Source organism: Deinococcus wulumuqiensis R12, from assembly GCF_011067105.1.
GTDB lineage: Bacteria > Deinococcota > Deinococci > Deinococcales > Deinococcaceae > Deinococcus > Deinococcus wulumuqiensis.
This window is the reverse complement of the sequence record NZ_CP049357.1, coordinates 2,295,001-2,350,549: the sequence shown is the minus strand read 5'-3', so window position 1 is coordinate 2,350,549 and position 55,549 is coordinate 2,295,001. Positions and strand designations below refer to the sequence as shown.

At 67.0% G+C, this 55,549-nt stretch carries 53 protein-coding genes and 3 tRNA genes (1 of these 56 cut by a window edge); 33 read left to right on the top strand and 23 right to left on the bottom strand.

The window, feature by feature from the left end:
- The 8 genes from G6R31_RS11415 to G6R31_RS11380 all read left to right on the top strand — a co-directional run.
- Nucleotides 1-64, top strand: partial view of an antitoxin gene (locus tag G6R31_RS11415; protein WP_017871161.1) — the 3' end only. Its footprint begins 176 nt before the window's first position; only the last 64 of its 240 coding nucleotides appear in the window; its start codon lies beyond the left edge, outside the window; its stop codon occupies nt 62-64.
- Nucleotides 61-462 carry a type II toxin-antitoxin system tRNA(fMet)-specific endonuclease VapC gene (vapC, locus tag G6R31_RS11410; RefSeq protein WP_017871162.1) on the top strand — a complete coding sequence of 134 codons (402 nt, stop codon included), beginning with the start codon at nt 61-63 and terminating at the stop codon, nt 460-462. Before G6R31_RS11415 ends, vapC begins: the two co-directional genes overlap by 4 nt.
- Complete coding sequence (locus G6R31_RS11405) at nt 462-779, top strand: DUF4180 domain-containing protein (protein ID WP_017871163.1); 318 nt, start codon at nt 462-464, stop codon at nt 777-779. The genes vapC and G6R31_RS11405 overlap by 1 nt, the downstream gene beginning before the upstream one ends.
- A 126-nt stretch (nt 780-905) precedes the next feature.
- The gene (locus G6R31_RS11400; RefSeq protein WP_017871164.1) at nt 906-2,123 is read left to right on the top strand and encodes an adenylosuccinate synthase; all 1,218 of its coding nucleotides are present in this window, start codon (nt 906-908) and stop codon (nt 2,121-2,123) included.
- An 89-nt stretch (nt 2,124-2,212) separates the two neighbouring features.
- Nucleotides 2,213-2,791 (top strand): GTP cyclohydrolase I FolE, encoded by a 579-nt coding sequence (gene folE / locus G6R31_RS11395; RefSeq protein WP_017871165.1) that lies wholly within the window; start codon nt 2,213-2,215, stop codon nt 2,789-2,791.
- A gap of 202 nt (nt 2,792-2,993) precedes the next feature.
- The gene (locus G6R31_RS11390) at nt 2,994-3,533 is read left to right on the top strand and encodes a hypothetical protein (RefSeq protein WP_017871166.1); all 540 of its coding nucleotides are present in this window, start codon (nt 2,994-2,996) and stop codon (nt 3,531-3,533) included.
- Nucleotides 3,534-3,657: 124 nt separating this feature from the next.
- Complete coding sequence (gene glyA, locus G6R31_RS11385; protein ID WP_017871167.1) at nt 3,658-4,884, top strand: serine hydroxymethyltransferase; 1,227 nt, start codon at nt 3,658-3,660, stop codon at nt 4,882-4,884.
- A 105-nt stretch (nt 4,885-4,989) separates the two neighbouring features.
- Entirely contained in the window at nt 4,990-6,108 is a 1,119-nt protein-coding gene (locus tag G6R31_RS11380) for an HD domain-containing phosphohydrolase (RefSeq protein ID WP_017871168.1), read from the top strand.
- A 106-nt stretch (nt 6,109-6,214) separates the two neighbouring features.
- On the opposite strand, the gene G6R31_RS11375 is transcribed toward G6R31_RS11380, so the two are convergent.
- Nucleotides 6,215-6,532 (bottom strand): hypothetical protein, encoded by a 318-nt coding sequence (locus tag G6R31_RS11375; protein ID WP_017871169.1) that lies wholly within the window; start codon nt 6,530-6,532, stop codon nt 6,215-6,217.
- A 396-nt stretch (nt 6,533-6,928) separates the two neighbouring features.
- Here G6R31_RS11375 and G6R31_RS11370 point away from each other — a divergent pair, with 396 nt between their 5' ends.
- The 3 genes from G6R31_RS11370 (at nt 6,929) to G6R31_RS11360 (ending at nt 8,452) form a co-directional block, all read left to right on the top strand.
- Nucleotides 6,929-7,525, top strand: coding sequence for a hypothetical protein (locus G6R31_RS11370; protein WP_017871857.1), 597 nt, complete (start codon nt 6,929-6,931; stop codon nt 7,523-7,525).
- A 14-nt stretch (nt 7,526-7,539) separates the two neighbouring features.
- The gene (locus tag G6R31_RS11365) at nt 7,540-8,313 is read left to right on the top strand and encodes a metallophosphoesterase (RefSeq protein WP_017871856.1); all 774 of its coding nucleotides are present in this window, start codon (nt 7,540-7,542) and stop codon (nt 8,311-8,313) included.
- Between the two features lie 63 nt (nt 8,314-8,376).
- Nucleotides 8,377-8,452 (top strand) — tRNA-Lys (locus G6R31_RS11360).
- A gap of 41 nt (nt 8,453-8,493) precedes the next feature.
- Here G6R31_RS11360 and G6R31_RS11355 read toward each other — a convergent pair.
- Together G6R31_RS11355 and menC are read right to left on the bottom strand one after the other, a co-directional pair.
- Nucleotides 8,494-9,276, bottom strand: coding sequence for an acyl-CoA N-acyltransferase (locus tag G6R31_RS11355; RefSeq protein ID WP_017871855.1), 783 nt, complete (start codon nt 9,274-9,276; stop codon nt 8,494-8,496).
- A complete protein-coding gene (gene menC / locus G6R31_RS11350) occupies nt 9,273-10,382 on the bottom strand; it encodes an o-succinylbenzoate synthase (protein ID WP_017871854.1) in 1,110 nt (369 codons plus the stop codon). Before menC ends, G6R31_RS11355 begins: the two co-directional genes overlap by 4 nt.
- 60 nt (nt 10,383-10,442) lie before the next feature.
- Between menC and G6R31_RS11345 the strand changes: the two genes are divergently transcribed.
- The 4 genes from G6R31_RS11345 to G6R31_RS11330 are packed head-to-tail and all read left to right on the top strand — an operon-like array spanning nt 10,443 to nt 12,556.
- Nucleotides 10,443-11,036: a DUF2239 family protein gene (locus tag G6R31_RS11345; protein WP_017871853.1), complete on the top strand. Its 594-nt coding sequence runs from the start codon at nt 10,443-10,445 to the stop codon at nt 11,034-11,036.
- Nucleotides 11,037-11,603, top strand: a complete 567-nt coding sequence (locus G6R31_RS11340) for a hypothetical protein (RefSeq protein ID WP_017871852.1) — start codon at nt 11,037-11,039, stop codon at nt 11,601-11,603.
- A gap of 21 nt (nt 11,604-11,624) precedes the next feature.
- The gene (locus tag G6R31_RS11335; RefSeq protein WP_017871851.1) at nt 11,625-11,804 is read left to right on the top strand and encodes a hypothetical protein; all 180 of its coding nucleotides are present in this window, start codon (nt 11,625-11,627) and stop codon (nt 11,802-11,804) included.
- Nucleotides 11,801-12,556 carry a DUF421 domain-containing protein gene (locus G6R31_RS11330; RefSeq protein ID WP_017871850.1) on the top strand — a complete coding sequence of 252 codons (756 nt, stop codon included), beginning with the start codon at nt 11,801-11,803 and terminating at the stop codon, nt 12,554-12,556. The genes G6R31_RS11335 and G6R31_RS11330 overlap by 4 nt, the downstream gene beginning before the upstream one ends.
- 223 nt (nt 12,557-12,779) lie before the next feature.
- Here G6R31_RS11330 and G6R31_RS11325 read toward each other — a convergent pair whose 3' ends face one another.
- A complete protein-coding gene (locus G6R31_RS11325) occupies nt 12,780-14,735 on the bottom strand; it encodes a hypothetical protein (RefSeq protein WP_229659303.1) in 1,956 nt (651 codons plus the stop codon).
- Between the two features lie 356 nt (nt 14,736-15,091).
- Here G6R31_RS11325 and G6R31_RS11320 point away from each other — a divergent pair, with 356 nt between their 5' ends.
- The gene (locus G6R31_RS11320; RefSeq protein WP_017871848.1) at nt 15,092-17,458 is read left to right on the top strand and encodes a protein kinase domain-containing protein; all 2,367 of its coding nucleotides are present in this window, start codon (nt 15,092-15,094) and stop codon (nt 17,456-17,458) included.
- Between the two features lie 5 nt (nt 17,459-17,463).
- Entirely contained in the window at nt 17,464-17,715 is a 252-nt protein-coding gene (locus G6R31_RS11315; RefSeq protein WP_017871847.1) for a glutaredoxin family protein, read from the top strand.
- Nucleotides 17,716-18,077: 362 nt separating this feature from the next.
- Here the strand turns inward: G6R31_RS11315 and G6R31_RS11310 are convergent, their stop codons facing one another.
- Nucleotides 18,078-19,040, bottom strand: a complete 963-nt coding sequence (locus tag G6R31_RS11310) for a helix-turn-helix transcriptional regulator (RefSeq protein WP_017872082.1) — start codon at nt 19,038-19,040, stop codon at nt 18,078-18,080.
- 250 nt (nt 19,041-19,290) lie between these two features.
- Between G6R31_RS11310 and G6R31_RS11305 the strand changes: the two genes are divergently transcribed.
- Entirely contained in the window at nt 19,291-20,511 is a 1,221-nt protein-coding gene (locus tag G6R31_RS11305) for a transposase (protein ID WP_164993981.1), read from the top strand.
- Between the two features lie 219 nt (nt 20,512-20,730).
- Here G6R31_RS11305 and G6R31_RS11300 read toward each other — a convergent pair whose 3' ends face one another.
- A complete protein-coding gene (locus G6R31_RS11300) occupies nt 20,731-21,066 on the bottom strand; it encodes a DsrE family protein (protein WP_017870782.1) in 336 nt (111 codons plus the stop codon).
- Nucleotides 21,067-21,143: 77 nt separating this feature from the next.
- Between G6R31_RS11300 and G6R31_RS11295 the strand changes: the two genes are divergently transcribed.
- Both G6R31_RS11295 and G6R31_RS11290 read left to right on the top strand, forming a co-directional pair.
- The gene (locus tag G6R31_RS11295; RefSeq protein ID WP_040384476.1) at nt 21,144-21,641 is read left to right on the top strand and encodes a DinB family protein; all 498 of its coding nucleotides are present in this window, start codon (nt 21,144-21,146) and stop codon (nt 21,639-21,641) included.
- A 238-nt stretch (nt 21,642-21,879) separates the two neighbouring features.
- Nucleotides 21,880-22,395 (top strand): DinB family protein, encoded by a 516-nt coding sequence (locus G6R31_RS11290; RefSeq protein ID WP_017870780.1) that lies wholly within the window; start codon nt 21,880-21,882, stop codon nt 22,393-22,395.
- A 9-nt stretch (nt 22,396-22,404) separates the two neighbouring features.
- Here G6R31_RS11290 and G6R31_RS11285 read toward each other — a convergent pair whose 3' ends face one another.
- The 4 genes from G6R31_RS11285 to mqnC form a co-directional block, all read right to left on the bottom strand.
- Entirely contained in the window at nt 22,405-23,628 is a 1,224-nt protein-coding gene (locus G6R31_RS11285) for a 23S rRNA (cytosine(2499)-C(5))-methyltransferase (protein WP_025567344.1), read from the bottom strand.
- Between the two features lie 294 nt (nt 23,629-23,922).
- A tRNA-Gln gene (locus G6R31_RS11280) sits at nt 23,923-23,996 on the bottom strand.
- Nucleotides 23,997-24,084: 88 nt separating this feature from the next.
- Entirely contained in the window at nt 24,085-25,002 is a 918-nt protein-coding gene (locus G6R31_RS11275) for an ABC transporter ATP-binding protein (RefSeq protein WP_017870778.1), read from the bottom strand.
- Between the two features lie 62 nt (nt 25,003-25,064).
- Nucleotides 25,065-26,294: a cyclic dehypoxanthinyl futalosine synthase gene (gene mqnC, locus G6R31_RS11270; RefSeq protein WP_017870777.1), complete on the bottom strand. Its 1,230-nt coding sequence runs from the start codon at nt 26,292-26,294 to the stop codon at nt 25,065-25,067.
- Between the two features lie 125 nt (nt 26,295-26,419).
- On the opposite strand from mqnC, the gene G6R31_RS11265 reads away from it, so the two are divergent.
- The 5 genes from G6R31_RS11265 to G6R31_RS11245 all read left to right on the top strand — a co-directional run bounded on the left by G6R31_RS11265 (nt 26,420) and on the right by G6R31_RS11245 (nt 34,089).
- Nucleotides 26,420-27,412, top strand: coding sequence for an extracellular solute-binding protein (locus G6R31_RS11265; protein WP_017870776.1), 993 nt, complete (start codon nt 26,420-26,422; stop codon nt 27,410-27,412).
- A 228-nt stretch (nt 27,413-27,640) separates the two neighbouring features.
- Nucleotides 27,641-29,215: an ABC transporter permease gene (locus tag G6R31_RS11260; protein ID WP_017870775.1), complete on the top strand. Its 1,575-nt coding sequence runs from the start codon at nt 27,641-27,643 to the stop codon at nt 29,213-29,215.
- A gap of 11 nt (nt 29,216-29,226) precedes the next feature.
- Nucleotides 29,227-30,264, top strand: coding sequence for an ABC transporter ATP-binding protein (locus tag G6R31_RS11255; protein WP_017870774.1), 1,038 nt, complete (start codon nt 29,227-29,229; stop codon nt 30,262-30,264).
- A gap of 247 nt (nt 30,265-30,511) precedes the next feature.
- Nucleotides 30,512-33,133, top strand: coding sequence for a DEAD/DEAH box helicase (locus tag G6R31_RS11250; protein ID WP_017870773.1), 2,622 nt, complete (start codon nt 30,512-30,514; stop codon nt 33,131-33,133).
- Between the two features lie 149 nt (nt 33,134-33,282).
- Nucleotides 33,283-34,089, top strand: coding sequence for a trypsin-like peptidase domain-containing protein (locus G6R31_RS11245; protein WP_152423658.1), 807 nt, complete (start codon nt 33,283-33,285; stop codon nt 34,087-34,089).
- Nucleotides 34,090-34,193: 104 nt separating this feature from the next.
- Here G6R31_RS11245 and G6R31_RS11240 read toward each other — a convergent pair whose 3' ends face one another.
- A complete protein-coding gene (locus G6R31_RS11240; RefSeq protein WP_017870772.1) occupies nt 34,194-34,985 on the bottom strand; it encodes an APH(3') family aminoglycoside O-phosphotransferase in 792 nt (263 codons plus the stop codon).
- 39 nt (nt 34,986-35,024) lie between these two features.
- Here G6R31_RS11240 and G6R31_RS11235 point away from each other — a divergent pair, with 39 nt between their 5' ends.
- The 4 genes from G6R31_RS11235 to ddrB all read left to right on the top strand — a co-directional run bounded on the left by G6R31_RS11235 (nt 35,025) and on the right by ddrB (nt 37,398).
- Nucleotides 35,025-35,930: a hypothetical protein gene (locus G6R31_RS11235; protein WP_017870771.1), complete on the top strand. Its 906-nt coding sequence runs from the start codon at nt 35,025-35,027 to the stop codon at nt 35,928-35,930.
- Nucleotides 35,927-36,295 (top strand): hypothetical protein, encoded by a 369-nt coding sequence (locus G6R31_RS11230; RefSeq protein WP_017870770.1) that lies wholly within the window; start codon nt 35,927-35,929, stop codon nt 36,293-36,295. The genes G6R31_RS11235 and G6R31_RS11230 overlap by 4 nt, the downstream gene beginning before the upstream one ends.
- Before the next feature lie 68 nt (nt 36,296-36,363).
- Complete coding sequence (locus G6R31_RS11225) at nt 36,364-36,738, top strand: hypothetical protein (protein ID WP_017870769.1); 375 nt, start codon at nt 36,364-36,366, stop codon at nt 36,736-36,738.
- A 99-nt stretch (nt 36,739-36,837) separates the two neighbouring features.
- Nucleotides 36,838-37,398, top strand: coding sequence for a single-stranded DNA-binding protein DdrB (ddrB, locus tag G6R31_RS11220; RefSeq protein ID WP_017870768.1), 561 nt, complete (start codon nt 36,838-36,840; stop codon nt 37,396-37,398).
- Nucleotides 37,399-37,632: 234 nt separating this feature from the next.
- Here the strand turns inward: ddrB and G6R31_RS11215 are convergent, their stop codons facing one another.
- Nucleotides 37,633-39,546, bottom strand: a complete 1,914-nt coding sequence (locus tag G6R31_RS11215) for a peptidylprolyl isomerase (RefSeq protein ID WP_017870767.1) — start codon at nt 39,544-39,546, stop codon at nt 37,633-37,635.
- 100 nt (nt 39,547-39,646) lie between these two features.
- Between G6R31_RS11215 and G6R31_RS11210 the strand changes: the two genes are divergently transcribed.
- Together G6R31_RS11210 and G6R31_RS11205 are read left to right on the top strand one after the other, a co-directional pair.
- Nucleotides 39,647-39,723 (top strand) — tRNA-Arg (locus tag G6R31_RS11210).
- A gap of 222 nt (nt 39,724-39,945) precedes the next feature.
- Nucleotides 39,946-40,431, top strand: a complete 486-nt coding sequence (locus G6R31_RS11205; RefSeq protein ID WP_017870766.1) for a hypothetical protein — start codon at nt 39,946-39,948, stop codon at nt 40,429-40,431.
- A gap of 75 nt (nt 40,432-40,506) precedes the next feature.
- On the opposite strand, the gene pta is transcribed toward G6R31_RS11205, so the two are convergent.
- Both pta and G6R31_RS11195 read right to left on the bottom strand, forming a co-directional pair.
- Nucleotides 40,507-42,627: a phosphate acetyltransferase gene (gene pta / locus G6R31_RS11200; protein WP_017870765.1), complete on the bottom strand. Its 2,121-nt coding sequence runs from the start codon at nt 42,625-42,627 to the stop codon at nt 40,507-40,509.
- A 111-nt stretch (nt 42,628-42,738) separates the two neighbouring features.
- On the bottom strand, nt 42,739-43,326 hold the full coding sequence (locus G6R31_RS11195; RefSeq protein ID WP_017870764.1) for a TetR/AcrR family transcriptional regulator: 588 nt from the start codon (nt 43,324-43,326) through the stop codon (nt 42,739-42,741).
- A 147-nt stretch (nt 43,327-43,473) separates the two neighbouring features.
- Here G6R31_RS11195 and G6R31_RS11190 point away from each other — a divergent pair, with 147 nt between their 5' ends.
- Complete coding sequence (locus tag G6R31_RS11190) at nt 43,474-47,367, top strand: YhgE/Pip family protein (RefSeq protein ID WP_017870763.1); 3,894 nt, start codon at nt 43,474-43,476, stop codon at nt 47,365-47,367.
- A gap of 136 nt (nt 47,368-47,503) precedes the next feature.
- On the top strand, nt 47,504-48,685 hold the full coding sequence (locus G6R31_RS11185) for a molybdopterin molybdotransferase MoeA (RefSeq protein ID WP_017870762.1): 1,182 nt from the start codon (nt 47,504-47,506) through the stop codon (nt 48,683-48,685).
- Between the two features lie 15 nt (nt 48,686-48,700).
- Here G6R31_RS11185 and G6R31_RS11180 read toward each other — a convergent pair whose 3' ends face one another.
- The 9 genes from G6R31_RS11180 to odhB all read right to left on the bottom strand — a co-directional run bounded on the left by G6R31_RS11180 (nt 48,701) and on the right by odhB (nt 55,298).
- Entirely contained in the window at nt 48,701-49,522 is an 822-nt protein-coding gene (locus G6R31_RS11180) for a shikimate 5-dehydrogenase (protein WP_017870761.1), read from the bottom strand.
- A 3-nt stretch (nt 49,523-49,525) separates the two neighbouring features.
- A complete protein-coding gene (gene argC / locus G6R31_RS11175) occupies nt 49,526-50,446 on the bottom strand; it encodes an N-acetyl-gamma-glutamyl-phosphate reductase (protein WP_017870760.1) in 921 nt (306 codons plus the stop codon).
- A complete protein-coding gene (locus G6R31_RS11170) occupies nt 50,443-50,949 on the bottom strand; it encodes an NUDIX hydrolase (protein WP_017870759.1) in 507 nt (168 codons plus the stop codon). Before G6R31_RS11170 ends, argC begins: the two co-directional genes overlap by 4 nt.
- Nucleotides 50,946-51,335 (bottom strand): type II toxin-antitoxin system VapC family toxin, encoded by a 390-nt coding sequence (locus tag G6R31_RS11165; protein WP_017870758.1) that lies wholly within the window; start codon nt 51,333-51,335, stop codon nt 50,946-50,948. Before G6R31_RS11165 ends, G6R31_RS11170 begins: the two co-directional genes overlap by 4 nt.
- The gene (locus G6R31_RS11160) at nt 51,328-51,564 is read right to left on the bottom strand and encodes an AbrB/MazE/SpoVT family DNA-binding domain-containing protein (RefSeq protein WP_017870757.1); all 237 of its coding nucleotides are present in this window, start codon (nt 51,562-51,564) and stop codon (nt 51,328-51,330) included. The genes G6R31_RS11165 and G6R31_RS11160 overlap by 8 nt, the downstream gene beginning before the upstream one ends.
- 52 nt (nt 51,565-51,616) lie before the next feature.
- Nucleotides 51,617-52,651, bottom strand: a complete 1,035-nt coding sequence (gene argF / locus G6R31_RS11155; RefSeq protein ID WP_017870756.1) for an ornithine carbamoyltransferase — start codon at nt 52,649-52,651, stop codon at nt 51,617-51,619.
- A gap of 88 nt (nt 52,652-52,739) precedes the next feature.
- Nucleotides 52,740-53,426, bottom strand: a complete 687-nt coding sequence (locus tag G6R31_RS11150) for a PIG-L deacetylase family protein (protein ID WP_017870755.1) — start codon at nt 53,424-53,426, stop codon at nt 52,740-52,742.
- A gap of 45 nt (nt 53,427-53,471) precedes the next feature.
- Nucleotides 53,472-53,936: a hypothetical protein gene (locus tag G6R31_RS11145; RefSeq protein ID WP_017870754.1), complete on the bottom strand. Its 465-nt coding sequence runs from the start codon at nt 53,934-53,936 to the stop codon at nt 53,472-53,474.
- Nucleotides 53,937-54,044: 108 nt separating this feature from the next.
- Nucleotides 54,045-55,298 (bottom strand): 2-oxoglutarate dehydrogenase complex dihydrolipoyllysine-residue succinyltransferase, encoded by a 1,254-nt coding sequence (gene odhB / locus G6R31_RS11140; RefSeq protein WP_017870753.1) that lies wholly within the window; start codon nt 55,296-55,298, stop codon nt 54,045-54,047.
- Nucleotides 55,299-55,549: the final 251 nt, after the last annotated feature.

Below are 55,549 nucleotides of genomic sequence, written 5' to 3'. Positions count from 1 at the left end.
TGAGGTAGACATTCCGCTGACCCGTGAGGACTTGCCGCTGCAAGAGCGGGACTGGGACTCGTGAGCCTCACCCATCTGCTCGACACCAAGACCTGCATCTACATCATCAATCGCCGTCCGCCGCACGTCGCTGAAAAGTTCGCCCAGCACGCCCCCGACGCGGTGGGACTGTCGAGTATCACGCTGGCCGAATTGCGCTACGGCGTCGCCAAAAGCGGGTCGGCCAAAAATGCCGCCGTGCTCGAAGCCTTTATTCAGCCGTTGGAAATCGTCCCCTTTGATGCCGAAGCGACCCGGCACTACGGCCCGCTCCGTCACGCCTTGCAACAGCAGGGCCGACCTATCGGGGCGATGGGTTTGCTGATTGCGGCGCACGCTTTGGCTCTGGGGGTCACGCTGGTGACCAACAATGTCAAGGAATTCGAGCGGGTAGAGCGGCTCGAGCTGGAGAACTGGTTTTGATGCCCCAATTCCTTGACCGCTTTCCCCTCCGCACCGCCGCCGACATTCCCGACCTCATCGGCGCGGCGTATGGGCAGGATGCGGTGCTGCTCACGGTGGACGACCTCGCCCCCGAATTCCTCGATCTCAAGACGGGGCTGCTGGGCGAACTGTTTCAGAAAGTCACGAACTACCGCCTGCCCCTCGCGCTGGTGTTGCCCGACGCAGACGCTTACGGCCCGCGCTTTGGCGAACTCGCCCTCGAGCACCGCTCGCACCCGCTGATTCGCTTTTTTGCCGATGAAAGCGCGGCGCGGGCGTGGCTGGCACGGGTCTAGCCGCCTGACCGTGTGGGCTGGGGCAATCGGTTAAACTGAGTTACGGTGCCATGCGCCGTGCTTTTTTTTGGCCTCCGAGAGGAGGTGCCAGGAAGGGCAAGTTAGGGCGCGTGGCTGGAGGCTGAAATGCCCGGAATTGCAATTGTAGGTGCCCAGTGGGGCGATGAAGGCAAGGGGAAAATTGTCGATTTTCTGGCCCCCGAAGCCGAGTACGTGGTGCGCTATCAGGGCGGGGCCAACGCGGGCCACACCGTCAACGCGGGGGGCAAGACCTTCAAGCTGAACCTGCTGCCCAGCGGCGTGCTGCACGAGGGCGCGACCAGCATCCTCGGGGACGGCATGGTCATCGACCCCGAGAAATTCACCCTGGAGCGCAAAAACCTGCTCGAAGGCGGCCTGAATCCCAATCTCAAAATCAGTGACCGCGCCCATATCGTGCTGCCGCACCACAAATATGTGGATGGCCGCAAGGATTTCGTGGGCACGACGGGCAAGGGCATCGGCCCCGCCTACGCCGACCGCGCCCGCCGCGTGGGGATTCGCTTTGGCGACCTGCTCGACGAAGGCGTGCTGCGCGAGCGCATCGAGCGGCTGCTCGAAGCCAAGCCCAACTCCACCCGTGACGCGGGCTGGGCAAGCGTGGAGGACGGCATGCAGGCCCTCGCCCCCATCCGTGACGCCCTCGCTCCCTTCATCGCCGACACGGGCGCGGAACTGCGGCAGGCCATCAAGGACGGGCGCAAAGTGCTGTTCGAGGGGGCGCAGGCCACCCTGCTCGACCTGAACTACGGCACCTACCCCTTCGTGACGAGCAGCCACCCGACCATCGGCGGTGTCATCGTGGGCGCGGGCGTGAACCACAAGGCGATTCACAAGGTCTACGGCGTCGCCAAAGCCTTCAACACCCGCGTGGGCCACGGCCCCTTCGCCACCGAAGTCCACGACGAAGCGGGCATCCTGCGGCTGCGCGGCGACGGTTCCCAGCCCTGGGACGAGTACGGCACCACCACGGGTCGCCCCCGCCGGGTGGGTTGGCTCGACCTCGCGCTGCTCAAGTACGCGGTGGACGTGAACGGCCTCGACGGTCTGGTCATCAACAAGATGGACATTCTGAGCGGTCTGGACACCATTCCGGTCTGCACCCACTACGACGAAGGCGGTCGGCCCGTGTTCAAGCAGATGAAGGGCTGGGCCAGCACCGACGGCGTGACCAGCCGCGAAACGCTGCCCAAAGAGGCTCAGGCGTACCTCGACCTGATTGAAGAGACGGTGGAATGCCCCGTGGTGATTTTCTCGGCTGGCCCCGAGCGCGAAAAGACGTATGGCGCGGTGAACTGGAAGTAAAGAAGTCCAAGGGTCTAAGAGTCTAAGGTCCGGAGCGCCTTCCTTAGACCCTTAGACCTTTCGACCCTTACACCCCTAAAGGATGAACCATGACCGACCCCAAACTCCCCCTCGAACCCCTGACCCGCGAGTGGCTCTCGGCCATCGGGGAAGACCCTGACCGCGAAGGGCTGCAACGCACCCCGCAGCGCGTCGCCAAAGCGTGGGCCTACATGACCGAGGGCTACGGGCAAACACTGGCGCAGGTGGTGGGCGAGGGTGTGTTTGCCGCCGAGGGCAGCGAGATGGTGATTGTCAAGGACATCGAGTTCTACTCCATGTGCGAGCACCACATGCTGCCGTTCTATGGCCGCGCCCACGTCGCCTACATCCCCAACAGCCGGATTCTGGGCCTGAGCAAATTCGCCCGCATCGTGGACCTCTACTCGCGCCGCTTGCAGGTGCAGGAGCGCATCACGACGCAGGTGGCCGACGCCGTCGAGGAACTGCTTGCCCCCAAAGGCGTCGCCGTGCTGATGGAAGGCATTCACCTGTGCATGGCGATGCGCGGCGTGCAAAAGCAGAATAGCTCCACCACGACTTCGGCCATGCGGGGCCTCTTCCGCTCCGACCCGCGCACCCGCGCCGAGTTCATGAGCGCGGTGCAGGGGACGTTGCGGAGCAGGTAAACAGGGAAAGGGGAAAGAGGGGAGGGTGGAGGGTCAACCTTCGCCCTCTTATACGGATTCCGCTTAATTCCTGCACAGTCGGGAAAGCGCCGCCTGTGCATCCATATCGCGGAATCCGTATTTTTTCCTACTCGCATCCGCTCGGATTGAATCTGAAACTACCAGATTCAATCGGAATCCGTATTACCCTCTACCCTGAGCCATGCTCGCTCTGCTGCTCGCCCTGTCTGCCCCGCCCGCTGCCGAGAAGCTGCCCTACGGCCAGGACATGCGCGTGCCGGGCAGCAAAGTTTCGGTGCGGCTGGAAAAGGATGCCCAGGGCGCGAACCGTTCTTCCCTTTTTCTGGATGAACGCTACGACACCCTCAGCAAGACCTTCGTGCAGTTTCGCTGCGGCGAAGGCGGCAAGCTCCAGTTTTTTCTCAAGACCAAAGTGCCGCTGCTCAGCGAGGCCGACCTCGTGGCGGGCCGTGCGCCCAGCATCAGCTACCGGGTGGACGGGCAGCAGCCGCGCACCTTTCCCGGCGTGCTGACGCGCAAGGGTGGGGACTTTGACCGCTTCGTGCTGGCGACGAACGACGTGGGCGACGCCCGCTTCCTGGGCGCATTCAAGGCCGCCCGCCAGAAGGTCGAGTTGCGGGTGGTGCGTACGGGCGGGGCCGCGCCCCTGACGCTGACGTTTCCGGTGAAAGGCTTTGCCGAGGCGCTGAGTGTGGTGGAAGGGTGCGGGGCGTTGCCGTGAGTGTCTAAGAGTCTAAGAGTCGAAGGAAACACTTGCTTAGACCCTTAGACGGCGTAGCCAAGCCCTGACGGCCTTTCTGGACACCCCACAGTCGGCGGCGGGGCGCACGCTTTACTATTTATTCATGACCTCCACCGACCAACCCCGGACTGCCCGTGACACGGCGGTCTTCGACCTGATTGCCCAGGAAGCCGAGCGCCAGAAGCACGGCCTCGAACTCATCGCGTCCGAGAACTTCACCTCTGCCGCCGTGCGGGAGGCCCAGGGCAGCGTGCTGACCAACAAGTACGCCGAGGGCTACCCCGGCAAGCGCTGGTACGGCGGCTGCGAAGTGGTGGACCAGATCGAGCAGCTCGCCATCGACCGGGTCAAGCAGCTGTTCGGGGCCGAGTGGGCCAACGTGCAGCCGCACTCGGGCAGCAGCGCCAACCTCGCCGTGTACAACGCCCTCATCGAACCCGGCGACACGGTGCTGGGCATGGACCTCTCGCACGGGGGGCACCTGACGCACGGCAACAAGGCCAACTTCTCGGGCATGCGCTACCAGATGGTCGCCTACCAACTGAACCAGGAAACCGAGCGCATCGACATGGAAGAAGTGCGCCGCCTCGCCCACGAACACAAGCCCAAGATGATTATCGCCGGGGCCAGCGCCTACAGCCGCGTCATCGACTTTGCCGCCTTCCGCGAAGTGGCCGACGAAGTGGGCGCGATTCTCTTTGCCGACATCGCCCACATCGCGGGCCTGATCGCGGCGGGCGAACACCCCAACGCGCTGCCCCACGCGCACGTCGTTGCCTCGACCACCCACAAGACCCTGCGTGGGCCTCGCGGCGGCATCATCCTCAGCAACGACGAGGAAATCGCCAAGCAACTCGACCGCACCGTGTTCCCCGGCTACCAGGGCGGTCCCCTCGAACACGTCATCGCAGGCAAGGCGGTGGCTTTCGGCGAGGCGCTGCAACCCGAATTCAAGCAGTACGCCCGGCAGATCATCAGAAACGCCCAGGCGCTGGCGGGCGAGTTCCAGGGGAAGGGCTACCGCATCGTCTCGGGCGGCACCGACAACCACCTGTTCCTGCTCGACCTGCGCCCGCAGGGGCTGAACGGCACCAAGGCGACGAAACTGCTCGACGCCAACCACATCACCATTTCCAAGTCCACGCTGCCGTACGACACCGAGCGCATCATGCACGGCGGCGGCATCCGTATCGGCACGCCCGCCGTCACCACGCGCGGCATGACCGAGCAGCACATGCCCAGAATTGCCGACCTGATCGACCGCGCCCTGAAGGGAGAGGACGTGAAGGCCGAGGTTCATGAGTTTGCCGGGGGCTTCCCGCTGCCCTGAGCGTGTGCCGACCCGAAGCCGTAGGGCCGCTGCTCCGTGCTGGGGCAGCGGCTTTTGTTTGCCGTGAACGCCCAAAGAGGCCGAACAGGGTAAAGTCAGGAGAAGATGGACCAAGTTCCCCCTCACCTTGTTCCGCCGTCCGAATCGGCTTCACAACTCACCCTGCGCCTGACCCAACTGGGCCTGAAAGCCGCCGACCTGGGCAGCGCGATGCAGCCGGTGCTGGAAGCGCTGGTCGAGCACACCGGGGCACGGGGGGCCGGGTACTTTCAGTGGCGTGACCAGACCCTGGCCTACCATGCCCGCGCCGCGACGGGCGAGATGCCCGAAGGCCCCGTCATGGAGGCGATTCTGGCGCACGGGCTGCCGGGGCATTTCCCCCTGATTGAAGCGCTCTCACAGGCCCAGAGCACGCTGTACTTCACCGATACGGCGCAGGACGCGGCGGCGCAGGGCTTTGCCGAGCTGGGCGTGAGCAGCCTGTGTGCTTCGCCCATCCATGACCGGGACGGTCTGCTGGTCGGGGCGCTGCTGGCGCACACCTTCGAGCCGCACACCTGGCCCGAAAACGAGCAGATGCTGATCGGCACCGTGACCGGCATGCTGTCGCTGCTCGCTGCCCGCCTGCACGCCGAGGAGCGCGAACAGGCCGCCCACGAGGGGGCGCTGCGGGCGCTGGGGCTGTCGCTGGAGGCGCGCGACGCCGAAACCCAGGGCCACACCGACCGCGTGACCACCCTGGCCGAGCGGCTGGGCCGCAAGCTGGGGCTGACCCCGGCGGAACTGCGCGAACTGCGCTGGGGCGCCTACCTGCACGACCTGGGCAAAATCAGTCTGCGCGACGAGATTCTGCTCTACGAGGGGCCACTGACCGCCGCACTGCGCCAGCAGATGCAGGGGCACGTGCAAGAAGGCGTGCGGCTGGCCGGACAGTTGCCCTTCCTTCCCCAGGCGGCGCTGGACGTGATCGGAGCGCACCACGAACGCTGGGACGGCACCGGCTACCCGCTGGGCCTGCGTGGAGAGCAGATTCCGCTGTCGGCGCGCATCTTTGCCGTCTGTGACGTGTACGACGCCCTGAACAGCGACCGGCCTTACAAGAAGGCCTGGGGACAGCAGGCGACCCTGGACTACCTGCGTTCGGCCAGCGGCGCACATTTCGATCCACGGGTGGTCGGGGCACTGGTCGAACTTCTGGAAGAAGACGCCGCCCACGTCTCGTAAGGCGGCGCTGTCCCTAGTGGTCTGTCCCCGGTCCTGACTCCCGAGTGGCGCGAAGGGGGCCGGGTGCCCGACCTGCGGCACAGTGCCTCCTTATACGGATTCCGTATTACAGCACCGTGTCCAGCCCGCTCAGGCACTCCTCGGCGATGGCGCGGGCGAGGGGGTCGCGGGTGCTGCGGGCGTAGCTGACGCCGAGTTGCAGGTGGGTCTGCTCATCCCCAGTGCTGCCCCCCAGGGCGAGGGTCTGGTAAAAGGCGAGGTGGGTATGCGCGAGCAGCACGTCGCGGGTGCGCTCGGGCGGCAGGGTGCGCAGCAGGCCAAGCGCACTGTGGTAGGCCGCCAGGGCACGCCGCGCGTCGCCCTGCACTGCGTACTCGCGCCCGATTTGCAGGTGCCGGGCAGCGGACAGGTAGGCAGGCCTCATGCGCCCGATTCTAGAACGCTTCTGCTCCGCTTCGCGGTCACGGAACGTGAAAACGGGAGCGCGGGAGGCCCGGTTCCTGCTCTAGAGCATTTGCCAAAAAGACGTTATACGGATTCCGCTTAATTCCTGCACAGTCGGGAAAGCGCCGCCTCTGCATCCATATCGCAGAATCCGTATTTTTTCCTACTCGCATCCGCTCGGATTGAATCTGGTAGTTTCAGATTCAATCGGAATCCGTATTACGTCTTTTTGGCGAGCGGACTGGGACAGCTCGCAGAGAGCGAGTGCAAAACACGGAGCAGGGCGGACTTGCAAAGCTGCGAAGCAGAGAATGGAGTGATGCGGGGTGCCGTTCCGCGCATCACGTAATTCGGAGAACTGCTCTAGACTCGCTCCATGCCCGATCTTGACCGCGTGCGTGAGGCCCTGCAGAGCAGCATGACCACCTGGGCCACGGTGGAGGTGCGCGGCGATCAGGCCCGCGTGATTCCGGCCCCCGAACTCGAGCCGCTGATCGCTGGGCTTGACCGCCTCGCCCCGCAGTGGAGCCTGCACTGGGCCTGTGACGCGACCTCGCCCTACGTGGTGCGTGCCCGACTGGACGTGGCCGGGGTGAGCCGTGAGGGACTGGCACAGGCGCCCACGCTGCCCGACGCCAAACTCGCTGCGCTGGCCGAGCTGGCGCGGCTGTTCGGCATTTCCGGGGGCGAGGGTCAGTGGGTGGACTACGACCCCGAAGACGGCGCCAACGTGGCCGACCTCGACGCCGAGCGTGAACTGCCCGCCGCGCCGCGCCCGGTCGCGCTGCCTCCCGAGCCGCCGCGCGATCCGCAGATGGAAAAGGCCCGCCGCCACATCGACGACCTGCTCGAGCAGCTCAAGGCCGCAGGCAAGAGCGGCGAGGCCGCCCGCATCCTGATGCGCGGCTACGGCGAGACAGTGGACGAAAGCCGGGCGCTGTACAAGCAGCTCAAGGCCATTCTCGATCAGTAAGTCGGGGCCGCGTCATGCACAAATTCATCGCCATCGGGGACATTCACGCCGACTGGGACACCTTCTGGGACGCCCTGCGGGCGGCGAGCTGCGTGGACGCGGACGGGCTGCCCACCGCCCCGGTTCGCCTGGGGCGCTATCAGGTCGTCCTCATCGGGGACCTCGTGCATCCCAAGTCGCCGCAGGGGTACGCCCGACTGACCGGCTGCGACCCGTTCGACATGAACGACGAGGACCACCGCCTGATCGCCGCCCGGGAGCAGGTGCGGCAGCTCGAAAAGTTGCAGCGCTACCACGAAGCCGCGCCGCACGCGGTCCATGTCCTGCTCGGCAACCATGACCACGCCGTGCTCGACCCGCGTTTCGTGCTGGGCACGAGTGGAGGCCTCAAACACACCGAGTTCGACCCGGAGCGCGGGGGGCTGATGCTCCCGCCGCACCTGCACGCCTGGATGAGCCGTTTTCCCCGTGAACTGCGGGTGGGCGGTTTGCAGTTCGCCCACGTCTCGCCGTTGCCGGGCCACCTGTACTACGACGACCTGTTCTACAGTGACCGCAGCGCCAAAACGTGGTTCCGGGAGACGCCGGAATATGTGGGCATGGCCGGTCTGGTGTTCGGCGTCTACGGCCATACCCGGCCTGGCGAGGGCGTTCTGCTGCACCGCACCGAAGACGGCCAGCCCTCTTTCGCCATCATCGACGCTCTGGCAGAGCGCGAGTATCTGGAACTGCTCTATGACGCCGGGGCCGAACACCCCCTCCGGGGAGTCAGCGTGGTGCCCTTCTGAAGCCGGCGGGCCGCGTGGGGGCTTGACAGGTCCGGGCATTCCAGTTAAACTTTCTTCCGCTCTGGGTCGTTAGCTCAATTGGCAGAGCAGCTGACTCTTAATCAGCGGGTTGTAGGTTCGATTCCTACACGACCCACCAAAAAAAGCCCCGGCATCGCGCTGGGGCCTTTTCGTTTGCCGTTATCTGCCCGCGCCGCGCTGCAAAACGTAGAATGCCCGCCCGCCGTCCCGCGCGAGGTCGGTCACGCGGTAGTCCCGGCCCAGGTAGGTGCCCAGCGTTTCGCGCAGGGCCAGGCGCCAGGGCGCGCGGTCCTCGTTCGTCAGTGTGAGGGGCACCTCTGCGAGCAGGGTGGGGGCGTCGACAGCGAGGTCGGGCGTGTCGGGGAGAGGCCCCTTCGCCTCCAGAACGCGGACCCCGAGCGGCGCCGGAGCCGGGCGCTCGGCAGGCGTGCGGGTCAGGTCCCACTCGACCAGCAGGCGGTCGGCGTGCGGGGCGTACCAGTCGGGCAGGTAACGGGCCGCCGTCACCCCCAGCTTGCCGAAGTTGAGCCGGGCGTTGCGGGTGACGAGGGGATCGAAGGTCCAGGTCATGCGTGTCATTCCCTGGGCCAGGACCCGCTCGCGCTGCGCGAGTTTCAGGGCCACCGCCAGCCCGCTGCCCCGAACTTCGGGCCGCAGCGCCAGCAGGTGCGAGTGGTGCCAGAGTTCTCCCGGCCTGCCCAGCGCCCCACCCAGCGCCGGAAACCCGTAGGCCAGCCCCACTGCCGGGCCGCCCAGCTCCGGGCCAACTGTCTCCGGGTAGGCCGCCAGCACGACCGCCCCGGTCGCCGCCCCGATGCGGAACATGGTGGCGGGCAGCACTTCCCGGTCGCAGTAGCCCCAGGCCGCCGCCTGCACGTCCTCAAGCTCACGCATCGCCTGCGGGTCGGTCACGTCGCGGATGACGTAGCCGGGAACCCTCACGCCCGGTGCTCCTCCTGCGCTTCGGTGACGGTCGCCAGGAACTCGCGGTCGAGGGTGACGCCCGTGCCCGGCCCCTGCGGCACCGGCATCAGGCCGCCCTCGGCCTCCAGCGGTTCCTGAATGATGTCCTGCGCCCAGTAGCGGCTGGCCGAACTGGTGTCGCCCGGCAGACGGAAGCCCGGCAGGGTCGAGAGGTGGACGTTGTGCGCTCGCCCGACGCCGCTTTCGAGCATGCCGCCGCACCAGACCGGGGCGCCGAAGCTCTGGGCCACGTCGTGCACGCGCCTCGCTTCGGCGTGCCCACCCACCCGCGACACCTTGAGGTTGATGACGCCGCCCGCGCCCAGGGCCAGGGCCTTGCGGGCGTCCTGGCTCGACGCCACCGACTCGTCGAGGCACAGCGGCGTGCGAATCCGGCGGGCGAGTTCGGCGTGGTCCACGAGGTCGTCCCAGGCAAGGGGCTGCTCGATGTAGGTCAGGTCGTAGTCGTCGAGTTGCCGCAGCCGCCCGGCGTCGGCGAGCGTATAGGCGCTGTTGGCGTCCACCGTGAGGCGAATGTCGGGAAAGGCCTCACGGGTGGCCCGCACCGGCTGCACGTCCCAGCCGGGCTTGATCTTGAGTTTGATGCGGCGGTAGCCCTGCTCGACGTGCTGGCGCACGAGGTCCACCGTCGCCTGTTCGCCCGGCTGGATGCCGAGGCTGACCCCCACCTCGACCTGGTCCTTGCGGCCACCCAGCAGCGTACCGAGCGGCACCCCCAGCGTCCGCGCCCACAGGTCCCAGGCGGCCATTTCCACCATCGCCCGCGCCATGCGGTTGCCCCGGTAGCCCCCCAGGGCGTCGCTGACGGCCTCGGGGTTGGCGAACGTCCGCCCCAGAACGGCGGGCAAAAAGGTGCCGCGCAGCAGTTCCAGCGCCCCGGCAATCGTTTCCTCGCGGTACATGGGCCGCGCTTCCATGGTGCCCTCGGCCACGCCCTGCACGCCCTCACCGTGCAGAATCAGCAGCGGCACCACCTTGTGGGTCTGCACCCCGAAACTCGTTTCAAAGCGGAACTTGAGCGGCAGCCGCGCCACGACGATTTCGGCAGCTTCGATTTTGAACATGCCGCCAGTATGCGCCATTCGGCAGAGGTGCCCCTATTTTTATCCGGGTAAAATCTGGACATGTCCGAACCCACCCTGACGGTGTTCGCCGGAGAGCGGCGCCTGCTCTCCGGCCCGCTGCGCGACGTGCTGACGTATCTGAAGGTGCAGTCCCCCGGCCATGAGGGGGGCGAGATACTGATTTTCGACGACCAGACCGGACGGCCGCGCGACTTCGACCTGTCCGGCCCGCTGGAAGACGTGCTGGCCCGCGAATTGCCTGCCCCTGCTGGACCGGGCCGCCCGAAACTGGGGGTGGTCGCCCGTGAGGTCACGCTGCTGCCCCGGCACTGGGCGTGGCTGGAAGCGCACCCCGGCGGCGCGTCGGCGGCGTTGCGGCGCCTGATCGATGAGGAGCGGCGGCGCTGGCCTGAGGCTGCGGCCATCCGGCAGGCCCAGACCGCCGCCGACCGTTTTCTGGGCGCGGTGGGGGGCCACCTACCCGGTTACGAGGAAGCCAGCCGCGCCCTGTACGCCCGCGACGGGGCGCGGTTTCTGGCCCTGAGCCGGGACTGGCCCGCCGACATTCGCGCCCACGCGCTGGCGCTGGCGGCCCCGGCCTTCGCGCCCGGCAACCCGGAGCCGGGCGGGGCAGGGCTGAGCGGGGAAGAGTAGATGCTCGGCCCGCATATCGCCGCTGCCGAACTGACCCGGCTGGCCGCTTCGCCTGACGCGGCGCTGCGGGCATCCGTAGCCGCGCATCCGAACACGCCGCCCCCCGTGCTGGCCGAACTGGGGGCCGAGTTTCCCGCCGAGGTGCTCGGCAATCCCGCGTTGCCGCTGCTGCGGCTGGCCCAGCCGGGGCTGCTCGCCGGGTGGCCGGCCCGCACGCTGGAAGCCCTGACCACCGTGCCGGGCGCCCCCGACTGGCTGCTGCGGCTGGCGGCGGCACACGAGAAAATCGACGTGCAGCTTGCCGCCGTGACCCGGACTGAGTTGCCCGGCGACGTGCTGGAGCGGCTGTCGCGCTCGCCGTTCTGGACCATCCGCGAGTACGTGGCCCGCAAACCGCAGTTGCCGCCCGGCGTGCTCGCCCATCTCGCCCGTGACCTCGACTACGGCGTGCGGCTGACGGTGGCGAACCGCCCTGGTCTGCCGCCCGACCTGCGCCACCTGCTGCGCCGCGACCCGCACCCGCTGGTGCAGGCGGTCATTTTGCTGGCCGAGGGGGAACGGGGCTGAGGCGCGTTACCCTGGGGCAGAATGACCCCCGAGTTTTTGCGCCGCCGTAACGCCCTGTGGAAAAGCCTGCGCTCCCTGGCGCCGCAGTCGCCGGAATTTGGGGAGGTGCTGCGGGAACTCTCGGCGCTGACCGGCTGGGACCGCGCCCGCATTCTGGCCGGGCTGGGTCATGAAGGCGCCCTGACGGAGCCGGAGGCGTGAGCGCGGGCAGCGAGGCGGTGCGGTCGCTCGACTGGCAGCGGCTGTTCCTGGGCGACTTCGACCTGCTGTTTTACGCAGAAATCGTGCTGCGAACCACCCTCATCCTGGTGTGGCTGCTGCTGCTGTTGCGGGTGGCGGGCAAACGTGGGGTGGCGCAGCTCAGCCCGCTCGAACTCGCCCTCGTCATCGGGTTGGGGTCGGCGGTGGGCGACGCGATGTTCTACGCCGAGGTGCCGCTGCTGCACGCCATGCTGGTGATGGCGCTGGTGGTCGGGTTTCAGCGGCTGGTCGCGCACCTCATCATCTCCCGGGAAAAGGTAGAGACGTTTCTGGAAGGCACGCCCGTCGAACTGGTGCGTGACGGGGTGATTCAACTCGGCGGCCTCAGCACCTCGACCCTGAGCTACGAGGACCTGTTCGAGCGCCTGCGGCCCCAGGGGGTGCGGCAGCTCGGGCAGGTGCAGCGGGCCTATTTCGAGCAGGACGGGCAGCTCTCGGTGTTTTGCTGGTCGGATAAACAGGCGCCGCCCGGCCTGCCCATCGTGCCGCCCTGGGACCTCTTGCCCCCCGCGCCCCTGCCACGCGGCTTTTCTGGCCCCGCTGCCTGCCTGCGCTGTGGCCGGGTCAAGGAGCTGGCGCCGGGCGAAGACCCCACTTCCTGCGGCTGCGGCGGCCTGAAGTGGACGGCGGCGGTGCGTGACCCACTGGGCCTGCCGGAAGACGACTCTGGGGCGCAGCGTCCGGCGCCCTGACAGGGATTCCGATTGAATCTGGTCGTTTCAGATTCAATCCGACTTGCAAAGCTGCTCAGCAGAGCGGATGCGAGTAGGAAAAAATACGGATTCTGCGATATGGATGCACAGGCGGCGCCTTCCCAACTGTATAGGCCCGACTGTGCAGGAATTAAGCGGAATCCGTATGACAGGGATTTCCGCAGAGGCCCCCTCAAGCAGCGGGCACAGGCCCGGACCGGGTTCAGGGGGCCGCTGCCTTTCCGACTGCTCCGGCTTCCAGGGGACCCGTCGCCAGCGCACAGACGGCCACTTGTGACCCTTCGCGCGCCACCACCACGCTCAGGTCGTGCAGCGACAGGACCAGCAGGTCGCCCACCGGAATCGCCGGTTGTCCGGGCCGCACCGCCACCAGCTCGGCGCGGTGGTCCGGGCGCAGGGTGAGCAGCCGCTCGCCGGGCAACCGCAGTTCCAGCGGCTCGCTGTCCAGACCAAACACCAGAAACTGACCGCTGGCGCTGAGGAAGGTGGGCGCGGGGTCCCGCCCGGCGCTGGCCGTGCTGGGCGGGTCATGCAGCACCTCGGAAGCGCCAGCCGCGTGCTCGGCAGCCTGCCGCACCTGCGCGGCGTAGTGCGGTGGCAGGCCCAGTTCCGCCTGCGCCGCCCGCGCCGTGTGGGCGACCTCGGCAGACGTGAAGCGGGGCAGGAGAAGGTGGAGGTGACGCAGCGTGCGCCGGGCCGTGGTCAGGGCGTCGGAAGAAGGGTGGTCTGGGTGCGGCGCAGCGGTGCCGGGCAGCCCGGCATCTGGCCCCTCAGCATCTGGCCCCTCGGCAGCCGGCAGGTCGCCAGTGCGCCGGGGGTCCCCGAGAAGGCGCTGGGCCAGGGCGCGGGCCAGCCGCAGACGGCCAGAGTCGGTGCCGGGCAGCAGCAGCACGGCGCAGGCACGGCCCACAGCGGCGAGGCGCGCCAGTCGGCGCGTTTGTGCCGCGTCCGCCCGGCACCTGAGCAGGGCATAGTCGCCGCTGAACAGCAGTTGAAGCTGCTGCCCGCCCACGTCCAGCCGCAGCTGTCGTTCGCTGGCAGGCAGCTCGGGCCGCAGCAGCGCGAGTTGCCCGCCCCGGACCGGCGGGCTGGTTTCGTCCTGCACCAGCACCTGCCAGTTCGGACCCAGGGAGCGCCACGTCAGCCGCAGGCCCTGCCAGTGGGCCACCCGGTCCGGCCCGCCGAGGTGCAGGATCAGGCTTCTTCCCGCCGCAGCGCTGCTCAGGGCGCTGCCCGGTTCCGGGGCAAGGAGCGCGGGGTGGGCCGCCTCCGCCCCCGACCCGTGCCGGGGGGCCAGTTCCAGCCGGCGCGCCAGCCAGTGCCGGATGGCCTGCGCCGCTTCACGCAGGGCCGGGCGCTCCCGGGGGTCGGCCCAGAGTTCGGACTGTGGCCCGGCACTGGCCCGCAGCGCCTCTTCCAGCCGCTCGCGCTCGTGTGGGCTGCCGCCCCCGCGCCGGACAGCGGACAGTTGCGCCTGCAGCACGTCGTCGCCGGGCTGCGGGGGAAAAGGGTTGTCTTCTATCCGGTCAAGCGCCTGCCACACCTGCGCCGCTCCGCCGGGAAGCAGCAGCATGTCGCCCAGCGTGCGGGTCAGTTGCCGCACCACCTCGCTGTTTCCCAGCGACACCAGCGTGTCGTGCGCCCCCGGAACCGGAAACAGCGTGGGAAGCTGCCGCGCCGCCCGCTCGGCGTTCTCGGTCACGGCGTAGAGCACGCGCAGGGTGGGGCGCCCCGGTTCGTGGCGAAGTTGCTGGGTCACGTCGTGCATCTCGGCCATCAGGTCGGCGTGCCAGGCCAGCTGCCGCAGCTCGGCCCAGGCGGCGTCTTCCTGTGCGTTTCGGGTCAGGGTTGGGACGGAACCGGGCTGCTTGCCCGCTGGGGGCTGTGCGGGTTGTGCCTCTAGAGATTGCGCTTGGGGCAACTGCCGCCGGGTCGCCTGCCAGGTGCGGTACTGGTGGTCGGTGCGAATCAGTCGGCGGCGCAGGGGCGCGGGCCAGTCGGCCTGCCACAGTCGCCCGCGCAGTTCGCGCACGCTGCGCTCGCCCCCCCGGGGTTCGCGCCCGGCCACCAGATCGCTGACCTGGTACTCGTAGAGTTCGAGAAGCCAGGCCAGGGACCGGGTCTGAGAAACGCCGCTGTACACTTCGGGGGCTGCCACGCTGCGCACAGTCTGGCATGCGGAGCGAGTCTGCCGGGGTTCCCGCCCCCTTTTTTCGCCTCCTGCAGCCCCCATTGAGACAGTCAGGGTGTAAGTGCCTTGCAAGGCCGGGCGAGTACACTGGGGGCCGATGTTGTCGCGTCCCCTCCATTTTTGTTGCCCGCTGCACGTGGCCTTCCGGGGACGCCTGATACGCATTCCATTACATTCCAGCACAGTCGGAACTGCAGCGCCTGCGCTTCCATACCATGAAACGCGTCTCTTTTCCTTCTCGCATCCGCTCCGCTGCGCAGCTTTGCAAGTTGGATTGAATCGCAAAGTACGCGATTCATCGGAGTTCGTATGAGGTGGGTGCCGTGACCCTGCTGCTGCTCCTGGCCCTGTTCGTGGTGTCCCTGCTGCTGCTGCTGCTCGGGCGCCTGAGCGAACGGGTCCTGAGCGGGGTCATGGCGCTGTCGGTGGTGGCGCTGTGCCTGCTGGTGCTGTTCATGAACGTGCAGGTCAGCGGCGCGGGAATCGGCGCCCCCCCCCGGATGCAGGGCCTGCTGACGGTCTGTGCCGCGCTGCTGGGCGGCTCGGTGCTGTCGCTGATGCTGCGGTCACAGGCCCGGCAGGACGACAAACTGGCCAAGTTCCGCCGCGGCACGTCGGTGCGCCCCGGTTTCCGCACGGCCACCCACTCCGGAAGTGGGTCACGCGCCGCTGGCCGCCGCACCACCGGGCACGGAACCCGCAAAACCGCCGCCGGGCCGGTGTCCGGGATGCAGGCTTTGCGAGGCGCCCTGGGCGAATTCAAGCTGCCGCAACTCGGCACCCGGAAACGCGGCAAACGCACGGCGGCGCGGCGCACCGGCGTGACCCGGACCGGCACCGGCACCCGCGCTGGCGGCACGCTGCGCACGGCGCGGGGCCGGACACCGCAGCGCGGCGGCGCCGTGACCGGCGACGTGTTTTTTCAGGAGTACGAGGTGCTCGAGCGCGTCGGCATCGGCGGCATGGGCAGCGTGTACCGCGCCAAGCGGCGGCAGGACGGGCGCGTGGTGGCGCTCAAGGTGCCGCAGGAGAAGTACCTCGCCGACGCCAAATTCGTCAAGCGCTTCTACCGCGAGGCCGAGGTGCTCAAGCGCTTTACCCACCCCAACATCGTGCGGGTGTACGACTACCGCATGCAGGCGCCCGAGCATTACATCGCCATGGAATACCTCGACGGCGACAGCCTGGAAGACCTGCTGGAACGTCAGCCCTTCAGTTTCTCCGAGAGTGTGCAGATGCTGCGGGCGATGGCCGACGCGCTGCGGCACATTCACATGCAGAACGTCGTTCACCGCGACATCAAGCCCGCCAACGTGATGGTGCTCCGGGGCGCGTTCGAAAACGGCAAGCTGCGCGAAGGCGGCATCAAGCTGATGGACTTCGGCATCGCGGTGGGCAAGGTGCTGACCCGGCTCACCATGACCGGCGCCCGCGTGGGCACGCCGATCTACATGGCCCCCGAGCAGGCCAAGGGCAACCGGGTGGACGCCCGCAGCGACGTGTATTCGCTGGGGCTGCTCGCCTACGAGATGATTTCGGGCGTCACCGCCTTTCGCGGCAGCTACGAGGCGGTGGTGCACCAGCAGGTGTTCGAGCAGCCCAAACCGCCCAAGCAGGTCAACCTGAAGGTGCCGGGCAAGCTCAGTGACCTGATCCTGCACATGATCGAGAAGGACCCCGCGCTGCGCCCGACCCTCGACGAGGTGATCGCCCGGATCGACGCCGGGGTGCTGGAAGACGAGGTGTTCGCCGACCCCGTGGCGCTGGCGGTCAGCACCGAGGAAAAAGCGGGCACCCTGCGCCTGCTCGATCTCGCGGGCAAGCTGCGCGTGAGCCTGTGCGACCAGGGCACCAAACCCGGCCAGTTGCCGCTGCCCCCCACCGCCCTGACCGGCGACGCCCAGGGCCACCTGTATCTGGCGCTGCCCGATCATCCGCAGCTTCAGGAAGGCGCCCTGCTTCGCAAACTCGGCCCCCAGGGGCGGGAAGAACTGGCGTTCGGGACCTACGGGCTGCAACCGGGGCAACTGCTGCGCCCGGTCGGGCTGGCGGTCTGGAACGGGCAACTCTACGTGCTCGACGCCGAAACCCAGTTCGTCAGCGTGTTCGGTCCGGGGGGGGACTTTCTGTTCCGCTTCGGGGGACCGGGGGCCGGGCAGGGCAAGTTCGGTCGTCCGTCCACGCTCAAATTCGGTCCCGACGGGCAACTGTACGTGCTCGACCGTGGCAACCACGAGGTGCAGCGCTTTACCCCACGCGGCGAGTATGTCAGCCGCTACGCCTTTCGCCTCGACCGCAATTCCGAGCAGTTGCGCGGCCTCGACGGACTGGGCGTGGACGCCCGGGGCAGCGTGTACATCGTGGACAGCGTGGCCCGCAAGGTCCGCAAGATCGAACCCGACGGCACCCCCGGCACCACCTTCGCGCTCGAAACCCTGGTCGGTGAGCCTGCCGACGCGCCCTGGCTGCTCGAAGTCGCCGCCGACGGGCGCATCTACGCGCTGCGGCAGGGCGGGCAGGTGCTGCGGCTGTTCTCGCCCGCCGGTGACCTGATCACCCAGCGCGACATGTACGCGCCGCTGCATGCGATGGCCCTGGTGCAGCGACCCAATGCTGCCGAAGCCGGTGCTGCCGAAGCCGGTGCCGCGCTGTCCGCTGGCGACCCGGCCCGCCTGCGCTCCGGGATCTGACGCCGATGTCCCGTCTGCCTCTCTTGACCCTGTACCACCGCCCCGGCTGCCACCTGTGCGAGCAGGCGCAGGCGCACCTGGACGAACTCGGCTTTGTCTACCGCCCCCACGACATCAGCGGCGACGCGGCCCTGACTGCCCTTCACGGCGACCATATTCCGGTGCTGGCGCTGGGCGAGCGCGTGCTGCTGCGCGGCGTGCTGAGCCGCTCCCGACTGAGCACGCTCAAGCTGCGCCTGCTGCGTGAGCTGGGCTAATACGGATTCTGCGATATGGATGCACAGGCGGCGCTTTCCCGACTGTGCAGGAATTAAGCAGAATCACCTCGGGTGCGGCGAGGTTCGCGGTAGTGGGAAGGAAAAAATGCCGTGCAGAGCGCGGGAGCGGTCTCCGCCTTCCAGTCCTGCCCTCGTTATCGCGTGGATGTCCCCCCTCGCCGGATAGATTTCACTTCCGACCGCTTTCCACAGCGCCGAGCAAAAGGTCCCCCACAACATGGTTTGGGCCTCGGTTGAACACTCATTTGCCGCCGCACCCGAGGTGAATCCGTACTTTTTCCTACTCGCATCCGCTCTGCTGCGCAGCTTTGCAAGTCGGATTGAATCTGGTAGTTTCAGATTCAATCGGAATCCGTATAAGCACCCGCCGCCGCGCAGCGCCGCGTCAGCGTCCGGAACACCTCGCGAAGTTCGGGCGGCGAGTCCACCCGGAAGTCCACCCCCACCCCGAGCAGAAAAGCAGCGAAACTCGCCAGATTCTCGCGCTGGCACGTCAGTCGGGTGCCTTCTCCCTCGGCGCGGAGGTCAGTGTGCCACACAGAAACGGCGCCGCGCAGGGTCGCGGGCGGGGCGGCCAGCCACACGCTGACCTCGTAGCTGGGCGCGTGGCAGGCGTGAGAGCGGATGTACGCCAGCGCATCAAAGTCCTGCGGTGGGGTAAAGGTTTCCTCCAGCACGGCCAGTTCCCGAATGCGGTCCAGGCGGAAAGAACGCACTTCCTGCCGCAACTGACACCAGCCCACCGCGTACCAGCGCCCGTCCACGTGCATCACGCGGTAGACATTGACCTGGCGGCGCGTGACTGCCCCCTGGTTGGAGGTGTAGGCGAATTCGGCCACCTGACTGGCCCGCACCGCCCGCAGCAGTGTGGCGAGGGTGGCCGCGTCGGTGCTGACCACCCAGGGCGAGTCGTCAAGCTGCACGGCTTTTTCCAGCGCCTGCACCTCTTCGCGCAGGCTGTGCGGTAGCGTGCGCGTCAGCTTGGCACTGGCGGCCTCAGCGGCGGGTGCCAGCGTGTGCAGGCCCAGTTGCCTCAGCGCCCGCAGGCCCAGCGCCAGGCTCAGCGCCTCCTCGCCGGTAAACATCAGCGGCGGCAACCGGAACCCAGGTTTCAGGCGATATGCCCCGCCCACGCCGCGCTTGCCCTCGACTGGAATGCCCAGGTCTTGCAACTTCATCACGTACCGCTGCACCGTACGCGGGCTGACTTCCAGCCGCCGCGCGAGTTCCGCGCCCGTGACTTCCTCCCGTGCCTGGAGCAGTTCCAGCACGGTCAGGACACGGAGGGAGGGGTCGTAGGTCATAGGATGGGTGTCTAGAGCATTTGACAAAAAGACGTTACGTCTTTTTGGCGAGCGGACTGGGACAGCTCGCAGAGAGCGAGTGCAAAACACTGAGCAGGGCGGAGAATGGAGTGATGCGGGGTGCCGTTCCGCGCATCACGTAATTCGGAGAACTGCTCTAATCAATGGTGCGGACAGTTTCGAGGGGGTAAAGAAGAGATCTCCGGTACGGTGAGGTTGAAACGACTTCACGCACAGGAGACCTACTTCAATGTTACCGATTCTGCTGACCCTTCTCGCCCTGCCCGCCCACCAACACCGTTTCTTCGCCAAACTCATCCCGCTCTGGCAAGCCATTCCCGGTCGGGTCAATGCCATGAATTTCAGCCGCTACAGCGGCTGGAACGAACGAACGCTCCGTCGCTGGTTTCAGAAGGCCCTCCCCTGGGCGGAGCTGCATTGGGGCCTGCTGCAATTCCTCCTGTGTTTGGGGGTGTTGGAGGGGCGCTTCATCCTGGCCCTGGATGCCAGCTTCATTCCCAAGTCGGGCAAGAACACTGCGGGGGTGGGGGCATTCTGGAACGGTGCGACGCACCGTTCCGAAACTGGGTTGGAACTGTCGTGTCTGGCCCTGCTGAGCTGGTCAGGCCATCACGCGTTTCCTGTCCACGTGCAGCAAACTCAGCCGCGTGGACAGAAGGCCGATCGCCTCGAACAGTACTTGGATCAACTGGTCTCCTTCCTGGAGCAGCGCCGGACCTGGTTAACCCGACATCTCCGTGTGGTGGTCGCGGATGGTCAGTATGCCAAGACGATGTTTATGGACGCCGTCAGTCGCGAAGGCTATGCCTTCGTGACCAAAATGCAGTGCAACGCCAACCTGCTTTATCCCTTTACTGGCCCGCACCACAAGCGGCGAGGAGGACGGCAAAGGTGGGCTGGGAAGGTCGATTTCATCAACTTTGATGGGTGGGCCAGTGTGCCTGGTGAGGACCGGGAACGGGTGTGGACACGTGTCGTGTGGGCACCCCACTACGGGCGTTTTCTCCGGGTCGTGGTCATCCAGAATCTGGGAGGGCGCGGTAAGGTGAAGGGGCACGTGGTGCTGTGCAGCACTGACCCAACCCTACCGGCAACGCAGATCCGGGCGCTCTACAGCGCCCGGTTCAGACTGGAATTCGTTTTCCGGGATGCCAAGCAGTTCGCGGGGTTGAACACCTGCCAGCTTCGCAGCACCGTCGCGTTGGAAAACCACTGGAATGCGGCTTTCTTTGCCCTGAGCATGGGACGAGCAGAAGCGTTACTTGAAGCGGCAGGACGCTGGGAGCGTCCTGCCGCCCGGATGGCGTTCTCCTACGAAGACATCAAACGACGGGCCTATAACCAACTCTTCGCCCGCCGAATTCTTCGCAATCTCGGTCTTGAGGCGCGATTCCACGAATTAGAGAAACATCCGTCCAGACCGCTTGATCTCGGCGTCAAAGCCGCCTAAAACTGTCCGCACCATTGCTAATACGGATTCCGATTGAATCTGGTAGTTTCAGATTCAATCCGAGCGGATGCGAGTAGGAAAAAATACGGATTCCGCGATATGGATGCACAGGCGGCGCTTTCCCGACTGTGCAGGAATTAAGCGGAATCCGTATAAGAGTCTAAGGAGCCAAGTTGCTTGACGCTCAGCCCCTTGGACGGCCCGCACCCTTTGCAGGCCTCAGGGTTTGATGTAGGCAAAGCCTCCCTGTTGCGCTTCCGCCAGGGCCAGGACGCCGTTCGGGACAGTAGCAGCCCACTCGGGCAGGGCTTTTTCAGGGATGTCGTGCGCCTTCAGCGAGTTCTGGCAGACCTGGAACACGACGCCTTTTGCCGCCGCCTTCGCCATGTGGCTCAGCTGGTCGTGTTCGCCCTGCAGCACGTAGACCGCCGAGCCGTTGGCCACCACGCGCACGTCTGGAACGTCGTCCAGTGCGGTCAGGTTGACGAGGTTGCCCAGCGCGGCATGCCAGCGGTCGGCCTCGGAGACGTGGAGCACCAGCTTCAGGTCGGACATGCCCCAGTCTAGTTCCGAAATACGTCACGTTCTGTCAGGTATCGGGGCTACGCTGCGGACGGAAGGAGGAAATGGAAATGAGCGACGAAACGACACTGCTCACGCCCGCCGCCCTGTTGACCTACTGGCAGGGGCACCGTGACCTGACGCGCCGGGTCATCGAGGCTTTCCCGGAGGAGGGCTTCAGGACACACCACGCCCCCGACATGCGCCCCTTTCAGGCGATGGCCTGCGAACTGGCCGGGATGGTGGAGTACCAGCTCGACTGGTTTCGCAGGGGCCGACCCCACTGGGATGAAGCCGACCAGAACAGGGTCGTGCCGGGCCGCGCCGAGTTGCTGGCGTGGTGGGACAAGTTGACTGCCGAACTCGACGCCGAAGTGCCCAGGGTCAGCGCCGAGACGTGGCTGACCCCGGGAGACACGCCGTTCGGCAAGATGTCGCCACTGACGAGCGTGCTGTACCTGATGGACAACGAGATTCACCACCGGGGCCAGGGCTACGTGTACCTGCGCGAACTCGGTGTCACTCCGCCCGCCTTCTACGAGCGGAGCGGTCTGCCGCCGATGGGCTGAGCCTCCTGCCGGTCGAACAGCGCGGCCTGCCCCCTGCGTCTGCCGCACCCGCCTGACTTTCGTTGAACCTGTGCCCTCGTTGGCGGCACAGGATGGAGACCAGATGATACGGATTCCGCTTAATTCCTGCACAGTCGGGAAAGCGCCGCCTGTGCATCCATATCGCAGAATCCGTATTTTTTCCTACTCGCATCCGCTCGGATTGAATCTGGTAGTTTCAGATTCAATCGGAATCCAGATGACCCTTCCCGACCTGCTTCTCGAAGCCTACCGCCGCAACGGGCGCGTCAATGCGGCGCTGCTCTCGGCCCTTACCCCTGCCGACTTCGACCTCTCCGACGGGCGCGGCGGCTGGACCGTGGGGCGGCACCTCGGCCACCTCGCCCTTTTTCGCGTCGGCTGGCTGGGCCTGATTTCACCTGCCGACGCTCAGGGCCTGCCCGAAGTCGTGGAGGGCGACTGGCAAAACTTCGCCCTGACCGAGCGCGACCCCGCGCGACTGGCCGAAGCCTTCCGCCTGAGCGACGAGGCCGCGCTGCGGGCGGTGCAGTCGGCGGTGGCGGAGGGTCGCACTTTTCCCGACCCGTACGGCGAAGGCACCTATCAGGCCCACCCCGCCCACTTTCTGCAGCACATCATCGTCCATGACAGCCACCACCGGGGGCAGGTCATGAGCCTGCTGCGGCAGGGCGGGCGCAGCGCGGAACAGATGGAGCAGCTCGATTCGCCCATGTGGGCCATCTGGCGGGAATGACGGGAATCGTCAATCCAGCTGCAAAAACACGGCCTTGAGATACTCCGCTTCGGCAAAGCTGGCGTGGTGGTCGGGCGCGTGGCGACTGCTCAGCAGCTTGCGCCAGCGGCGGCCACTGCGGCGCACCGCCCCCATCACAGCGTCCTCGAATTCCTCGGCGCTGACGTGCGCGCTGCACGAGGCGCTGACCAGAATGCCGCCGGGGGCCAGCCGCGTCAGGCCGCCCTCGGCGAGCTTGCCGTAGGCCCGAATCGCTCCTTCGCGCTCCGCTTCGCGCCGGGCGAGCGAGGGGGGGTCCAGAATCACGAGGTCGTAGTCGGCCCCCTTGGCGGAAGCAGGCAGCCACTCGAACACGTCGGCCTGCACGGTCCTGTGCACGGCTTTCAGCTCGGGGTTGAGGGCAAAGTTGCGCTCGGCACTGCGCAGGGCGTGGGCGCTGATGTCGAGGCTGGTGACCGCGCTGGCCCCGCCCCGCGCCGCGTAGAGCGAAAAGCCCCCGGAAAAGGAAAAGGCGTTGAGCACGCGCCGCCCCTGGCTCAGGCCCTCCACCCGGCGGCGGTTCTCGCGCTGGTCGAGGAAAAAGCCGGTTTTCTGGCCCTGCCTCACCTCGGCCTCGAACTTCAGCCCCGATTCGCGGAACACCACCGCGTCGCCGCCGAGGTCGCCGTAGATCACCTGCCCGTCGTGCAGGTCCAGGTCGGCGGCCAGCGCCTGAATGTTGCGGCTCAGTCGCAGCACCACGGCGAAGTCCGGGGCGCGGGCGGCGAACAGTTCGAGCATCCGGCGCAGGTGCGTAAACCAGGCGGCGGTATAGAGCTTCATGACCAGCACCCCGGCGTAGCGGTCCACCACCAGCCCCGGAAAGCCGTCGGACTCGCCGTTCAGCACGCGGTAGCCGTCGGTGTCCCCGAAGGCGGTCAGCGGCCCGAACAGCGCGGCGCGGCGGGCCAGGGCCGTGTCCAGACGGGCGGCCCACCACGCATCGTCCAGGGTGGTCGGCATCCCGGTGTGCAGCACCCGCAACCGCAGCGGCGAGTGGGGGTCGTACAGCCCGATGGCCAGAAAACGGTCGCGGCGGTCGTAGATCACCGCGAGTTCGCCCGGTTCGCCCTCGCGGTTTTGCTCGCGCACGCTCGACTCGTAGACCCAGGGGTGGCCGTCGCGGACATGAAGTTCGGCGGCCTTGGACACCCGCAGACGCAGGCGGGACGGGGCAGAGGCGGGTGCGGACATGGAGGGAAGATAGCCTGATACGGATTCCGATTGAATCTGGTCGTTTCAGATTCAATCCGACTTGCAAAGCTGCTCAGCAGAGCGGATGCGAGTAGGAAAAAATACGGATTCTGCGATATGGATGCACAGGCGGCGCTTTCCCGACTGTGCAGGAATTAAGCGGAATCCGTATGAGACCGGGACGCGCCGTTCACGGGTCGGAGGGACGGGCCGTATCAAATGCCCCCCAACCTCCCGACCAAGAAACCAAAAAAACTGACCTCCCGGTAAAGGAGGCCAGCTTCCTTGACTTTCTGGCAGGGATACCAGGATTCGAACCTAGACAAACAGATCCAAAATCTGTTGTGCTGCCATTACACCATATCCCTAGGCAGACCTGTCTCGACAGGCCCGCAGAGTATAGCCGGGCACCTTCGGCGCGGTCAAGCGCGGCTCGCCTCTCCTCACCTGTTCTGGTCACCTGTCCTGGCGGTCGTCCGGCACCTCTTGCAGCAGGCTCTGTTCCAGGGCCAGCCGCACCGGGTCGCCCGGCTGCGCCCCGCCGAGCAGCGCGGCCTCGCGCACGCTCAGGTGCAGGGTGAGCGGTCCCAGCGGGTGCGCCAGGGTGACGGTTTCCCCGGTTTCGTGGGGCTGGCGGGAAAGCAGCGGGGTGGGGTCGCCCGCGCCCAGCCGGGCCGCCTGTTCGGGCACCAGCAGCGCCCTGCCGCCGGGCCGCGCGAACACGTTGGTCCAGCCCAGAAACTCCGCTGTCCAGGCGGTCGCCGGAGACGCGAACACGTTCCGGGCGGCCCCGACCTGCACCACCTGCCCCGCCCGCATGACGGCCACCCGGTGCGCCAGGGCCAGGGCTTCGCGCTGGTCGTGGGTGACGAGCAGCACGCCCGCGCCCAGTTGCCCGAACAGCCCGCGCAGGTCGTGGCGCAGTTCGGTGCGCAGCTTTTCGTCGAGGTTGCTCAGCGGCTCGTCGAGCAGCAGCAGCGGCGAACGGGTCGCCAGGGCGCGGGCCAGGGCCACCCGCTGCTGTTGCCCGCCCGACAGTTGCGCGGGGAGGCGCTGTTCCAGTTCGGGCAGGCCCACCAGCGCCAGGGCTTCACGCGCCCTGGCCTCGGCCTGTGCCCGGCGCTCGCCGCGTACCCTGGGGCCGTAAGCCACGTTGCCCAGCACGCTCAGGTGCGGAAACAGCGCGTAGTCCTGAAAGACCAGCCCGATATGCCGCGCTTCGGGGGGCAGGTCGGTCACGTCGCGTCCGCCGACCTCCACCCGCCCGCTGTCGGGGTGTTCCAGGCCCGCTACCCCGCGCAGCACCGTGCTTTTGCCGCAGCCCGAAGGCCCCAGCAGGGCCAGGGTTTCACCCGCGTCCACCGTCAACGACACGTCCCGCGCCGCCTGGACGTTGCCGAACGCCTTGGACAGCCCGCTCAGGCGCAGGGCCGCCGTTATGCGCCCACCCCGCGCTGCCCCTCGGGATTCTCGGCGGAACGGCTCAGGAACGCCTCCACGTCGGGGTAATTCAGAATCTCGAAGCGGCTGTTGCGGATGGCCGGCTTGAAGCCCGCGTCCACCGAAATGCGAATCAGTTCGCGCACGGTGGCCCGGTGCCGGTCGTGCCCCGCCGCCGCCGACACCACGTTTTCTTCCAGCATGGTGGAGCCGAGGTCGTTGGCGCCGTAGTACAGCGCGGCCTGCCCCACCTTGAACCCCTGCGCGGGCCACGACGCCTGCAGATTGTGCAGGTTGTCCAGCGCGATACGGGCGACGGCGAGCTGCTGAAGGTACTCGTGCGCGGTGGCGCCGGGGGCCTTGCCGTGCAGGCGGGTGTGCTCGGTTTGCAGCGTCCACAGCGCGAAGCCGAAAAAGCCGTTGCCGCCGTACTCCCGCAGCGCCTTGTCCTGCTGCGCCCGAATCTTGAGCAGGTGGCTGACCCGCTGGGCATACGTTTCGCCGAAGCCGATGACCATCGTGGCAATCGTGTACAGCCCCTTGCGCTGCGCCGCGTCGATAATCCGGAACCAGTCGTCCGAACGGATGCGGGCGGGCGCGGCCTTCTTGCGCACGTCGTCTTCCAGAATCTCGCCGCCCGCGCCGGGCAAGCCGTCCAGTCCGGCCTCGATAAGCGTGTCGAGCAGTTCGTCGAGGCTCAGCCCGAACGTCTTTTCCATGAACAGCACTTCTTCGGGCGAGAAGGCGTCGATCTGGATGGTCGGGTGGTGGGCTTTGACGTGCCGCAGCATCCCGGTGTAGTAGTCCAGCCCCAGTTCGGGGTTCACGCCGCCTTGCAGCAGGATGCGGGTGCCGCCCACCGCTTCCAGCTCGCGGATTTTGTGCGAAATCTGCTCGTAGTCCAGCGTGTAGCTGTCCGGCTGACGCTTGGTGCGGTAAAAGGCGCAGAAGTTGCAGCCCACGTTGCAGACATTGGTGTAGTTGATGTTGCGGTCGATCAGGAAACTGACCACGTCCGGGTCGCGCCGCTGCATCCGCAGGTCGTGGGCGACGGCGGCCACCTCGGGGAGGGGCAGGTGGTAGAGGCTTTCGAGTTCCCCGGCGCTCAGCCGCTCGCCGCGCTCGGCCCGCTCCAGCGCGGTCAGGTCCAGGGCCACCGGACCCGCCGCGCTGCCCGAAGCGACGGAAGCGGGGGCGACCTGGGAAGCGGCGTCGAGAGCAGTCATGGACCGAGGGTAGCACCGGGCAAAAGCGCCGTCTGTGCCGAAGGTCCCTCGACTGTCCCAAGGTGCTTGACCTCCGCGACGCTGGAAATATTGACTAACCCGAGTCAGTTACTTAGGATTCCTCCATGCGCCGTTTTCTGCTCTCGACCCTGACCCTCGCTGTCGCCTCGTCCGCCCTCGCTGCGGGCACCCTCACCGTGTACTCGGGCCGCGCCAAGACCTTCGTGGACCCGGTGGTGCAGCAGTTCGAGCGCCAGACCGGAATCAAGGTCAACGTGCGCTACGGCACCGACGCCCAGCTGGTCGCCGCGCTGCGCGAAGAAGGCAAGCGCAGCCCCGCCGACGTGTTCTGGGGCAACTCGGTGGGCGCGCTCGGAGAACTGTCGGACAGCGGCCTGTTTTCCAAGCTCGGCACGGCCAGCTTCCGCAACGTGAGCGACGACTACGTTCCCGACAGCAAGGACTGGGTGCCCACCACCGTGCGTTTCCGCGTGCTCGCCTACAACACGAACAAGGTCAAGCCCGAGCAACTGCCCGCCAGCATCCTCGACCTGCCCAAGATGACCAGCCTCAAGGGCCGCATCGGTTGGACCGTGAGCTACCCCAGCTTTCAGGACTTCCTCGGCGGCATGATCGCCAAGCACGGTGAGGCGGCGACCCGCCAGTGGCTGATCGGCATGAAGGCCCTGAACCCCAAGGACTACAAGACCAGCAACGTGGGGATGCTCGAAGCCATGCGCGCCGGTGAAATCGACGTGGCGCTCACCAACCACTACTATGTCCAGCGCGTGAATCGCCTGAACTACCCCATCGACACGCACTTCTTCAAGGCGGGCGACATCGGCAACCTCGGCAACGCGACGGGCGCGGCACTCCTCAAGACCAGCAAGAACCGCGCCGCCGCGCTGCGTTTCCTTCAAGCGCTGACCGGCAAGGACGCCCAGACCTTCTTCCTGAGCGTGAACTTCGAGTACCCGGTGGTGGGCAACATCATCCAGCCTTCGACCATGCTGCCTTACAACGACGTGGTCAAGCGCAGCCCCAAGCTCTCGCCCTCGGTGCTGCCCAAGAACATCGAAAAGGCGCAGAAGCTGCTGCGTGAAGTCGGCCTGCTCTGATTTTTTCCCTCTCTAAAGCATTTGACAAAAAGACGTAACGTCTTTTTGGCGAGCGGACTGGGACAGCTCTGCGAGTCCGCAGGAGAGAATGAAGTGATGCGCGGAACGGCACCCCGCATCACTTCATTCGGAGAACTGCTCTAAGCGCCGGTCCTGTGGGGGCTGGCGTTTTTTCTGCCTGTCCCAGGACAATTCCGACCAAGTTCCTCTGTTATCCTCCTGAACCTGATGCGCCGCCCGCCTCCTCTGCTGCTGTTTCCCGCCCTGCTGACGGTGCTGGGGGTCGGGCTGCCGCTGCTGTATCTGGTGCTGCGGGCGCTGGGGGCCGAGAGCGAGGAACTGCGCGAAATCGTGTTTCGGCCCCGCAATCTGGAACTGGCGCTCAATACGCTGCTGCTCACCCTGGCGACGCTGCTGACGACCACGCTGCTGAGCCTGCCGCTGGCGTTTCTGGCGACCCGCACCGACTTCCGGCCCCGGCGTCTGCTGCTGCTGCTGGGCGTGCTGCCGCTGGCGCTGCCGGGGTATGTGGGGGCCTACGCGCTGATTGCCGCCACCGGCAGCGGCGGCACCCTGGACACGCTGCTGGGGCTGCGCCTGCCCACGCCGGGCGGGTTCTGGGGGGCGCTGGGCGTGCTGACCCTGTTTACCTTTCCGTACCTGTTTCTGAACCTGCAATCGGCGCTCAGAACGGTGGACCCCGCGCTCGAAGAAGCGGCGCGGGTGCTGGGGCGCAGCCGCTGGCAGACCTTCTGGCAGGTCACTCTGCCCGCGCTGCGTCCGGCGTGGCTCTCGGGGGCACTGCTGACGGCGCTGCACGTGCTGGGCGACTTCAGCGTGGTGTCCCTGATGCGCTACCCCACCTTCAGCGCGGCGATTTATCAGCAGTACACCGCCGCCTACGACCGGGTGTATTCGGCGTGGCTGGCGCTGCTGCTGCTGGTGCTGACCGCCGCCGCGCTGTGGCTGGAGGCCCGGCTGATGCGCGGCGTGTGGCTGGCGCGGGTGTCGCCCGCCGCCCCTCGTCCCCCGTCCCGGCTGCGGCTGGGGGCCTGGGCGCTTGCGGCCTGGGCCTTTGTCCTGGCGCTGGGCACGGCGGCGCTGGTCGTGCCGGTGGGCACGGTGCTGTACTGGCTGCGGCTGACCGTGCAGGAGTCGCAGGGCAACCCCTACGCCTGGGCCTCGCTGTGGGACGCGGCCCGCACCGCCCTGAGCGCGGCGTCGCTGGCGGCCCTCACGACCACGGCGCTGGCGTTTCCGCTGGCCTACATCGGCAGTCGCTACGGGGCGGAAGGCAAGGCGGGGCGCTGGGCGCGGGTGACCGAGCGGGCGGCCTACCTGGGCTACGCGACGCCGCCGCTGGCCTTCGCGCTGGCGCTGGTGTTTTTCACCCTGCAGGTGGTGCCGGGCGTGTACCAGACGTTCGGGCTGCTGCTGGCGGCCTACACGCTGCATTTCGTGGCCGAGGCCATCGGGCCGATTCGCTCGGGACTCGTGCGGGCCACGCCCCGGCTGGAAGAGGCGGCGCGGGTGCTGGGCTATTCTCCCGCGCAGACCCTGTGGCGGGTCACTTTGCCGCTGCTGCGCCCCGGCCTGCTGGCGAGTGGGGCCTTCGTGTTCCTGAGCGTGCTCAAGGAATTGCCGCTCACGCTGCTGCTCGCGCCCATCGGCTTCGAGACGCTGGCCCGGGGCGTGTGGACCTATACCGAAGAAGCCCAGTACGCCGCCGCCGCGCCCTACGCCCTGGCGCTGGTGCTCAGCGGCGCGCTGCTGACCCTGCTGATTTTGCGGCGGGAACGTTGAAAGGAAAGCTCATGACCCACTCCTCTTCCCCCGCTCCCCTCGTCGTGTCGGGCCTGTCCAAACGCTTCGGGCCGGGCCTGTCACCCGTGGTGGATGGCCTCGACCTGGCCCTGAAACCGGGCGAACTGCTCACGCTGCTGGGGCCTTCGGGCTGCGGCAAGACGACCACCCTGCGCCTGATTGCCGGACTGGAAACGCCGGACAGCGGCTCCATCGTCATCGCCGGGCGCGAGATGACCCGGCCCCTCGTGCCCCCGGAAGGGCGTGGGGTGGGGCTGGTGTTTCAGGACTACGCGCTGTTTCCGCACCTGAGCGTGCTGGGCAACGTGCTGTTCGGGCTGCGGCATCTGCCCCGCGCCGAGCGGCTGTCCCGCGCCCGTGAAACGCTGGCGATGGTCGGCCTCACGGTGTTCGAGCAGCGGATGCCGCACCAGCTCTCCGGCGGGCAGCAGCAGCGGGTGGCGCTCGCCCGCGCCCTGGCCCCGCGCCCGGCGCTGCTGCTGCTCGACGAGCCTTTTTCCAACCTCGACGCGCAACTGCGCCACTCCACCCGGCAGGACGTGCGCGGGATTTTGCGCGGCAGCGGCACGGCGGCGATTCTGGTGACCCACGACCAGGAGGAGGCGCTGGCCTTCAGTGACCGCGTGGCCGTGATGCGCGGGGGCCGGGCCGAGCAACTCGGCACCCCCGAGGAGGTCTATGCCCGCCCCGGCACGGTCTTTGTCGCCAACTTTCTGGGCGGCAGCAATCTGGTGTCCGGGACGGCGCAGGGCGAGTGGGCCGAAACGCCCCTGGGCCGCGTGCGTCTGACCCGCCCGGCGCAGGGGCCGGTGATGGTCAGCCTGCGCCCCGAACAGCTCGCCTTCGGGACGCAGGGCACGCCCGCCACAGTGCTCAGCCGCGAGTTCGGCGGGCGCGACACCCGCTACGTGCTGCGGCTGGCCGGGGGGCAGGACGTGGCGCTGCACACGCTGGCCCCGCAGCCGCTGGGCGAGGGGGCACAGGTCTTTCTGAGCGTGCGCGGCGAGGGGCATGTGGTGGCCCGTTGAGCAAAGTGGCCGGTTGAGCGAGGTGGCCCGTTGACTGAGGTCGCCCGTTGACTGATACGGATTCCGATTGAATCTGGTCGTTTCAGATTCAATCCGAGCGGATGCGAGTAGGAAAAAATACGGGTTACGCGATATGGATGCACAGGCGGCGCTTTCCCGACTGTGCAGGAATTAAGCGGAATCCGTATGAGGTCGAAGGTTGACCGAAATCACCCCCCGGATGACCTGAGCGCCCTACACTGTCCGGATGCTGCCCGCCCGCTCCCCCTACGCCCGTCTGGAACTGTTCCTGCGGGACATCCTGGGCGGGGGGGCCACGCTGCTGCACGAGGAAGAAGTGCAGGCCGCCCGGACAGTCAGCGCGGCGAGCCTGGGCTGGTCGCCCGCCGTGCAGCGCGGCTTCGGCTTTCCCGAGGTCTACGCGCACCAGGCCGACACCTACCGCCTGATGCACGCGGGCAAGAACGTCATCATCACCACGCCCACCGCCAGCGGCAAGACGGGCGCTTTTTTTCCGGCGGTCTTCGAGCGGCTGGAGCAAAAGCCACAGGCCACCGCGCTGTTCGTCTACCCGCTCGTTGCGCTCGGCCAGGATCAGCGCGACAAGTTGCGGGCCTTCCGGGAAAAGGGGGCGTTCGGCTGGGACATCGGCGCGTTTCACGGCAACTCGCAGCCCGCCGAGGTGTTCCGGCCCGAAGTGCGGATGGTGACGGCCACGCCCGACAAGCTGCACTGGTCGCTCGACAAGCCCGCCGTGCGCGACTTTTTGCGGCGGCTGGAGTTCGTGGTGCTGGACGAGGCCCACACCTACCGGGGCGGCTTCGGGTCGGAAGTGGCGGGGATGCTGCGGCGTCTGCTCGACCTCGCCCGCGCCCTGGGAGCGAATCCGCAGGTCGTGCTCTCGACCGCCACCATCGGCAACCCCGCCGAGTTCGCGCGTGAACTCATCGGCGTGGAGGCCGAGCAGGTGGGTGAGTCCGGCGCGGCGCGGCACGGCAAGCGCTATTACCTCGCCGACCACAGGGGCCAGCCCCGGCGCTTCTGGGACAGCGTGGTGAGCGCCAGCATCCACCACGGCCTCAAGGTGCTGGCTTTTTTTCGGGGGCGCTCACGCGCGGCGCGCCTGTACTCCACCTACCGGGGGCAGTCCCGCTTCGCGCCGCATGTCCACCTCTACATGGCCGGAACGAGTGACCGCGAGGGCCGCCTCAGCGAGTTCCGGCGGGCCAGCAGCGGCGTGATGTTCGCCACCAACGCGCTGGAGGCCGGGGTGGACATCGGCGACCTCGAAGTGGTGATTATCGACGGGTATCCCGGCTCGCGCATGGCCTTCCGGCAGATGGCGGGCCGCGCCGGACGGGTCGCGCCGGGGCTGGTGCTGTACCTGCCCGCGCTGAACGAACAGGGCGTGCCGCAGCCCGTGGACGCCTTTTATTCCAACCTCGGCAACTTTCGCGAGCTGCTCACCGGGCCGCTGGAAAAGGCGGTGGTGGAGGCCGGAAATCCGTATCTGGCCCCCCGGCATCAGGCGCGGCGCAACGCCGAATTCCGGGCGGCGGGCCTGCCCGCGCTGCCGCAGCCGGGGCCGAACTACTGGACCCTGCGCGGCGAGGGCAGCGCCACCTTCGCCGTCATCGAGGAAAAAGACTGGCAGGACAGGGGCCTGAAAGCCTTCGACGCGCCGCTGGAGTCGCCCAGCCAGCACTACGCCCTGACCGAGAAACACGCGGGCGCGGTGTTTACCCTCGACGGCCAGGGCTACCGGGTGCGGCGCTGGGAAGAAACGCCGCGCGGCACGGCCATCGTCGTGGAAAAGCATCTGGCGGCGGACCTGTTCACGCGGGGGCTGTACTCCACGCAGGTGCGCCCGGTGAAGATGGGCGAGTGGGTGCGGCGTGGCCCCCTGGCCTACCGGCACGGCGAAGTCGTGGTGCAGCGCGTCTACACCGGCTACACGGTCATGCGGCAGGTGTTCGAGCGCGTCTGCACCGGCTGTGACCGCGAGCCGCTGCCCTTCGAGCGGGTCTGCGCGACCTGTGGCAGCCGCATTCAGGACAGAATGCAGGACCAGAAACTCAGCGAGCATCTCTACGAGGACCCCATCGAACTGCCGCCCTTTCGCACCTCGGCGCTGGAAGTGGGGCTGAACCCCGCGAGCACCGAGCGCCCCACCGCCGTGGCGCATACCCTCAAGCACCTGCTGCAAAAGCTGATTCCCGAGCGCGTGGCCTGCGACGAGGGCGACCTCGCCGGGGCCTTTCGGGAGGGCCAGGACACCTATTTTTTCCTCTACGACGACTGGCGCGGTGGGCTGGGCGTGTCGCGCCGGGCCTTCGAGCAACTCGACGACCTGTTGCGCCGGGCGCACGTGCTGGCGACCAAGACCTGCTGCACGTCTCCCCAGGGCTGCTACGAATGCATCGCGGTCAGCCGCTGCTTTTCGCCCCTGCTGCCCAGCGGCGAGCGCCGCCCCACCGACAAGGAGGCCACCGCGCTCTTTTTGCAGAATCTGCTGGGGATTCAGCCCGCGCCCGCCGCAGAAGGCGAGGCCATACCCGACGTGGCCCCGGCCCTGCCCGGCGACTGGGCGCAGCAGGCCCGCGAACTGCTCGACCTGCACGGCCTCTCGCTGCCCGAAGTCAGCGCCCGCCTCGGCATCCCCAGCCGCGAGATTCAGCGGGCGGTCAGCGCTACGGCCCCGCTGCGCCTCTCGCACGCCAAATTCGGCGAAGGCATCCTGACGCAAGGCTCCGGCCAGGGAGATGCCCGCGAGGTGCTGGTGTATTTCCCCGGTCACGGCTACAAGCGCCTGCTGGTCAAATACGCCGGGCTGAGCGTGGCAGGCCGGGAAGCGGCGGGGCGGCGCTGAGGAACGGGATTCAGAGCAATGACAGGCAGGTTTAATGGTCTTTGACGCCTAGAGCTACCGGCTTGGTGGAGTGATTCTCTGTCGTCGACTTAAGCAAATATACGGCAATAAGCTTATCTTCAGCCATGCCCCTTCTAGTTACTAGCTCAATGAGCCTAGCCTCCCTGTACGTGGAGGCTCTCTTCGATGAGACAGTGCTCAGTAGCGCGACTGCCTTCTACTGGCTTAAGCCAGGCTTTGGAACGCCGCACCTCATTACAAATTGGCACGTGGTCTCGGGAAGGAACGCAGAAGATGGAAGCTGTCTTTCTAAGACGGGTGGTGTTCCAAATCAACTTCGCGTTTACTCCCAACCGGCTGGACCATCTAAGGACGCTTATATATACACTATCCCGCTTATAGTTGATAGCAAGCAACAATGGATTGAGCATCCTGAGGGGAGGAAGGTAGATGTAGTTGCCATCCCTTTGTTGTATGCTCCCCTCTATGAACCGGAGTTTTCGACCTATCCTATTAATGCTAACCCAAACGTATTTTATGCGGATATACAAACTGTAGTAACCTCCGAAGTATTCATTCTAGGCTACCCCAATGGTTTCAGGCATAAACCCTGGTTTCCTATCTGGAAGAGGGGGACTATAGCTACTGAGCCCTATATAGATTTTGATGAGCGTCCTATATTCTTGGTTGATGCTCTTACTCGAGCATCGATGTCTGGTTCTCCGGTTATACAGATGTCTAATTCTAACTATATAAACAGTTACGGTGAAGTTGAATTCAACGGCTCACAGAACGTGAAGTTCCTAGGTATTTATTCAGGACGCATCGATTCTTCCAGAGTTAGAGAGGGAATTATCTACGAAGGAGCGGAGTTGGGAAGAGTATTTCGAAGAGAAGTTATTGGAGAAATACTAGATGATTCAATGATGGCGAGATTCGGTAAAGAGATTAGCTAGATGCAGAGGATTCAGTAGACTGTTTGATTCCATATTAACCATTCTAGTCAGAAGTATTAAATGCTGGATTAAATCATCTTTTAAATAACTGAATTACATTCCCCCTAAAACAACTCGTCCAGCAACGCGTAATACTCCAGCTTCCCCTCATCCAGCAGCTCGCGTCCGTAGAGGCCCAGCAGCATGTCGGCGTAGGCCGCGCCCAGGTTGCGGCGGGTGCTGCGCCACGCCAGCGCCAGGTCGGTGTGCCGGTCGGCGATTCCGGCGCGGCCCAGGTCGATCAGTCCCTCCACGTACTCCCCCTGCACGATGAAGTTGGGCAGGCAGGCGTCCCCGTGTGTGACCACCAGGTCTTCCTGCGCCGGGCGAGTGCGGGCCAAGCGGTTGAACACGCTCACGGCGCTGTGCCCCTGGCGCTCCTCGTCGAAGTCGCTTTCGTCCACGGCGCCCGCCGCCACCCGTTCGCGGGCGAGTTTCAGGCGGGCGCCCAGACTCATGTTGAAGGGGCACTCGCGCACCGGCAGGGCGTGCAGTTCGCGCAGGGCGCGGGCGAGCAGGTTCACCATGCGTTCGGGGTGCAGCGCGGCGTCGGGGTGGCTCATGGGAATGCCCGGCAGCCGCGTCATGGCGAGGTATTCCTGCGCCCCGTCATCCTCGTAGGCGACGACCTGCGGCACCGGCAGCCGACCCGCGAACCAGCGCAGCCGCTCGCGCTCCTGAAGCAGGGTGGACGCCGGGTAGAGCGTGCGCGGCTGCACCTTGACCACGAAGCGGGTGCTGCGCCACACCCCGGCCCCGCTTTCGCCGTCCGTGACCCGTTCCCAGCGGGCGGCGGGCAAGACCCGGCGCAGGGCGGGCGGCAGAATCAGGGCGTCAGGGGCCAGAGCGTCGGACATCACGCGGCAGGATAAACCAGGGGCGGTACACTGCCCAGAATGAAGGTTGGACTGCTGAACTCCCCCGCCGCGCCGCTCTCGCCCTACTGGGCGGCGTACCTCAAGGAACTGGGCGTGCCGACCCAGACCCCGGCCCTGAGCGACGCCGAGGCGCTGGCGCTGGGGGCGCAGAGCCTGCCCGCCGAGTCGCCCGCCGTGCAACTGGTGCTGGGGCGGATTCTGGCGCTGGAGCGCGTGGACGCGGCGCTGCTGACCGAGTGGCCCGCCGTGGCCGGTGACGCCTGGAGCGAGGCGCTGAGCGAGCTGCTGCCCCGGCGCATCAGCGGGCTGCCCACCCTCATCGCCGTCCCCGAGCGCGGCGGTGACCTGGACGCGCTGGAAGCCCAGGCGGCGGGGGTAGGAGTGCGGCTGTCGCAAAACCCCGGCGGCGTGCGCCTCGCGCTCGAACGGGTGCGCCCGCTGGCCCAGCCCGCCCGCGCTGACCTGCCCGCCCTGTCGCGGGCTTCGCGCACGACGGTGGCGGTCATCGGCCCGCGTCCGCTGCTTCAGGAGCCGGTGCTGGCGTCGGGACTGCGCCCGGCCCTCGAAGCGCTGGACCTGCACCCGGTGTTCAGCTACGAAGTGCCGTATGCCGACGCCCTGCGCCGCGCCGAGCGTCTGGAGGACGCCCACAAGGTTCCGGCAGGCGAGCGTGAACTGTTCGGCGCCGCCTCGCTGCTGGCGGGCAAGGGCGCGGTGGCGGGGCTGGTGCTCGTGGCCCCGGCCCGCGACGGCGCGACCCAGGACGCACTGAGCCGCGTCGCCGGGCGTCTCCACAAGCCCGCACTCCACCTGACCCTGGATGCCGGTCAGGAGGAGTGGCCCGAGCTGGACACCTTTGCCGCACGTCTGACCCAGGGCGCGACGGGACGCCGCCCGGCGAGCACCCAGGAGAGCGGCGAGTGAACTTCTGGCGCTGGCTGACCACGCCCGACCCGCACCCCGGCTTTACCCGCTCCAAGCTGTTGCGGCTGGCGCTGCGGCTGTTTCTGTTCGTGCTGGTGGCGACCCTCCTGAGCAGTCTGCTGAGCCTGACCCCGCTCAGTCCCTACCTGAACACCTGGTGGGGCAGCCTGCTGTTCGTGCTGCTGCTCTACATTCCGGCCGCCCGGTTCCTGAACGTGGACACCTTCGTGCCGGGCCGGTTTCAGCGCCCTGCGCCGGGGAGCAACGCGGCGCAGGGCGGCATGAGCACGCTGGACAAGCGGCGCGAGAAAAACCGCTATGCCGGGGTTCGCAAGCCCCCGCCGCGCACGGGGGGGCGGCGCTGAGGCCACCCGACCTTAAAGATTGACCCGATGTCATGACCCTGTGAGAGCGGCTTTGCTCTGGTGGGCGCATGAAATGGACCGGCGCCTCTCAGCGAAAAGGCACCCTCCGCCGCCTTGAGGCCGACGGCAAGGACGTCCGGGCGGTCACGCTCTACACCCACACCTTCGTCCTGTTCGAAGATGGCCGCGCCGACGAGCAAAAGCAGCCCTTCTACACGGCGACGGCGGCCACCCCGCAGGACGCCGAAGCCCTGGCGCTGGCCGCCTACCAGCGGGCGCAGGACTGCCTGCACCGCATGAGCGCCAAGGGGCCTGCGCTCATAGAGTGCGTCCACTGCGGCCTTCAGCGGCGGGCGTCCCTGCCCACGCTGCCGGACTCCGCGCCCCCCCAGAAGCGGGAACGCAAGTCGGAGCGGAAACTGTTCGGGCTGCTGCGGTTCTGAAACCTGCCCCCCCCCGTTTCTCCAGTCCAGCCCCCGCAAGGAATGGCAGTGGCACAAGCTCCAGCGATGTGTTACGTTATTTACGTAAGGAGGAAGCAGATGTTGCAGATTGAATTTCTGACCGACCTGGGTGCGCGGGTCACGGTGAGCGTGGAGCACGAGAGTCGGCTGCTGGACGTGCAACGTCACTATGGTCGCCTGGGATGGACCAGCGGCGAGATTCCGTCCGGGGGCTACCAGTTTCCCATCGAAAACGAGCCGGACTTCGACTGGTCGCTGATCGGTGCCCGCAAGTGGAAAAGCCCGGAAGGCGAGGAACTCGTCATTCACCGGGGCCACGCCTACCGCCGCCGCGAACTGGAGGCGGTGGACAGCCGCAAACTCAAGCTTCCTGCCGCCATCAAATACAGCCGGGGCGCCAAGGTCAGCGACCCGCAGCACGTCCGCGAGAAGGCCGACGGCGACATCGAATATGTCAGCCTCGCCATTTTCCGGGGCGGCAAGCGCCAGGAGCGCTACGCGGTGCCCGGCGGCGCGGCGGCCAGTCAGGGACGCCCGGCTCCGCAGGGCCAGCCCACTCAAACCCGGCCCCAGGCGGCCCGTCCCGCCTCCCGGCCCCCCGCTCAGCAGCCTGCACAGGAAGAAGAAGCGCCGTTCTGATACGGATTCCGATTGAATCTGGTCGTTTCAGATTCAATCCGACTTGCAAAGCTGCGCAGCAGAGCGGATGCGAGTAGGAAAAAATACGGATTCTGCGATATGGATGCACAGGCGGCGCCTTCCCAACTGTATAGGCCCGACTGTGCAGGAATTAAGCGGAATCCGTATGACACCGCCCCACCACGAAAACAAGCCGCCCCGTTGAGAAGGCGGCTTGTTTTCGTGGTGTCTGGTTCAGGGCTTGGCGGGTGCTTCCTCGGTGGTCGTCCCGGTGGCGGGCGCCGATTCGGTCGTGGTCGTCTTGGGCGACTCCGTCGTGCCGGTGTTCGGGGTCTCGGTCTTGGGTGTCTCGGTTTTGGGCGCGGAAGCCGCGACCCGCTTGGCCTGGGCCGCGAGCACCTGTTCGAGGTTGTCCTTGGGGTTCAGGGCGCTGACCTGCTTGTCCAGGAACGCCTGACCGGTTTCGGCCTGCTTGCTGCTCAGCAGGTTCTGGCGGATTTCGTCGCTCACTTCGCTCAGGGGGCGGGTGGTCGGGCGCACCAGGTCACGCACGTAGCCCACCGAGTAGCGCTCTCCGACCTGCACCACAGGAGTCAGGCTGCCCTCTCCCACGCTGCGCAGGTTCTGGCCGAAGGCGGCGGCCGTCAGGGGCGGCACCTCTCCGGTCGTCTGGTCGGGGGCCGGGCTGACCTGTCCGCGCTCGCTGACCGTTCCTCCGGCCTTGCTCGCGGCGGCCACGAAGTCGCCCTGACCGTTCCAGTCGGTGCGGAAGGCGGCGGCCTGGTTCTTGTCCCTGAAGCTCGCCTCGTCGAGGGTGGCGCTGGCGGGCACCTCGTACTGCGCGATGTTCTGGCGGTAGTACGCCTGCACGTCGGCATCGCTGACCTTCACGTCCCGCGCTCCGTAGGCGGCGAGCTGCTGGGCGATGTCCTGGCGCGAGCCGCTGAGCGACAGCCCCAGCTTGCGGGCGATGTTGGGCGCGGCGTAGCCCTGAATCAGTTGCTGCACGACCTGCGGCTTGAAGGTCTTGTTGAGCAGTTCAGGCAACTGCTCGGGCGGCAACTGGCCCACCAGCCCGGCAATCTGCTGGTTGTTCATCACCTGCGCGACCACGTCCGAGTAGGGGATGTTCTGCCCGGCCACGCTCGCCACGGTGGGGTTCTCGATTTTCCAGGCGGGGTCCACGTACTCGACCTTTGCGTTCTTGCGCTGCTCGTCGGCCCAGCGCTCGAGGGCAGCGTCCTGCTTCTGCTGGCGCACGGCGGCGACCAGATCGGTCTTGGCCTGCTCGAAGGTCTTGGGTTGTCCCGGCACGAACTTCTCGACCTTGACGATGTAGAACTTGCCGCCCGACTCGATCACGTCGGTGAGGCCGCCACTGGTCAGCGCGAAAGCGGCTTCGCCCACGGCGGTCGGCAGCGCGGCCTTGAGCACCGGGCGCGGCTGCGTGCCGTCGAGCGGCGCGAGTGCTCCGCCCCGGTCCCCATTCTCGGTGCTGTTTGCCCGCGCCAGCTCGGCAAAGTCGGCTCCGCCCCGTGCCTGGGTGAGCAGCGCCTGGGCCTTGGCCTTGTCGCTCACCACGATCTGGCGGCCCACGATCTGCGGCTCGGCCTGGTACTTGGTCTTGTTCAGGTCGTAGTAGGCCCGCAGCTCGGCGTCGGTGGGCGCGGGCACGGCCTTGCGCAGTTCGTCGGTCTTGCGCTGGTAGGCGAGCTGCTGCCTGACCTGGGTGCGGAAGCCCGCGTCGGTCAGGCCGTTGCTCTGCAGCGCGTCGGTCCAGGCCTTGTTGTCGGTGAGCTGGTTGGACTCGCGGACCTTCTGCACCTCGGCGTTGACATCGGCGCGGCTGACCTGGATGTCCTTGACGCTGCCGAGAATCGCCTGCCGCTCGATGGCCTGCGACACCAGATATACCTTGGCGTCGTCGGACAGCACGCTGCCGGGTTCGTCGGCCAGCAGGGCGCTGCCGCGCCGGGCGCTCTCGAGCTGTTCGGAAGTGACGGCGTCGCCATTAACCCGGATCACCGGGGTGCCTTCCTGACGGTTAAAGAGGCTGCCCACGTTGGGGGTGAACTGGTAGGCCATGCCGGCCACCAGCAGCACCGAAAGCCCGATCAGCAGGCCATTGACGGCTTTTTTCTTGTTCACTGGTTCTCCCTGTTGCCTGTGGTGCGGCCTGTCCGGGCCATGCGTGTGTGGCGTGACGCCTTGCATGACCCGGAACGAAATGCTAGTTTACCCCAGCTCTGCACTCGTAGCTCAGGTGGATAGAGCGTTGGCCTCCGGAGCCAAAGGCCACTGGTTCGAGTCCAGTCGAGTGCACCACCCACAGCGACGCCGCCTTTCCAGGCGGCTTTTCGCATTCTGGCGTCCGGCCGCGTTCCGGGGTTTCGTCGCGTTCCGGGATCAGCCGGGTCCGGCTCCATCAGGCACACGCGGCGGATTGTATCACGCGCCCCTGAGACACATGAGGACACTTTTGCCGTGTGGGTCGGTGTTTTTGCCTTCTCTTGCCGCTGCTGGGCGCCGGAGGACTACTATGCCCGCATGAAGCGTGTCCTTTCGGCCCTGCTGCTGGGCGCTGGCCTGCTCACGGCCTGCCGCGCTCCCTCGGGAGAGACGGGCGACCTGACCACCCGCGTGCTGTTTACCGCCAACGGCTCCTACGACGCCCAGGCCGACCAGCGTGGCAAGGTGCCGGGCACGGCGGGGCTGCGCCGGGTCGAGTGGCGCAGCCGTCCGCCGCTGGCCGCCCAGGCCGTGACCGTCGAGTACGACGGCGAGCAGCGCCCCAAAGGTTGGCAGATGACCGTGCAGCGCCCCGAATTCAGCGCCGCCGACCTCGCCGGGCAGCAGGCCCAGGCCGTGCAGACGGCGCAGGGCGCGGGCACGCTGGTGCGCGGCGGTCCCCTGGCGGGCGTGCTGCTGCTGACAGGCGGCGCGGCGGGGTCCGGCGACCTGCGGCTGCTGACCCGGGGCTACGCGGTGCAGCACCATCCGGAGTTGCTCCCCGCCTTCGCCTTCGGCCCCTGACCCGGCGGGGTCGGCACGTTCAGGTCACCGCGTTCCGGTCACCGCGTTCAGTGCAGCGCGTTCAGTGCAGCGCGTTCAGTCCGCCGCGTCACCGGCGGCGTCGTCGCGGGTCTGGGTCGCCTGAATCGCGGTCAGGGCGATGGTGTACACGATGTCGTCCACCAGTGCCCCGCGTGAGAGGTCGTTGACCGGCTTGCGCAGGCCCTGAAGCATCGGCCCCACGGCGACCACGCCCGCACTGCGCTGCACCGCCTTGTAGGTGGTGTTGCCGGTGTTGAGGTCGGGGAAAATAAAGACGGTGGCGCGGCCTGCCACCGGGCTGCCCGGCGCCTTTTGCTGGCCCACGCTGGGCACGCTGGCGGCGTCGTATTGCAGCGGCCCGTCCACCACGATGTCGGGGCGGCGCTCGCGCACCAGCCGGGTCGCTTCCTTGACCTTTTCCACGTCCTCGCCGCTGCCCGACTCGCCGGTGGAGTAGCTGAGCATGGCGACCCGCACCGGAATCCCGAAGGCGCGGGCGCTGTCGGCAGACTGAATGGCGATGTCGGCGAGTTCCTGAGCGTTCGGGTTGGGGTTGATGGCCGCGTCCCCGTACACCAGCACCTGCTCGGGCATCAGCATGAAAAACACGCTGCTCACCAGGCTCACGCCGGGCGCGGTCTTGATGAGTTGCAGCGCGGGGCGCACGGTATTTGCGGTCGTGTGCACCGCCCCTGAAACCAGCCCGTCCACCTCGCCCAGGGCGAGCATCATCGTGCCCAGCACCACCGTGTCCTCGAGCTGCGCCTCGGCCTGCGGAGCGGTCAGGCCCTTGGCCTTCCGCAGCTCGACCATCGGGGCCACGTAGCGCCCACGCACCGTGTCGGGGTCGATGATTTCCAGACCATCGGGCAGCGTGAGGCCCTGGCCCTCGGCCACCCGGCGCACCTTTTCGGGCGGGGCGAGCAGCACGCAGCGGGCGATGCCCTTTTCGGTGCAGCGGATGGCCGCCTTGACGGTGCGCGGTTCGTCGCCCTCGGGCAGCACGATGCGCTTGTTCGCCGCCCGCGCCCGCTGAATCAGTTCGTAGCGAAAGGCGCTGGGGGGCAGGCGGCGCTCGCCCGCTGCAACGGGCTTCAGGCGGGCGCCGAGCGGCACCGTGTCGAGGCGGTCGGCGATGAAGTCGAGCATGCGGTCCATGCGCCGGGGGTCGTCGTGCGGCACACGGGGGTCGAGGCTGGCGAGGCGCGAAGCCGTCTCGAAGGAGTTGCCAGGCACCCGCAGGACCGGCAGGCTGCTGGTCAGCGCCACCTCGCACAGCTTCTGGATGCTGTCCTCGGGCGAGGTGCCGGAGGTGTACATCAGCCCGGCGAGCGGCGTGCCGCTGAGGTGCGAGAGCGCCGCCGCCATAATCACGTCCTCGCGGTCGGCGGGGGTCACGATCAGGGCGCCGGGCGCAAAGAGGTTGGTCATGCGCGGCACGCTGCGGGCGGTGACCACCGTGCTGCTCACGCGCCGGGTCTGCGCCTCGCCCTCGTTGACGATTTCGGCGCCCAGAGCGCGGGCCACGTCGAGCGTGCGCAGTTGCCGCAGCGCCGGGTCGAGGGCCACCACCCCCAGCAGGGGCAACTCGCCCGAGGCCAGCACCCGGCTGCGCGAGCGCAACTCGGCCATGAGTGAGCCGAAATCCAGTTCACGCGGCGCGAAGTTCAGCACGAAGCCCGCCAGCCCCGAGCCGTCGCTGCGGCGGTAGTTCTGCGCGGCGATTTCCAGTTCGTCGGCGAGTTCGGCAGCGGTGACCCCGGCGAGGCTGCTCACCAGAACCGTGTCGGCTTCCAGGTTGCGGGCCAGCCGCGCGTTGAGGGTGCCCGCGTACACGTTGCGTTCGTTCAGCGCCAGCCCTTCGGCCACCAGCACGTCGCTGCTTTCCCCCGCCGCTTCACGGGCCAGGGCGATGACCTGCTCCATCAGGTCTTCCTCGCCGCCCTGACTGAGCAGTTCCTCGGCGCGGCCCAGGGCAATCGGGTCGGGCGTGGTCAGGTGCGCCACCGCGCGGGCAAAGTGCACGCTGTCGTCGGTGCGGGTCTCATAGGTCTGGGCAATCGGCTTGAGAAAGGCGACCTTCAGCCCCTGACGCTCCAGGGCGCGGGTCAGGCCCAGGGCCGTGCTGGACAGCCCGACGCCGTTGCGGGTGGGGGCGAGGAACAGTGTTTTCATGTGGGACTCCTTGCGTGAAAAACGGGCAAGAAACGGGGAAGAGGGGAAAAAGCCTGCAAAAAGGCTACCCCACCCCCGCTTCCTGGCGCTTTCCCTGCCGTCGCCCTGCGTTCAGCTCCCGCTGCCGTGGCCGCCGCGAAGTGCCTGTGCGCCGCCCACCACGAAGGTGTTGAGGCTGCGGGCGAGGCGGTCGGCGTCGAGGCTGGGGTCGGTCACGGCCCGCAGCGCGAGGCTGTCGAGCAGGGTCGTAAGCAGCAGCAGCAGCTCGGGTTCGCGGCGAATCAGCAGTTCGGGCGAAAGGGTCAGGCGCTCACCGAGCTGACTGAGAAAAGCGTGCCGCCGCGCCTGAAAGGTGGGCACCCCGCCGCTGTGCAGCAGGCGCAGGGTGTCGGCCTCGCCCAGCAGAAAGCGGAACACCACCTCGGCGGCGTTGCTGGGGGGTGAGTCGGGGCTGAGGTCGCGCAGCAGGGGGTCGAGGCGGGAAAGCAGCCCGGAGAGCCGCTGCCCGAGCAGTTCGTCGAGAATCGCCTCGGTGGACGGAAAGTAGCTGTAGATGGTCGGGCGCGAGGTCTGAAGTTCGTGGGCGAGGTCGGCCACCGTCACGCTCTCGAAGCCCCGCTCGACAAAGAGAGAGGCGGCCATGTCCAGAATCTGCTGGCGCCGCTCCGGGGCGCTCAGGCGACGGGGGAGAGCGGTCATGTCCACAGTCTAACACCAGACATAACGATGCGTCACTTGACGGTACGTAGGGTGAAAGAGAATAATGGGTTCTCGGCGGTGACGGTGCGTCACTTCCCTGATCTGGCGGTTTTCCTGTCCGGGCGCCGGGCGCCCCGAGGAGTCTAAATGTCTTTCCTTCGTGATTTTCAAACCCTGACCCCCCCCGAGCGCAGCCTGTGGCGCCACCCGATGATGTGGCTGGCGTCGGCGGCCATCGCTGTCGTGCCCACGCTGTACTCGACCATCTACCTGGGCAGCACCATCGACCCTTACGGCAGCCTGGAGCAGTTGCCGGTGGGTATCGTCAACCTCGACCGGGGCACCACCGAGCGCGGTAAGGCCTACGACCTGGGCCGGGAAACGGTGGACAAGCTGCTGGACGACCCCAAGTTCAACTACGTGCGCTACGCGACCGAGGCTGAGGCCGAGGCCGCCGTGCGCCGGGGCGACATCTACTTCAACCTGACCATTCCCCGCGATTTCAGCCGCCGGGCCATCGGGGGCGACAGTGCCCAGCACGGCCTGCTCAAGTTCTATGTCTCGGAGGGCAGCAGTTATTTCGCCACCCGCGTGGCGTCCAGCTTTGCCGACACGCTCTCGGGCGAACTGAACCGCTCGCTCGGCGAAAACCGCTGGGAAGTCGTGCAGGAGTCGCTCGCCGACGTGCAGCAGGGCTTTGCCGATATCCGCACCGCCACCCGCAAACTGCGCGACGGGGCCACCGACCTCGAAGAAGGCACCGCCAAGCTGCGTGACGGCGCGGGTGACCTCGCGGACGGAGCAGCCCGCGCCGCCGACGGCAGCCGCCAGCTCGCCGACGGCGCGGGCACCCTCTCGGACGGCGTGGGGCGCCTGACGGGTGGCACGGCCCAGCTTTCGGACGGTCTGCGGCAACTGGAGGCCGCCGCACCGGGCGAAGCCCAGCTCGCCCCCCTGCGCAGCGGCGCGGCCCAGCTCCGCAGCGGCACCGACCGCCTGTCCAGCGGCCTGACCCAGCTTTCCGAGGGCGCGGACAAGCTCGCCACCGGTGCGAAAAGCGCGAACGAGGGCGCCCAGCAGGTGGCGGCAGGGAACAAGCAGCTCGCTACGCAGCTTCCCCAGCTTCAAAGCGGCCTGACCCAGCTTTCCGAGGGCGCGGACAAGCTCGCCACCGGTGCGAAAAGCGCGAACGAGGGCGCCCAGCAGGTGGCGACGGGGAACAAGCAGCTCGCCGCGCAGCTTCCCCAGCTCCAGAGCGGCTTAGGTCAACTGTCGGACGGGGCAGAAAAACTCGCGTCCGGCGCGGAAAGTGCGAACGAGGGTGCCCGGCAAGTGGCGGCGGGGAACAAGCAACTGGCCGCGCAGCTTCCCCAGCTCCAAAGCGGCTTGGGTCAGCTGTCGGACGGGGCAGAAAAACTCGCGTCCGGCGCGAAAAGTGCAAACGACGGTGCCCAGCAAGTGGCGGCGGGGAACAAGCAGCTCGCTACGCAGCTTCCCCAGCTTCAAAGCGGCCTGGGCCAACTGTCGGACGGTGCAGGAAAACTCGCGTCCGGCGCGAAAAGTGCGAACGAAGGTGCTCAGCAGGTGGCGGCGGGGAACAAGCAACTGGCCGCGCAGCTTCCCCAGCTCCAGAGCGGCTTAGGTCAACTGTCGGATGGGGCGGACAAGCTCTCAGCAGGTGCGAAAAGTGCGAACGAGGGTGCCCGGCAGGTGGCGGCGGGGAACAAGCAACTGGCCGCGCAGCTTCCCCAGCTCCAAAGCGGCCTGGGTCAGCTTTCCGAGGGCGCGGACAAGCTCGCCACCGGTGCGAAAAGTGCGAACGAGGGTGCCCAGCAGGTGGCAGTCGGAAACAAGCAACTGGCCGCGCAGCTTCCTCAGCTCCAGAGTGGCCTGCGGCAGGCAAGTGCGGGGGCCGAACAGCTCAACACGGGGGCCGCTGAACTGGCGACCGGCACGCTGCAACTCAACGACGCGGTGAAAAACCAGCCTCTGCTGCCCGGGGCGCTCAAGGACAGCGTGGCGAAGGTCAACCGGGGAGCGATGGAGGTCCACAGCGGCACCAACAGCCTCAGCAACGCTCTGCCTCAACTCGAAGCGGGCGCGGGCAGGGCCGTCACAGGTGCGCAGCAACTGGGAGAGGGTGCCGAGAAGCTGGCCGCCGGAACCGCCCAACTTTCGGAAGGGGCAAGCACGCTGTCGGGCAAGCTGAAGGAGGCCGAGCAGGGCAGCGCCGCCGCCGTGAAGGGCGCGCAGCAACTGGGAGAGGGTGCCGAGAAGCTGGCCGCCGGAACCGCGCAGCTCTCGGAAGGGGCAAGCACGCTGTCGGGCAAGCTGAAGGAGGCCGAGCAGGGCAGCGCCGCCGCCGTGAAGGGCGCTCAGCAACTGGGAGAGGGTGCCGAGAAGCTGGCCGCCGGAACCGCGCAACTCTCGGAAGGGGCAAGCACGCTGTCGGGAAAGCTGAAGGAAGCCGAGCAAGGCAGCGCCGCCGCCGTGAAGGGCGCTCAGCAACTGGGAGAAGGTGCCGAGAAGCTGGCTGCCGGAACCGCGCAACTCTCGGAGGGGGCAAGCACGCTGTCGGGCAAGCTGAAGGAAGCCGAGCAAGGCAGCGCCGCCGCCGTGAAGGGCGCTCAGCAGCTTTCGGCGGGGTCGGCCCAACTCGCCGCCGGGACGGAACAGCTCGCGAGTGGTTCGGCCACGCTGGCAACGGGTCTGAAACAGGCGCAGCAGGGAAGCGTCGCCGCCGTGAAAGGTGCTCAGCAACTCTCGGCGGGGTCGGCCCAGCTCGCTGCCGGGACGGAACAGCTCGCGAGTGGTTCGGCCACGCTGGCAACGGGTCTGGAACAGGCGCAGCAGGGAAGTGCCGCCGCCGTGAAAGGTGCTCAGCAACTCTCGGCGGGGTCGGCGCAACTGGCTGCCGGGACCGCGCAGCTTCAGGACGGCTCGGCCACGCTGGCCGAAAAGACCGGGGAAGCCGCGCAGGGCGCACGGACGCTCAGCGAGGGTGCCGGGTCGCTTCAGGGCGGCGTGGACCAGCTCGTCGAAGGCAACCTCAAAATCAAGTCGGCGCTGGGGCAAATCACGCAGAAGTTGCCCGCCCAGAGCGACCTCGACCAGCTCTCCGGCGGGGCCAGCACCCTGGCCGGGAAGTCGGATGAACTCGCGGGCGGACTGGGCGAGCTGCGCAGCGGCGCACGGAAACTGGCCGACGGCAGCGCCGAAGTGGACGACGGCGCGGTCAAATTGCGCGACGGTCTGCGCGAGCTGTACAGCAAGCTGCCGAAAAAGACCGAGGAACTCGGCGGCGACCCCGAGGGCCTGAGTGCGAGCGTGCAGCCCGTCACCCGCAAGTTCGCGCCCGTCGAGAACAATGGGGCGGCGTTCGCGCCGTACTTCATGGCCCTGAGCCTGTGGGTGGGGGCCACGCTCAGCACCTTCATTTTCCCCTACCAGCAACTCGCCCGCAGCGCCCACCGCACCTCGCAACTGGCGCGGGTGGTGCGCAAGGGACTGCAACCGGCGGTGCTGGTGGTCGTTCAGGCGCTGCTGGTGGTCTGGGGCGTGCAGCTGCTGGGCGTGGACTACCTCCACCCGTTGCAGGTCACGGCCACGGCGGTCACGTCCAGCCTCGTGTTTCTGACGCTGGTGATGGGCCTGATTTTCCTGTTCGGGGCCGCCGGGCGCCTGTTCGCGCTGATTTTGCTCGTGCTGCAACTCGCGGCGTCGGGCGGCAGCTACCCGGTGGAACTCTCGCCTGCCTTTTTCCAGCACATCCACCGCTGGATTCCCGTGACCCAGAGCGTCAACGCCCTGCGCCACGCCATTTCCGGCGCCTACGAGGGCCAGTACCTCAAGTTCATGCTGCTGCTGCTCAGCATCGGCGTGGCCGGCATCGTGCTGTCGCTGCTGGGCCGCCGCCGCTGGGACTTCGTGCGTGACCGCGACTTCAAGCCGCTCATCAACTCGCCCCTCTCGTACCACGACCTGCCCCCGGAGGAAGAGGACGAAACCCCACCGCCGCCCGCCGCGCCGAGTCCGGTGTAATGCAGGGCTGAAGGTGGGTGAGGAGGGGGGAGGGAAGAGGGGAGAGAGGTTTCGCCCTCTTTCCTCCCCCCGCCCCGCTTCTGTTCCTCGCCTTGTGCGGGGCAGGAACACACGCGGGGCGCCCTATCCTGCCCCCATGACCGCCCCCACCTTTTCCATGCATGTTTCGGTCGAGCAGGCGCGGGCGCTGTTCGCTGGCCTGCTGCCCGCGCCACCGGTCACGGCCCTGGCGCTGCGAGACGCCCTCGGCTGGACGCTGGGGGCCGACCTGCCCGCGCTCGTGAGTCATCCCTCGGCCACCGAAAGCGCGTTGGACGGCGTCGCCTGCCGGGAAGCCGACACCCTGGGCGCGGCGTCGGCGCCGGTGTCCCTGCGCGTGGTGGGAGAAAGCCGCGCCGGGGCGCCGTTCGTGGGCGAGGTGCGGGCCGGTGAATGCGTCCGCATCTACACCGGCGCTCCGCTGCCTGCGGGCACCGACGCCATCTGTCCCGTCGAGCAGCTGCGCGAAGAAGGAAACGTGGTGCGGCTGCTGCGCCCCGCCCGACCCGGTGACGTGCGCCCGGAAGGAGGGGACTTTCATGCAGGCGAAACGGTGATGGCTGCCGGGCTGCGGCTGACCCCGGCCCGCCTCGCGCTGGCGGCGGCGCTGGGGCACGCGCAGGTCCCGGTGCGGCACTGGCGGGTCGCGCTGCTCTCGACCGGCGACGAGGTGGTCGAACCGGGGCAACCGCTGCTGCCGGGGCAGGTCTACGACTCCAACCGCGTCGGCCTGGCGGCGCTGCTGCGTGAGGCGGGCTGCGAAGTGCTCGACCTGGGCCACGCGCCCGACTCGCCCGCTGCCCTGCGCGAGCGCCTGAACGCGGCGGGCGGGGCCGACCTGCTGCTCACCAGCGGCGGCGTCAGCATGGGGCGCTACGACTTCATGCGTGACCTGTTGCTGGAAGAAGGCGAGGTCGCGTTCTGGAAGGTGCGGATGCGGCCCGGTGGCCCGGCGCTTTGTGGGCGCTGGGGGGGGCTGCCGGTGTTCGGGCTGCCGGGCAATCCGGTGAGCAGCCTCGTCGTGTTTCAGGTCATCGTGCGCCCGGTCCTGACTGGCGAGGCGCTCCCGACCCGGCAGGTGACGGCGGCCACTCCTTTTGCCTCACTGCCTGACAAGACGGCGTTCTGGCGCGGCGTCCTGACTGGGGACGAGGTGCGCGAGTACCCCCGCCAGGGCAGCGGCGTGCTGCGCTCTCTGAGTGACGCGGACGCCCTGGTCATCGTGCCCGAAGGACAGAGCGTCGCGGCGGGAGAGCGGGTGGACGTGGCCTTGCTGTAGGCCCGCCGTCCCGCGTTACCCCTGCCGTGCCCAGGCCGCCGCCGCCTGCACTTGCTCCGGCGTGGGCCGCACGCCCGTGTAGAGCACGAACTGCTCCAGCGCCTGAAGCGCCGCGACTTCGTCCCCGGTCACGACGGGCTTGCCCTGCCGCCACGCCTCGGCAATCAAGGGCGTTTCGGCGGGCAGGGCCACCACGTCGAACACGGCGCGGGCCTGCTCAATCAGTTCCGGCGCAAAGCTGAGGTCGTGCGCCTCCGGCCCGCCCGCCATGCCGATGGGCGTCACGTTGACCAGCAGGTCGGCAGCTTCGGGCTGTGGTGTCCAGCGCCACCCCAGACGCTCGGCCAGTTCGCGCCCCGCCGCCTCGTTGCGGGCGACCAGCACGCCGTTTTCAAAGCCCGCGTCCCGCAGCGCCTGCGCCACCGCCTTGCCCATGCCGCCGCTGCCGCGCACGCTCACGCGCCAGGACGGGTCGAGTCCTTTCTCCCCAATCAGCAGACGAATGGCCTCGTAATCGGTGTTGTAGGCCCGCAAAAAGCCGCCGTCGTTGACGATGGTGTTGACCGACCGTATCGCCGCCGCCGAGGGCATCAGTTCGTCCAGCAGCGGAATCACGGCTTCCTTGAACGGCATACTCACCGCGCAACCACGAATGCCCAGCGCCCGGACACCTCCGATGGCCCCCGCCAAATCCTGCGTGGTGAACGCCTTATAGACATAGTTCAGGCCCAGCAGTTCGTACAGGTAGTTGTGAAAGCGCGTGCCGAAGTTGCCGGGCCGGGCGGCGAGGCTCATGCAAAGCTGCGTGTCACGGTCGAAACGGGGCGCGGGAAGCATGGGTCAGGATAGGCCGAGCATCAGCTCCAGGTTCTGCACCGCCGCGCCGCTGGCGCCTTTGCCCAGGTTGTCCAGTCGCGCCGCCAGCAGAGCGCGTTCGCCGTCCGCCGCCGGGTACACGAACAGTTCCAGATTGTTGGTGCCGTTCAGCGTCTGCGGGTCGAGGATTTCGGGATTCTCGGCCATCTCAAACACCTTGACGTACTCTTGCCCCGCGTAGTGTGCCTTCAGGGTGGCGTGCAACCCCTCGGCACTGACGCCCAGCTCCCTCAGATGCAGCGGAATGGTGACGGTCATGCCCTGCGCCCAGCCGCCCACGTTCGGCGTGAAGATGGGCGTGCGCGTCAGGCCACCGTAACGCATGGTTTCGGGAAGGTGCTTGTGCGCCAGCCCCAGCCCGTAACTCAGGAACGCGCCGCGCATGGGGTGGTCTTCACCCTTTTCATGGGCCTCGACCAGCGCCCGCCCGCCGCCCGTGTACCCGCTGTAGCCCTGAATGTGAACCGGAAAGTCGGTGGGCAGCAGGCCAGCCTGGGTCAGCGGAGCCAGCAGCGCAATCGCGCCCGTGCTGTAGCAGCCGGGGTTGGCGACATACCGCGCCTGACGGATTTTTTCGGGTTGCTCGGCGCTTAGTTCGGGAAAACCGAAGACCCACTCGGGGTTGACCCGGTGGGCGGTGCTGGCGTCCAGCAGGCGTGACGTGGGGTTGGTGGTGAGCTGCACCGCCTCCCGCGCCGCGTCGTCGTGCAGGCACAGGATGGAAATGTCGGCAGCGTTGAGCAGTTCGGCCCGCGCTGCCGGGTCTTTGCGCCGCGCCGGGTCAATGCTGAGCAGTTCGAGGTCGCTGCGCCCGCTGAGGCGCTGGCGGATTTGCAGGCCCGTGGTCCCGGCCTCGCCGTCGATAAAGATTTTGGGTTTGGTCATGGTTGTCCTCCATAACACCGCCGCACCAGCTCCGCCAAATCGCCTTTCGCCGCTTCCCCGGCTGCAATTCGCGCCAGCACCTGCCCCGGCGTCAGCCACTCGCCGCCCGAAAAGTCCTGCGGGTTGTAGGCAGGCGTCACGTCGCTGCGAATTTCGTAGACGCGCATGAAGCTGCTCAGGCCCGTCTGGTACGGCGAAAAGGCAGCGAGTTCGCGCCAGTCCACGGCCTCCAGATTCAGGCCCACTTCCTCGGCAGTCTCGCGGGCGAAGGCCTGCAGGTAGCTCTCGCCGCTCTGCACGGCCCCGCCCACGCTTACGTCCAACGCGTTCGGGTACAGGCTTTTGTGCGGGCTGCGGCGCGGTATCCACAGTTCGCCGCGACTGTTTCGGATAAAGGCGTTCACCACCCGCACGTCGCGCCAGCGCAGGGCCGGGTCAGCGCGGGAAACCTGGCCCACCACTTCGTCGCGCTCGTTCACGAGGTCGAGCCGTTCGTCGGTCAACGCAGCACCTCGATTCTGTGCGGCTTCTCCAGTTCAGCCCAGGCTTTGTCTGCGGTCAGGACGATGGCGTCACATTCCAGCCCCAGCGCGAGGCAGGCGCGGTCACCCAGACTCAGGCCCAGGGAGCGAGTGGCGGGGCGTAACTGGGCAGCGAACAAGGCTTGGGCAGGCGAGAAGAGGACAATCTCGACTTCCAGCCCCTCCACATCGCTCAAAACCTGCTCGGCATCCTCACCCCAGTCCGCGTATTTGCTGACAATCTCACAGAGGTTGACACTACTCAGGAGTGCGCCAGACAAATGAGAGCTGACCCTTTCACTACCCGGTTCGCCGTTCAGGTAGGCAATCACGGCGCTGGTATCCAAAACGACTTTCGGTTCACTCACCCGCAGCCTCGGCGCGGCGTTCGGTCAGCAACTCCTCCAACATGCCTGGAAAACGGCCCTTGTATCTGGCCTGAATGGTCTGCTGCTTTTCACGCAGAGGCACAAGTGTCAACCGACCATCCTGCATTTCCACGCTGAGACTCTCGCCTTCCTGAAGTCCATGCAATTCACGAAATTCCGGTGGCAGAACGATACGAAAGGCTTTGCCAACTTTGACAGATGCGGTCATGACAAATATCCTCCTGATGTCATTCTACCCATTCCTGACATTCGAAAGCGACCTACCACCTCGGCTTCATCGCGCCCATGACGTGGTAGAGCAGTGCCTTTTGCGCGTGCAGGCGGTTTTCAGCCTGGTCGAAGACGCGGCTCTTGGGGTGCTCGGTGGCTTCGGGCACGGTTTCCTCGCCGTAGTGGGCGGGCAGGCAGTGCAGGAAAATGCCGTCTGGGGCAATGGTGTCCAGCATTTCGGGCGTCACCTGATAGCCCCGGAAGGCCCGGCGACGAATGTCGGCCTCGGCTTCCTGGCCCATCGAAATCCACACGTCGGTGTACAGCACGTCTGCGCCCTGCACGGCGGCGAGGTCGTTGGTGAGGCTGATGGTTACGCCCGCTTTGACCGCGTCCATCAGCACGCCCGCGTTCGGTTCGTAGCCCACGGGCGTCACCACCGTCACGTCGGTTCCGGTCAGGATGCCCATGTGAATGTGGCTGTTGGCGAGGTTGTTGCCGTCCCCGATGTACACGACCCGCTTGCCCGCCAGATTCTGTCCGAATTCTTCTTCGATGGTCTGGTAATCGGCGAGCAGTTGCGCCGGGTGCAGCATGTCCGACAGGCCGTTGATAACTGGAATAGAGGCATGCTGCGCGAGTTCCACCAGCGTCTGCTGAAGGTAGACGCGGCCCATCACACCGTCCACCCAGCGTTCCAGGTTGCGGGCCACGTCGGAAACGCGTTCACGGGTGCCCAGCCCGATTTCGGCGTTGGACAGCGTAATGGCGTGCCCGCCAAGCTGGTACATGCCCACGTCGAAGGTGGTGCGCGTTCGCAGACTGGCCTTTTCAAACACCAGCGCCAGCGACAGGCCCGCGAGCGGCTTGACCTCGCGCCACTCGCCCGCCTTCATGCTGTGGGCGGTGTCCAGCACCACGCGCAGTTCGGCGGGCGTCATGTCCAGATTGCTCAGAAAGTCGCGCCCTGCCAGAACGGGCCGGGGCAGGGTTTCGGCGGTGTGCAACTGAATCTGGGCCGTCTTGGCGCGGGTCTTCGGCGCGGCCTGGGCGGGTTTCTTGCTCGAACGGACAGCCTTCGTCATGGCAAGATTATACGCATTGGGTGCACGCTCCTGCGAACATGACCTCTGCCTAGCTCAATTTTATGCGCTTCAGTGTATGAACTTGCACTCAGCTTGGCAACTGATAGAACGTTTCGCTGGTGATGCGCTCCGGGTACTTGCGAATAAAGTCCACCGTCGAGAGTGCCTGCGAGCGGTGACAGGCGATGGCTTGAAGCTTGCGGGTCACGAAGGCGGATACGTCACGCTCAATGTTGGGCGGCAACCACTCGGCGCGGAGCTGCTCGTTTTCGGGCGCAGTGGCGCTGGCGTAGTACCACAGCACCGGGCGCTCTGCCGGGGGCAGGCTGTCCCAGGCAGCTTTGACGGCGCGGTGGGTGGTGACATGGTCAGGGTGGCCGTTGCTGCCGTTGGGCGGGAAGGTCAGCACGGTTTCGGGCCGCAGCCTCTCCATCGCTTCGCGGGCCGTTTCGACCAGTTCCTCAAACGGGTGGTCCTTCAGGTACTTGTCGGGAAACTGGTGCTGCTCATGCAGACTCCCCGGCGTGGTCGTCAGGCGGATGACCTCCAGGCAGGCGGCCAGTTCTACCTCGCGCATCCGCATCAGTTCGTCGGGGCCGTTGCACAGGCCCAGGGTGCGCCCAGCCTCTCCCCGGGTCAGCGTCACCAGCCCGCAGGACTCGCCCGCCGCGATGTATTCCATGAGGGTTCCGGCGGCTCCGTACACTTCGTCGTCGGGGTGGGGAACGATCAGCAGGAGTTTCAGGCCCGGTGTGGCAGTCATGCCCGGCAGCATAGGCCAACCGCTTCTGACCCGCCTTCCGCTGTTTAACTCCCCGGCTTACCCTGTCCGCAATTGCCAGACCCGGAAGGCACAGACCGCCAGCAGGGCACCCAGCGGCAGCGGCACGTTGCCCAGATCCAGACGGAAATCCATGCCCTCGCTGACGCCCCCGAAGCGGCCCCGTACTTCTCCACCGTAGTGCCGCAGTTTGACGTCCTGCCCCGCCGTGAACGACCCGTAGCGCCCCTCCGCTCCGTCCTGACCGAAGCTCAGCCGTGTGTCTACCCCGTCGGTATAGCCGCCCAGCCGCACGACGAGGCTGCGGTCTTCAATGTGCGCCGCCAAGTCGAAGCCCTGTGTGTAGCCGCCCACGCGCCCGGCAATGCCGCCCTGTCCCGCCGTGATAAGAACGTCCTGTCCATCGACATAACCGCCGATGTGCCCGCGAAAAGCCTGACCGTCCCACTCGCCGCTCAGGTCCAGTCCAGCGGTCACGCCGCCCAGTCGCCCCTGCAAACTCATGGTCGCAGGGTAACCCCGGCGGTCTCACAGGCCCCTGACGCGACAAAAAGAAAGCGACCAGCCCGTGGGGGGCCAGCCGCTCGCTTGTCAGAAGCAGGTTGAAACGGATTACAGGTCGAGCAGCATGCGGGCCGGATCTTCCAGCAGGTTCTTGATGGTGACCAGGAACTGCACGGCTTCCTTGCCGTCAATGATGCGGTGGTCGTAGCTCAGCGCGAGGTACATCATCGGGGCAATCACGACCTGACCGTTCTGAGCAATCGGGCGCTCGATGATGTTGTGCATGCCCAGAATGGCGCTCTGGGGCGCGTTGATGATGGGGGTGCTCATCATGGAGCCGAAGGTGCCGCCGTTGGTGATCGAGAAGGTACCGCCCGCCATGTCTTCCATGGTCAGCTTGCCGCTGCGGGCCTTGTCGGCGTACCCGGCGATGGCCTTTTCGATGTCCGCGAGGCTCATCTGGTCGGTGTCACGCAGAATCGGCACGACCAGACCGCGCTCGGAGGCCACGGCGATACCGATGTCGTAGAAGCCGTGGTAGATGATGTCCTTGCCGTCCACGCTGGCGTTGACGACGGGGAAGGCTTTCAGGGCTTCGGTGGCGGCCCGCACGAACAGGCTCATGAAGCCGAGCTTGACGCCGTGCTTCTTGACGAACTGGTCCTGGTACTTCTTGCGCAGGTCCATCGCGGGCTGCATGTTCACTTCGTTGAAGGTGGTCAGCAGCGCAGCGGTGTTCTGCACTTCCTTCAGGCGCTCGGCAATACGCGAGCGGATGCGGGTCATCGGCACGCGCTCTTCGGGACGGGCACCCGCAGGCAGCACGATGGGCGACTTGGCCGCCGGTGCTGCGGGCTGCGCGGCAGGAGCGGGAGCCGTGGCACCCATCGCGTCGGCCTTGGTGATGTTGTTCTTGGGACCGGTGGCCGGAAGTTGCGAAACGTCCAGGCCCTTTTCCTCGACGATCTTGCGCACGGCGGGCGAAAGGTCCTCGCGGCGCTCGCCACCCTGAGCGGCAGGCTGGATGCCCGCGCTGTCGGGCTGCTGGGCCGTGCCGCCCGCCGAGGCTTCGTTCGCCACGGGGCCGCTGGCTTGGTCCTGGGCCGCAGCGGGAGCAGCCGCCGCGCCGCCTTCGCCCATCGTGCCCAGCACTTCTTCGCTCAGCACGGTGTCGCCCTCGTTCTTGGCGACCGTCTGGAGCACGCCGTCTTGCTGCGCCGTGACTTCCAGCACGACCTTGTCGGTCTCGATCTCGGCCAGCACCTCACCGCGCTTGACCGCCTCGCCGGGTTTCTTGTGCCAGGTCAGCAGCGTGCCCTCACTGACCGATTCGGAAAAAACAGGAACTTTAATGTCCGCCATAGCTCCCTGATTGTAGCCCCCCGGCCGTGCCTACAGCGCGTGTGGCCCCTCGGCGTCCCTCCGTCGTGAATGGCTGACATGGATTCCGATTGAATCGTATTGGAAACACGATGGAATCTGACTGGCAGGACTTGCCGAATGGGACTGGCAAAGCTGGGAAGCAGAGAAGGACAAAGGGACGGACTGCCGGGCATGTAAGTCTGAACTGCACCCTGGCCGGAAAGTTAGGGGCAGCGGGGCACCTTCTTACC

Bases quoted from the DNA above. Each gene is read 5' to 3' on its own strand.
- G6R31_RS11405 (WP_017871163.1), top strand. From the start codon at position 462: ATGCCCCAATTCCTTGACCGCTTTCCCCTCCGCACCGCCGCCGACATT.
- G6R31_RS11400 (WP_017871164.1), top strand. From the start codon at position 906: ATGCCCGGAATTGCAATTGTAGGTGCCCAGTGGGGCGATGAAGGCAAG.
- folE (WP_017871165.1), top strand. From the start codon at position 2,213: ATGACCGACCCCAAACTCCCCCTCGAACCCCTGACCCGCGAGTGGCTC.
- G6R31_RS11390 (WP_017871166.1), top strand. From the start codon at position 2,994: ATGCTCGCTCTGCTGCTCGCCCTGTCTGCCCCGCCCGCTGCCGAGAAG.
- glyA (WP_017871167.1), top strand. From the start codon at position 3,658: ATGACCTCCACCGACCAACCCCGGACTGCCCGTGACACGGCGGTCTTC.
- G6R31_RS11380 (WP_017871168.1), top strand. From the start codon at position 4,990: ATGGACCAAGTTCCCCCTCACCTTGTTCCGCCGTCCGAATCGGCTTCA.
- G6R31_RS11375 (WP_017871169.1), bottom strand. From the start codon at position 6,532: ATGAGGCCTGCCTACCTGTCCGCTGCCCGGCACCTGCAAATCGGGCGC.
- G6R31_RS11370 (WP_017871857.1), top strand. From the start codon at position 6,929: ATGCCCGATCTTGACCGCGTGCGTGAGGCCCTGCAGAGCAGCATGACC.
- G6R31_RS11365 (WP_017871856.1), top strand. From the start codon at position 7,540: ATGCACAAATTCATCGCCATCGGGGACATTCACGCCGACTGGGACACC.
- menC (WP_017871854.1), bottom strand. From the start codon at position 10,382: ATGTTCAAAATCGAAGCTGCCGAAATCGTCGTGGCGCGGCTGCCGCTC.
- G6R31_RS11345 (WP_017871853.1), top strand. From the start codon at position 10,443: ATGTCCGAACCCACCCTGACGGTGTTCGCCGGAGAGCGGCGCCTGCTC.
- G6R31_RS11340 (WP_017871852.1), top strand. From the start codon at position 11,037: ATGCTCGGCCCGCATATCGCCGCTGCCGAACTGACCCGGCTGGCCGCT.
- G6R31_RS11335 (WP_017871851.1), top strand. From the start codon at position 11,625: ATGACCCCCGAGTTTTTGCGCCGCCGTAACGCCCTGTGGAAAAGCCTG.
- G6R31_RS11315 (WP_017871847.1), top strand. From the start codon at position 17,464: ATGTCCCGTCTGCCTCTCTTGACCCTGTACCACCGCCCCGGCTGCCAC.
- G6R31_RS11310 (WP_017872082.1), bottom strand. From the start codon at position 19,040: ATGACCTACGACCCCTCCCTCCGTGTCCTGACCGTGCTGGAACTGCTC.
- G6R31_RS11305 (WP_164993981.1), top strand. From the start codon at position 19,291: ATGTTACCGATTCTGCTGACCCTTCTCGCCCTGCCCGCCCACCAACAC.
- G6R31_RS11300 (WP_017870782.1), bottom strand. From the start codon at position 21,066: ATGTCCGACCTGAAGCTGGTGCTCCACGTCTCCGAGGCCGACCGCTGG.
- G6R31_RS11295 (WP_040384476.1), top strand. From the start codon at position 21,144: ATGAGCGACGAAACGACACTGCTCACGCCCGCCGCCCTGTTGACCTAC.
- G6R31_RS11290 (WP_017870780.1), top strand. From the start codon at position 21,880: ATGACCCTTCCCGACCTGCTTCTCGAAGCCTACCGCCGCAACGGGCGC.
- G6R31_RS11285 (WP_025567344.1), bottom strand. From the start codon at position 23,628: ATGTCCGCACCCGCCTCTGCCCCGTCCCGCCTGCGTCTGCGGGTGTCC.
- mqnC (WP_017870777.1), bottom strand. From the start codon at position 26,294: ATGACTGCTCTCGACGCCGCTTCCCAGGTCGCCCCCGCTTCCGTCGCT.
- G6R31_RS11265 (WP_017870776.1), top strand. From the start codon at position 26,420: ATGCGCCGTTTTCTGCTCTCGACCCTGACCCTCGCTGTCGCCTCGTCC.
- G6R31_RS11260 (WP_017870775.1), top strand. From the start codon at position 27,641: ATGCGCCGCCCGCCTCCTCTGCTGCTGTTTCCCGCCCTGCTGACGGTG.
- G6R31_RS11255 (WP_017870774.1), top strand. From the start codon at position 29,227: ATGACCCACTCCTCTTCCCCCGCTCCCCTCGTCGTGTCGGGCCTGTCC.
- G6R31_RS11250 (WP_017870773.1), top strand. From the start codon at position 30,512: ATGCTGCCCGCCCGCTCCCCCTACGCCCGTCTGGAACTGTTCCTGCGG.
- G6R31_RS11245 (WP_152423658.1), top strand. From the start codon at position 33,283: ATGAGCCTAGCCTCCCTGTACGTGGAGGCTCTCTTCGATGAGACAGTG.
- G6R31_RS11240 (WP_017870772.1), bottom strand. From the start codon at position 34,985: ATGTCCGACGCTCTGGCCCCTGACGCCCTGATTCTGCCGCCCGCCCTG.
- G6R31_RS11235 (WP_017870771.1), top strand. From the start codon at position 35,025: ATGAAGGTTGGACTGCTGAACTCCCCCGCCGCGCCGCTCTCGCCCTAC.
- G6R31_RS11225 (WP_017870769.1), top strand. From the start codon at position 36,364: ATGAAATGGACCGGCGCCTCTCAGCGAAAAGGCACCCTCCGCCGCCTT.
- ddrB (WP_017870768.1), top strand. From the start codon at position 36,838: ATGTTGCAGATTGAATTTCTGACCGACCTGGGTGCGCGGGTCACGGTG.
- G6R31_RS11205 (WP_017870766.1), top strand. From the start codon at position 39,946: ATGAAGCGTGTCCTTTCGGCCCTGCTGCTGGGCGCTGGCCTGCTCACG.
- pta (WP_017870765.1), bottom strand. From the start codon at position 42,627: ATGAAAACACTGTTCCTCGCCCCCACCCGCAACGGCGTCGGGCTGTCC.
- G6R31_RS11195 (WP_017870764.1), bottom strand. From the start codon at position 43,326: ATGACCGCTCTCCCCCGTCGCCTGAGCGCCCCGGAGCGGCGCCAGCAG.
- G6R31_RS11190 (WP_017870763.1), top strand. From the start codon at position 43,474: ATGTCTTTCCTTCGTGATTTTCAAACCCTGACCCCCCCCGAGCGCAGC.
- G6R31_RS11185 (WP_017870762.1), top strand. From the start codon at position 47,504: ATGACCGCCCCCACCTTTTCCATGCATGTTTCGGTCGAGCAGGCGCGG.
- G6R31_RS11180 (WP_017870761.1), bottom strand. From the start codon at position 49,522: ATGCTTCCCGCGCCCCGTTTCGACCGTGACACGCAGCTTTGCATGAGC.
- argC (WP_017870760.1), bottom strand. From the start codon at position 50,446: ATGACCAAACCCAAAATCTTTATCGACGGCGAGGCCGGGACCACGGGC.
- G6R31_RS11160 (WP_017870757.1), bottom strand. From the start codon at position 51,564: ATGACCGCATCTGTCAAAGTTGGCAAAGCCTTTCGTATCGTTCTGCCA.
- argF (WP_017870756.1), bottom strand. From the start codon at position 52,651: ATGACGAAGGCTGTCCGTTCGAGCAAGAAACCCGCCCAGGCCGCGCCG.
- G6R31_RS11150 (WP_017870755.1), bottom strand. From the start codon at position 53,426: ATGCTGCCGGGCATGACTGCCACACCGGGCCTGAAACTCCTGCTGATC.
- G6R31_RS11145 (WP_017870754.1), bottom strand. From the start codon at position 53,936: ATGAGTTTGCAGGGGCGACTGGGCGGCGTGACCGCTGGACTGGACCTG.
- odhB (WP_017870753.1), bottom strand. From the start codon at position 55,298: ATGGCGGACATTAAAGTTCCTGTTTTTTCCGAATCGGTCAGTGAGGGC.